The sequence below is a fragment of the Amycolatopsis pithecellobii genome (assembly GCF_009707865.1).
GTDB classification, from domain to species: domain Bacteria; phylum Actinomycetota; class Actinomycetes; order Mycobacteriales; family Pseudonocardiaceae; genus Amycolatopsis_E; species Amycolatopsis_E pithecellobii.
The window spans coordinates 1-57,671 of the sequence record NZ_WMBA01000027.1; the positions used below are offsets into that span (position 1 = coordinate 1).

Consider the following 57,671-nt stretch of genomic DNA (forward strand, 5'->3'; position numbering starts at 1 on the left):
GTGCAAACCCGTGAGAAGGCTCGTCAACCAGGAGTCCTACTGTTGTCAGTTGTGAGTAACCCTGCGGTCGAGATCACCGGGCTGGTGAAGCGTTACGGCGCGACGACCGCGGTCGACGGCCTCGATCTCAAGATGCACCGCGGCCGGCTGCTGGCCTTGCTCGGGCCGAACGGGGCCGGGAAGACGACCACGGTCGAGATCTGCGAGGGCTTTCTGCGCGCGGATGCCGGCCGGGTGCGCGTGCTCGGGCTCGACCCGGCGCGGGACGGCGCCGCGCTGCGGCCGCGGATCGGCGTGATGCCGCAAGGCGGTGGCGCGTATCCCGGCGTGCGGGCGGGCGAAATGCTCGGGCTCGTCGCCGCGTGCGCCGCCGAACCCCTGAATCCGGCTTGGCTGCTGGACATCCTCGGACTGGACGGCGCCCGCCGCACCCCGTTCAAGCGGCTCTCCGGCGGTCAGCAGCAACGCCTGTCACTGGCCTGCGCGCTCGTCGACAGGCCCGAACTGGTGTTCCTCGACGAACCGACCGCCGGCATGGACCCGCAGGCGCGGCGTCTGGTGTGGGATCTGCTGGGCGCACTGCGCGCGGACGGCGTGAGCGTGCTGCTGACGACGCACCTGATGGAAGAGGCGGAAGCACTGGCCGACGACGTGGTGATCGTCGACCACGGCAAAGTCATCGCCGAAGGCACGCCCGCCGCGCTCACCGCCGAGGAAGGCGACGCGGCCCAACTGCGGTTCAAGGCCCGGCCCGGGCTCGACACCGAACTACTGGCGGCCGCACTGCCCGAGGGCTACCGGGTGCACGAACCCGCCCCCGGCACCTACCAGGTGCTCGGCCGCGTCGATCCGCAGGTGGTGTCGACCGTGACGTCGTGGTGCGCGCAGCAGGGCGTGCTCGCCGAGGAACTACACGTGGGCAGGCGGGACCTGGAAGAAGTGTTCCTCGAGCTGACCGGGCGGGAGCTGCGCTCATGAGCACCTTCGCCCCCGGCACGTTCACCCCGAAGCCCGGCGCCGGGCGCCGCAGCCGGATGCTGCTGCGGCACGCCAAGGTCGAGGCGAGCCTGACGCTGCGCAACGGCGAGCAGATCCTGCTGACCCTGTTCATCCCGCTGGCCCTGCTGATCGGCCTGACCCTGCTGAACATCGTGCCCTCCGGCGACCTCGGCCCGGTGTCCAAAGTGGACTGGGTGACGCCGCGGATCTTCGCGCTCGCGGTGATGTCCTCGGCGTTCACCGGGCAGGCCATCGCCCTGGGCTTCGATCGCCGCTACGGCGTGGTCAAGCGGTTGTCCGCGACGGCGCTGCCGCGCTGGCTGCTGGTGGCCGGGCGGATCGTGGCGGCGCTGGTCGTGGTGGTGCTGCAGGTCGTCGTGCTCGGGGTGGTCGCCGCGGTCATGGGCTGGTCCCCGTCCGCCGCCGGGGTCGCCGAGGCGGTGCTGCTGCTGGTGCTCGGCACGCTGAGTTTCGGCGCGCTCGGGGTGCTGCTCGGCGGCTCCCTGCGGGCCGAGGCGGTGCTGGCGCTGGCGAACATCGTCTGGTTCGCGCTGCTGCTCGGCGGCGGCATCCTGCTCGCCCCGTCCGCACTGCCGGCGGGCGCGGCGGCGGTCGTGGAGCTGCTGCCGTCCGGGGCGCTGGCCGAAGGGCTGCGCGAGGCGCTGGTGAACGGAACCCTGGCGTGGCAACCGGTTCTCGTGCTGATCGGCTGGGGTGTGCTCGCCGGCGGCCTCGCCACCCGGACGACGAAGCTGACCTGAGCGACCCGTCTCCGCGGGACCAAAGTCCCGGCGCTTATTCTCGGTTCGTGGCTTTGAACTCGCTCGTCGCCCGGTTGCCCTATCCCTCGCGCGGCGTGCAGAAAGGCGTCGGCCTCGCCGCGATCGTGGCGCAGGCCGGCATCGGCGTGACCGGGTCGGTCGTCCGGGTCACCGGCTCCGGCCTCGGCTGCCGGACCTGGCCGCAGTGCCAGCCCGGCAGCATGGTGCCGGTGCGCCACGACGAGCTGCACGCGGTCACGCAGTGGATCGAGTTCAGTAACCGGCTGCTCACCGGGCTCGTCATCGCCGTCGCCGCGATCGCGGTGCTCACGGCCTGGCGGGTGCACGCCGACCATCCCCGCAAGCGGCTGCTCGCGCTGGCATGGACGATGCCGGGCGGGGTGGTCCTGCAGGCCGTCGTCGGCGGCATGACCGTGCTGGCGAAACTGGAATGGTGGACCGTCGCGATCCACTTCCTCGCCTCCACTCCCCTGATCTGGTGCGCGGTCCTGCTGCTGCACGGGTTCCTCGAAGGCGACGAACCACCGCGTCCGCTCGTGCCGCCCGCCGCCCGCACATTGCTGGTGGTGCTCACTGTCGCGATGTGGGCGGTCCTGGTCGCCGGCACGACGGTCACCGGTGCGGGCCCGCACGGTGGCGACCCCGACACCCACCGGCTGGACGCGCCCATCGAAACCCTCGCCAGGGTCCACAGTGGACTTCTCGTCGGGTACCTGCTCGTCCTCGCCGTGTTCGGGCTGATGCTGCTGCGCGCGGGTGCGCCGAAACGGCTGTGGCAGCGTTACGCCGCGGTGTGGCTGGTCGCCGTCGCACAAGGCATCCTCGGCTTCGTGCAGTACGCCCTGGGGGTGCCGGAAGCCCTGGTTTCCTTGCACGTGCTGGGTTCCGCGCTCGTCATCATCACCACGGCCGCGCTGTGGTGCGCCGCCCGTGACCGGGGTGCTCCCGCGCCGCGGGCGAACTTCCCGGAACCGGCAGGCGAACTGACGGCAGCCGGCTGAAATGTCCCGACCACCAGAAATCATCCTGCCGTAATGCCATCGCGGCCCGATCGCCAGAACCGGGTACTAGGCTCGGCAGTACCAGGCGCGGATTGTCCGTTTTCCGCGCAGGAACCGGAGTGAGGTCAGAAGCCCGCATGAGTGCCACCGACATCCGCCCCGGCGCGAAGCCGCTGATTTCGCACCGCCGGGGCACCGGCCAGATGCTCGTGCTCAAGGCGTTCCTACTGGTCCCCTTCGTGGCTTTGATCGCCGCGCTGCCACTGGCCTGGGGCTGGGGACTGAACTGGGTCGACCTGGCGCTCGCCGCGGTGTTCTACGTCCTGGGAACGCTCGGCGTGACCGTCGGGTACCACCGCTATTTCACGCACGGTGCGTTCAAGGCGGCCCGGCCGCTGCGGGTCGCGCTGGCGATCGCGGGCAGCATGGCGGTGCAGGGGTCGGTGATCTTCTGGGTGGCCAGCCACCGCCGGCACCACGCGTTCGCCGACCGGGAGGGCGATCCGCACTCGCCGTGGCTGTTCGGCACCTCACCGGTGGCGCTCGTGCGCGGGTTCTGGCACGCGCACATGGGCTGGATGTTCCAGCGGGAGGTCACCAACTACGACCGGTTCGCCCCGGATCTCGTGGCCGATCGCGACCTGCGGGTGGTGAACCGGTACTTCTGGCTGTGGATCACGTTGAGCCTGGCGCTGCCCGCGGTGCTGGGCGGCCTGCTGAGCTGGTCGTGGTGGGGCGCGGTGACCGGGTTCTTCTGGGCTGGGCTGGTGCGGATCGCGTTCCTGCACCACGTGACCTGGTCGGTGAACTCGATCTGCCACATGATCGGTGACCGCCCGTTCGCCAGCCGGGACAAGGCGGCCAACTTCTGGCCGCTGGCGATCCTGTCGATGGGCGAGTCCTGGCACAACTCGCACCACGCCGACCCGACCTGCGCCCGGCACGGCGTGCTGCGCGGCCAGGTCGACGTGTCGGCGCGGGTGATCTGGTTCTTCGAGAAGGTGCGCTGGGCCTGGGATGTCCGGTGGCCCAAGGCGGAACGCCTCGCCGCGAAGCGCGCCAAGGCGGCCTAGCCGCTGGTCTGCCGCCCGGCCGGCGCCAGGTGCCGTGCTTCCGGCAGGGCACCGGTCGTGGCCCAGGCCAGCAGCAGCACCGTCGCACCACAGCCGGCGATCACCCACCATGCCGTGGTGGTGCGGCCCGCGGCGATCAGCGCACCGGCCGTCGCGACGCCGAGCGCCGAGCCGACCTGCCGGCCGGCCGCGACGATCGCGGCCGCGACCCCGGCCTGGTCGCGGGGAAGCCCGGAAACGGCGGTGTTGGTGATCGGGGCGTTCACGAAGCCGAAACCGATGCCGAACAGCACGAAGGCGGGATAAATCAGCACGTCGCTGCTCTCGGCGTGCGCGGCGGCCAGCAGGATTCCGGCCGCGGTCAGCCCGGCGCCCGCGACCAGCAGCGGCAGGCGGGGACCGTAGCCGGCGAGCAGCCGGCCGGACAGCGGCGAACTCACCAGGCCCATGGCGGCCATCGGCACCATGTGCACGCCCGCTTCGAGCGCGGAAAACCCACGCTCGCCCTGGAAATACAGGGTGGTGGCGAAGAGGAACCCGCCGAGTGCGGCGAAGGCGCACACCGCGGTGATCATCGCGCCGGTGAACGAGGCCCGGCGGAACAACCGCAGTTCGATCAACGGCTCGGCGCGGCGGGGTTCGTAGATCAGCAGGCCGACGAGCGCGACCACGGCGACGGCCGCCCCGGCCAGCGGCGCCCGGCCCCCGGACGGTGCTTCGATGACGGCGTAGGTCACCGACCCCAGCAGTGTGATGACCAGCAACTGGCCCACCGGATCCACCCGGCGGGGGCGCGCCGCCCTGGACTCGGGCACGAACCGCGTCGCCAGCACCAGCGCGGCGAGTCCGATCGGGACGTTGACCCAGAAGATCGCCCGCCAGCCGATGGTCTCGACCAGCGCCCCGCCGAGGATCGGCCCGGTCGTCATGCTGATCCCCGCCACGCCGCCCCACCAGCCGATCGCCCGCGCCCGCTCGCGCGGGTCGACGAAAGTATTGGTGACGATGGCCATCGCGACCGGGTTCAACATGGCGCCGCCGACGGCTTGCAGCACCCGGAACACCACCAGCCACGGCAGACTCGGCGCGAGAGCGCACAACGCCGAGCCGAAGGCGAACGAGGCCAGCCCGATGCGGAACACCCGGCGCCGGCCGATCCGGTCCGCGGTCGACCCGCCGAGCATGAGCAGCGAAGCCAGCACCACGAGATAGGCATCGATCGTCCATTGCAGACCCGCAACCGACGCGTGCAGTTCCCGTCGCAGCGAGGGCAACGCCACGTTGAGCACTGTGTTGTCGAGGCTGACGACGAACAATCCCGCGCAGCAGATCGCGAGGATGACCCACCGCTGCCGTGCGCCGGGCTCGGTCATACGTCCGCGAGATTCGTCCGCAGCAGGCCGAGGAACTCCTCGCGCAGCTGATGTAGTTGGGCCTCGTCCATGAGCGCGTACCGGGTGTGCAGGTCGAAGGCGGCCGACTCCCCCGCTCGGCGCAGATAGCCCAGCAGGTCGAACTTCACCCCGCAGCCCAGATCCCGGTAGCTGGGCCGCCGCAACGTCGCCGCCTGGTCGGGTGGGACGTCCATCAGCGAGATGGCCACCGTGGTCAGCGGAAAGCGGTCGTCGTCGGGCTCGGCGCCGACGTCGGCCATCACCTGGTCGTATTGGTAGTCCTGGTTTTCCATCGCACGGACGGTGCGTTCCTGCAGCCGCTGTACGAGGTCGGTGAAGGAGTTTTCCTCGCCCGAGCGGTGCCGGATGCCGACCAGGGAAATGAAATTTCCGATGAGATGCTGGAACTCGGGACGGGTCCGGCCGGCCGCCGGGGTGGCGACCACCAGGTCCGCCCGGCCGTACAGCTCGTGGACCAGCAGGAAATACGCGGCGAAGTAGACGGAGAAAGCGGTTACACCTTGCGCGCGGGCGAACCGGTCCACCTGTGCGGTCAGGTCGTCGTCGATCGGGAACTGGTAGGCCACCCCCCTGGCCGGATCCTCGACCGCGTGCCGGACCGGCAGCAACGGCCGTTCGTATCGGTCCGCGAAGACCTCTCGCCAGTATTCGCGCGGCGCCGGGTCGTCGCCTCGTTCCGCCCGCCATGCGATGTAGTCGCGGTAGGAGATGGGCAGCGGCGGCAGCTTTTCCGGCGGAGTCCCGCCGAGCACTGCGGTCAGCTCCCGCCGGAACAGCTGCTGGCTGAACCCGTCGGAGACGAGGTGATGGACGTTCCACAGCAGGGTGGCGCGGTCGTGAAACCGCACCAGGGTCGCCCGGAACAACGGCGGCGCGGCTGTCGGCAGCAGCGTGTAGGACTCCGCGATCCGGAGGCGGTCGACATTCGCGGTGTACTGCTCCTCGGACAGGTGCGACAGATCGACGGTCTCAACGGTGAAATCCACGCTGTCGGCGAAGTGCTGGACGTCTCCGTCGAACCAGGCACGGAGGCTGTCGTGGCGGTCCACCACCACACCGAGCGCCCTGTGCACCGCGGCCGCGTCCGTGCCGTCAGGCAACGTGAACAAGGCAGGCATGTTGGCCCAGGTGCGGTTGCCCTCGGGCAGGAAAACGTTGCGGTAGCGGCGTTGTTGCGGAGACAGTCCAGTGGTCGCCACCGGCTCCCGCCGGGGAATCGGCGCCTGCTCGTCGGCGGCCCGCGCGCGGACCGCGGCCAGCAGGTTGGCCGGCGTGCGCAGCTGGTAGATCTCCCGCATCTCGATCCGGCGTCCGGTGGCATTGAGCAGCCGGGTGCTCAATTCGGCGGAGTCGAGCGAAGTACCACCGAGAACGAAGAAGTCGGCGTCGGCGGACACGGAACCGAGCACTGCCTCGAAGGCGTCGAACACCGCCCTGCCCACGGAATCGAGGCTCTCGCGGTCGTGCGACTCGGGACCGGTGGCGAGCGGGTCCGGGAGCGCAGACCGGTCGATCTTGCCGTTGGCCGCGAGCGGAAGTTGGGGCAGGCTCAGGAAAACCGACGGTACCTGGGCTGCGGGAAGCCGCTCCCCCAGCCACGTGCGCAGGTCCTCTCCGGCGGCGGCACCGACGTAGTAGGCCGCCAGGTAGGTGGCGCCGTCGGGCCGGGTCCGCGCGGTCACCACGGCGTCGCGGACTTCGCGGTGGCCGCGGAGCAACGCGGTGAGCCCTTCCAGCTCGACCCGGTTGCCGTTGATCTTCACCTGGAAGTCCGCCCGCCCACGCAGGTGCAGCAGGCCGTCCCCGTCCACCACACCGAGATCACCGGTGCGATACCAGACTTCCCCGCTTTCGGAGACGAATCGCCGGGCTGTCTCGTCCGGGTCGTCGAGGTACCCGCCGGTGCGGTGCGGAGTGCTGATCCACACCTCCTCGTCGACGAGGCGGAAGTCCGTTTCGGGAAGCGGGCGGCCCACCGGCTGGATGCCAGGAACCGGTTCCCCGATCTCGTGGCTGAACTTGGCGAGGGTGGTTTCGGTGGGACCGTAGAGATTCACCACGCGAGTGTGTGGAAACTGCTGTCGCCAGGCCGTGACGGTGGTGTCGGGCAGTGGTTCGCCCGCGAGGAATGACAGCCTCAGCGCGGCCTGCTCCCTCGCCGGGGCCGCCGTCGCGAGCCAGCGCGCGGCGAGGCTCGGCACGGTGTGCACGACGGTGATCCCGGCCTCGCGCAGCCAGCCGATTATCCCTCCATTGTGGACAGCGACGTTGTCCGGTGGGACGCAGATGGTGGCGCCGGCGGCCAAGGGGGTGAACACATCCCGGAGGACGACGTCGAAGGAGAGCGCGGTGAGCTGGGCGAATCGGTCGCCGGGACCGATGGCGAACCGATCCCGTTGCCAGCGCACGAAGTGGGCGATCGCCGACTGCCGCCCCACGACCGCCTTCGGGGTCCCGGTCGTGCCCGAGGTGAAGAAGATGTACGAGCCCACACCCGGTTCGCCGGCGTGGACGGGCAGGGCGTCGAGGACTTCGCCGGTGCTCGTGATCCGGTGCACCGGCAACTCGGCCGGAAGACCGGTCGCGGAGGTTTCGTCGGTCACGAGGACGAGATCGGCCGCAGCACGTTCGGTCATGAACACACGGCGAGCCGCGGGCAGTTCGGGATCCACGGTGACCAACCGCACCGGTGCGGTCATCGCGGCCAGCACCGCGACCACGAAACCCGTGCCCCGCCGTCCGGTGACGGCCACCGTGGCGGCACCGGCGTCGCGCAGCCCTGAGGCGAGCGCGTCGGCTGCGTCGACCAGCTCCCGGTAAGTGAGGCTAGCCTCGGGGGCCTCCACCGCGACCGCCTCCGGGTGGCCTGCCGCGACTTCCCGCACGAGATCGGCAAGCGGGGCAAGGGATTCCAGCGATACCACGACGTTCTCCTGTTCTACCCGCGCGGTAGTTCGGCCAGCATTTCGTCGACGGTCACCACGCGGGCGCAGCGCCCGGCCGCGTAGCGAAGCGCAAGGTCGTGCTCTTCACGGGAGAAATCCGCGGTCGCGTCCGCCACCAGAAACGCCTCGATGTCACGCATGAACGCGTCGGTCGCGGTCATCAGGCAACCGATGTGCGCGTAGATTCCGGTCACCACAAGCTGATCCCGGCCCCAAGCGTCGAGCAGCCCGGCCAACTCGGTGCGGTGAAAGGCGTTGTAGCGCCATTTGGTCAGTTTCGTGTCGCCCGGCAATGGAGCGAGGTCGTCCACGATCGCGGCGTCACCCTCCGCCGAACCGACCCCGGCACCCCACATGTCCAGCTGCAACCCCCGCTGCTGGGGAGTCTGACCACCTGGCTGCGCCGAGTACACGACCGGCACGCCGAGCTCACGACACCGCGCGATGAGCGACCGGATGCCCTCGATCAGCTCCGTCAACGGGCTGGCTCCGGCGGGAAAGGCCCGGACGAAGTGGTTTTGCATGTCATGGACCAGCAGCACGGCACGGTCCGGGTCACACTTCCAGCCGACCCGGTTGGCCGGCAGCTCCGCCGCGGTAGGCATCCGGTACGGCGCGATCGAAGGCAGACCACTCACCGTGCCACCCCCAGCGCACGCAGCAGGGTACCGAATTTGGCCTCGGTCTCGGCCAGCTCACCGTCCGCAGTGGACTCCGCCACCACGCCCGCGCCCGCGAACAGCCGCAGGGCATCGCCCTTGACCTCGGCACAACGGATCGCGAGCGCCCACTCCCCGTCACCGCGCGTGTCGGTCCAGCCGACCATTCCCGAATAGAACCCCCGGTCGACCGTCTCGAGCTCCCCGATCACCGCCCGGGCGAGCGTGGTCGGGTGGCCGCAGACGGCCGGTGTCGGATGCAGTGCCTGCGCGAGGTCGAGCGCCGTCAACCCGTCCCGCGGAGTGCCGGTGATCCGGGTGGACAGATGCCACATCGCGCCCGTCCGCATCAGCTCGGGCTCGGCCGGGACGTCCAGGCTCCGGCACAGCGGGCCGAGCACGTCGGCGACCGCGTCGACGACCACCTTGTGCTCACGCCGGTCCTTGGCCGAGCGCAGCAGCTCGGTGGCGTTTCGCCCGTCGCGCCCGGGATGGGGATCGCGAGGCGCCGATCCCGCGAGCGGGTTGGCCACCATCGTCCCGTTTCGCTGCGACACGAGTAGCTCCGGGCTGGCTCCGACCATCGTCCGGTCACCGAGGTCGGCGGCGTAGATGTAGGCGTACGGGTCGCCTGCGGCCAGCGCGGCGAGCAACCCGGCGACCGGAATCACCCGGTCCGCGGTCAGATCGGCGGAGCGGGCGAGCACCACCTTGTCCAGCTCGCCCTCCGCCATCCGCCGGAGCGCGCTGGAGACGGCGGCCCGGTACCCGTCCGCATTGTCCTCGCCACGAGACCACCGGATCCCGTCCAGCGCGGCCGGCCGGGGGAATCCGGCCGCGCCGGCGGGTTCGGCGCGGCGGACGGCGGCGGACACGCCCAGCCGCGCCGGACCGGTGCGGTCGAAGGGAAGTACGCCCACGAGCACCGCGTCGGGGCCGGCGACGGCGAGTGCGGCCAGCGCCGCGTCCGCGGAGGCCAGCTCGTAGCCGGGATCGTCCGCCAGCAGCACGCCGCGCGGCGACGACAGGAAGAAGGATTCCGGCCGGTAGTCCCGCAACAGCGTCGTCGCGAGGTCCAGCCGCGGTGTTCGTGCACCCAGCAAAATTCGTTCCTTTTCGTTGCGCGAGGCGGAAAGCGGTCAGGCGCGCAGGGTCGCCCCGCCGTCGACGTAGAGGTCATGCATGGTGATGTGCCTGGCGCGATCGGACACGAGGAAGAGCACCGCCTCGGCGATGTCCACGGGCTCGGCGAGCCGGCCGAGCGGGATGCCCACCCGGTACTCCTCGGGAACCCCTTCGATGACCCGCCGGGCACCGTCCTCGTCCCACAGCGCGCGTTGCATGTCGGTGTCGGTCGAGCCGGGAGAGACGATGTTGCAGCGGACACCGTGCTCGGCCAGCTCCAGTCCCAGGCACCGGACGAACATCGTCGAAGCCGCCTTGGCCGCGGCGTAGGCCGCCATACCCCGGCGGGGTACCCCCGCGGCGTTCGACCCGATCAGCACGATGTTGCCCTTGCCCCGGGCCGACATCCGCCCGGCGACGGCGCGGCAGAGCCGGAACACAGCGGTCGTGTTGACCGCGAAGGTCGCCGTCCAGTCCTCATCGGAAATGTCGGTCACCAGCCCCGGCCGGAGAATTCCCGCGACATTTACCAGAGTGTTCACCGGCCCCAGTTCCCGTTCCACCCGCGCGACCAGATCATCGGCCGCGTCTGCCGCCGCGACGTCCGCCGGATACGCGTGCACGTGCGGACCGGCCGTGTCCGCGAGCTCCTCCGCCCGCATATCGACGGCGGCAACCACGACGCCGTTTTCGGCCAGGACACGGGAAACCGCGGCACCGATACCGCGAGCCGCACCCGTGACCAGCGCCACACCGGCATTGTCGAGATCAGTTCCCATACCAGGCCCCGGTTTAAGACATATGAACGAATAACCCCTGTTGTTGGAAAATCTTATCCGGGACGGGTAATCGCACTCCACCGAAACGACAGGTGCTTGATGATGATTTGAGATTTGCCCGCGGTGGCACCGGACTCGAGGCGGGGCTTGCCCCGTGCGAGAGTGCGCCGGGGTGCTCAGGAACCGGGTTTCCGGGCTAGCGGCCGGCCATCCGGTGCCGGTGCGCGGGACCGATCTTGACCGCGCCGACCGTCCTCGCGTCCCACTCGGCCGGTTCCAGGTCCTCGACCGCCTCGATGAGGGCCGCGCCGGTGTCCGCACCGGGCACGATCACGTCGCCCAGTGCGCCGTCCGCACCGATGAGCACGACCCGTGCCCCCGCCCGGCCGATGGTCTCCACCACGCCCTTGGCCGGCTTGCCGTGCTCGGCAACGAACCTGCGCGCCGCCGCCAGCTGGCGGGCGGTCGGAGCCGGAGTCTTCTCATCCTGTTCGGCCACACCAGGAATGTACAACGGCACGAATCATCTCCGCAGGGCCGGTGTGCGGTGCCTAAGGTAAGGGCACCAGCACTGACCAGCAGGAGGACCTCATGCCCAGCGCAGTACAGATCCGGCGGACCGGCGGCCCCGAGGTACTGGAACTCACCGGGGTCACCATCGGCGATCCCGGACCCGGCCAGCTGCTCGTGGACGTCGCGGCGGCCGGGGTGAACTACCTGGACACCTACCAGCGCAGCGGCCTCTACTCCATCGAGCTGCCGGCGGTGCTGGGCCTGGAAGGCGCCGGCAGGGTCGTGTCGGTCGGCAAGGGCGTGACACAGTTCAGGCCGGGCGACCGGGTCGCCTGGCAAAACGCGTTCGGCAGCTACGCCACCCAGGCCCTGGTGCCCGAGCGGGTCGCGGTAGCCGTGCCGGACGCGGTGTCCGACGAGATCGCGGCCGCCTTGCTGCTGCAGGGCATCACCGCGCACTACCTCGCGCGCTCCCTGTACCCGGTCGCCGAGGGCGACAACGTGCTGGTGCACGCGGCAGCGGGCGGAACCGGCCTGCTGCTGACCCAGCTGGTGAAGGCGCGCGGCGGCCGCGTGCTCGCCACCGTGTCGTCCGAGGAGAAGGCGAAGCTCGCCCGTGAAGCCGGGGCCGACGAGGTGATCCGCTACGACGAGGTGGATTTCGCCAAGCAGGCGCGCGAACTCACCGGCGGCGAGGGCGTGGCCGTGGTGTACGACGGGGTCGGCAAGAACACGTTCGACGGCAGCCTCGCGAGCCTGCGGGTGCGGGGCACGCTCGCCCTGTTCGGGGCGGCGAGTGGTCCGGTCCCGCCATTCGACCCGCAGCGCCTCTCCGCGGGAGGCTCGCTGTTCCTGACGCGGCCGACGGCCTACGACTACATCCGCACCCGCGAAGAACTCACCTGGCGCGCCGACGAGCTGTTCCAGTCCGTTGTGGACGGTAAGCTGACCGTCCGCATCGGACACCGCTACCCGCTGGCCGAAGCCCGCCAGGCCCATGAGGACCTGCAGGCCCGCCGCACCACCGGCAAGCTTCTCCTGCTGCCCTGATAGAAAGCCGGGTGGCCGCCGGACGGCCACCCGGCTTCCCGTCAGTCGTGTTACACGCCGACGGCGGCCCGCAGGGTCTCCTTCAGCGAGCTGGTGGTCGCGATGACCGCCGTGGGCTCGTAACCGCAGTGTGCCATGCAGTTCGCGCAGCGCGGATCCTTGCCACGGCCGAACTTGTCCCAGTCCGTGTCCTCGATGAGCTCACGCCAGGTCTTGGCGTAGCCGTCGTCGAGCAGGTAGCACGGGCGCTGCCAGCCCAGCAGCGAGTACGACGGGATGCCCCACGGCGTGCACTCGAAGTCCCGCTTGCCCTCGATGAAATCGAGGAAGAGCGGCGAGTGGTTCAGCCGCCACTTCTTGCGGCGCCCGTCGGCGAACGCCTTCGAGAACAGCTCGCGCGTCTGCTGCACACCGAGGAAGTGCTCCTGGTCGGGCGCCTTCTCGTAGGCGTAGCCCGGCGAGAGCTGCATGTTGTCGACGCCGACCTCGTCGTTGAGGTAGTCGAGCACGTCGATGACGTCCTGCGGGGTGTCGGTGTTGAAGAACGTGGTGTTCGTCATCACCCGGAAACCCTTTTCCTTGGCCAGTTTGATCGCGTCGACCGCGGCCTGGAAACCACCCTCCTTGCGCACCGAGGCGTCGTGCTTGTCCTCGAGGCCGTCGATGTGCACCATCCACGCGAAGTTACGGTGCGGCTTGAACTTGTGGATGTGCTTGGGCAGCAGCAACGCGTTCGTGCACAGGAACACGATCTTGTTGCGCTCCAGCAGGATCCGCGTGATCTCGTCGATCTGCGGGTGCATCAGCGGCTCGCCACCGGCGATGGACACCATCGGCGCGCCGCTCTCCTCCACCGCGCCGACCGCCTGCTGCACTGGCATCCGCTGCTTGAGCAGATGGGCGGGCTGCTGGATCTTGCCGCAGCCACCACACTTGAGGTTGCACGCGAACAGCGGTTCCAATTCCACCAGAACCGCGTACTTGTCCTTGCGCTGCAACTTCTGCTTCGCCAGGTACGCGCCGAGCCGGATGGACTGGCGCAACGGCATTGCCATGATCTACCCCACCTCTCGAGGTAATGTGAATCGGACGTCTTCGTCGGCCACCTGGCTGTCCCGCACCGAAGTGCGGCCGAGCCCCGCCAGGCACTGGGTCAGCTCCTCCACCAGATGCGGCGGCGCGGAAGCACCCGCGGTGATCCCGATCCGCCGCGCGCCGGCAAGCCAGCGCATGTCCACTTCGGACACATCATCGATCAGGTGCGCCCGCGCCCCGCACCGTCGTGACACCTCCACCAGCCGTTTCGAGTTCGACGAGTTCGCCGACCCGAGCACGAGCACCACGTCGGCGTGTTCGGCGACCGCTCGTACGGCACGCTGCCGGTTCGTGGTGGCGTAACAGATATCGTCGCGCCGCGGCGCGGCCATCCCCGGAAAACGCGCCCGCAGCACGGAAGCGATCTCCTCGGCCTCGTCGACGGCCAGTGTCGTCTGCATCGCGTACGCGACCTTGCCCGCGTCGGGCACCCGCACCTGCGCGGCCACCGACGCGTCCTCCACCACGATCACCTGCCCCGGGGCCTCCCCGACGGTCCCTTCGACCTCTTCGTGCTCGGCGTGCCCGATCAGCAGCACCGTGTCCCCGCGCGAGGAGTACCGGCGGACCTCGTTGTGCACCTTCGTGACCAGCGGACAGGTCGCGTCGATCAGCCGCAGGTCCTTCGCCGCCGCGGCCTCGCGGACGGCCGGTGCGACGCCGTGCGCCGCGAGCACCGTGGTGGCGCCCGGCGGCACCTCGTCGACCTCCTGCACGAACACCGCACCCAGCTGTTCGAGCCGGCGCACGACGTGTGCATTGTGGACGATCTGCCGCCGGACGTACACCGGGGCGCCGTACCGTTCCAATGCCCGCTCGACGATCTCGATCGCCCGGTCCACGCCCGCACAGAACGACCGCGGGCTGGCGAGCAGGATCTCGCCCGGCCCCGCGGCCGCGCACCATTCCCGCAACACCGGCGCCGCCGTGTGCAGCGAGCGCAGGCCGGTGATCCCGCGGCGCACCGTGCCCGGCCGCAGGAGTGGATGGTCCGGAGTGTCCACAATGGCCCGGACCACGGCCAGCGGCCCTGGCACCGCGGCGAACTGGGCAGACTCCATGTCCACCGCCAGCGCCCCCCGCTCGGCGAACCGGTCGCGGTCGGCGCCGTCCACCAGCGCGTCGGACGAGGCGATCGGTCCGGTGTGGACGGTCAGGCCGGCCCGCCGCAACGCGCCCGCGAGCAACGGCGCCGATTTCAACGGCACGGGGCCGTCCGGACCATCGATCCGCGTGGCCACCACGACATCCCCGGGACGCACCCCTTCGGCGACCGCTCCCCCGATCCCGGCCACGACAACCGGGGTGCCCTCGCCGAGCCGCTCGACCGAATCCGCGGTGCGGCGCGGACCGATTCCCGTGTGCAGCACCCGGACGCCCGGCACGCGCAGCGCGGCGGCCTCCAGGTGCATGGGAGCGCAGACGACCCCGGTCATGCCGGGCTCTCCGGTGCCAGGTACCGCCCGAGCGCCGAGATCGGGAAGACCAGCCGGTACAGGTGGTAGTTGATGTAGAAGTCGCCGGGGAAACCGGTGCCGGTGAACTGCGGCTCGTCCCAGGTACCGTCGGCACGCTGGGTCCGCGCGAGCCAGTCCACCCCGCGCTCCACAGTGGACGATTCACGCTCGCCGGCCGCGAGCAGCGCCAGCAGCGCCCACGCGGTCTGTGACGCGGTCGAGTCGCCCTTGCCGACCCAGGCCGGGTCCCGGTAGGAGCGCAGGTCCTCACCCCAGCCACCGTCCGCGTTCTGCACCTGTTCGAGCCACGCCACCGCCCGCCGGATCACCGGATCGGCGGGGGAAACCCCGGCCGCGACGAGCGCGGGCACAGCCGCCCCGGTGCCGTACAGGTGGTTGGCGCCCCAGCGGCCGAACCAGGATCCGTTGTCCTCCTGGGCATCCAGCAGCCAGCGCACCCCACGGCGGCACTCAGTGGTGCCCGCAAGCCCTTCCGCCGCCAGCATTTCCACCACATGCGCGGTAACGTCCGCCGAGGGCGGATCGATCACGGCACCGAAGTCGCAGAACGGCAGTTTGGTGGTGAGCTCACGCGTGTTGTCCGCGTCGAACGCGGCCCACCCACCGTCGGAGGACTGCATGCCCTGCACCCACGTGATCGCCCGCTCGACAGCGCCCTTGAGCCGTGGCCGGTCCGGGAACGCCGTGCGGCGCAAGGCAAGCACGATCTCGGCGGTGTCATCAGTGTCGGGATAGATGTCGTTGGCGAACTCGAACGCCCAGCCGCCGGGCGGGGTGGCCGGGCGCTTCACGGCCCAGTCACCCGTGACCCGGATTTCCTCGCCCAGCAACCAGTCCGCGGCCTGCACCAGTGCCGGATCGTCGGCGGGCACGTGTGCGTCGTGCAGCGCGGTCATCGCGAGCGCGGTGTCCCACACCGGGGACTGGCAGGCTTCCAGCCGCCGCACCCAGCCGTCCGGCGTCTGCTCGCGGACGATGAACCCGTCGAGGCCCTTCAACCCGGCCTTCATCGCCGGATGCTCGAAGGAGTAGCCCAGCAAATGCAGTGCCAGCAACGAATACACCCATGGCGGCTGGATACCGCCCCACGAGCCGTCCGCCTCCTGGCGGGCGAGGATCCATTCCGCGGCCTGGCGCATCGCCCACCCGCGCATCGGTTTCACCGGCAGCTTCGCGTAGGTGTGCAGCGCCTTGTCCAGGTACTCGAACGCGCCGGACCACGTCCACGGCTTGAGGTTCTTGCGCGGCCGTTTGCCGGTGCGCAGCTCGTCCACGCCGAAAGCCAAGGGACGCACCGGTTTCAGCGTGGCCACTACGGTCAACGGCACCACCGTCTGCCGGGCCCAGCAACCCCAGTCGTAGACGTTGAGCGGGAACCACGAGGGCAGGAAGATCAGCTCCGGCGGCATGTTCGGCAGCTCGTCCCACGACCACAGGCCGAACAGCGCGAGCCAGACCCGGGTGAACACCCGGCTGTTCTCCAGACCCCCGTTGGCCAGTACGAATTCCTGCGCGGCACGCATGTGCGGTGCGGCGACCGCGTCACCGGCCAGCCGCAGCGCGACCCATGCCTCGATCGTGGTGGACAGCTCACCCGGCCCGCCGTAGAACGTCGCCCAGGTGCCGTCTTCCCTTTGCTGCGAACGAATCCAGCGCGCGGCCTCGTCGGTTTCGGTCGCTGTGCGGATACCGAGGAATTCCCGCAGCAGCAGATCCTCGGCGTCCATCGTGACGTTCGTTTCGAGCTCGCCCTTCCACCACCCGGCGCTTTCCTGCAGCCCCTTGAGGTGCGCGACCGCGCGCGCCAGCGTGCCGGCTGCGTCGGTCGCCTCCGCGGTCGCCGCGGGCAGTGCCGTGACGGTCATCAGGCCTCCCTCGTGACGATGAATTCGGCCAGCGACAGCAATTCCTCGCGCGGGCGCTCGGGAACGCCGACCGCTTCGAGCTTGTGGCGGCCATCGGCCATCCGGCGGTAGGCCTCGTCGAGCGCCCACTTGCGCCCGCCTGCCTGCTCGATCAGCCCGGCGGCATGCCGCACGGACTCCTCCCCCGGCGTGTCCGGGCGCGCGAGCCAGTCCGCCAGCTCGCGCCCCAGCGCCCCGCCGTGCGTGATCGCGTACGTCACCGGCAGGCTCTTCTTGCGCGCGTGCAGATCGGAGAACACCGGCTTGCCGGTCACCGCGGTCTCGCCCCAGATCCCGAGCACGTCGTCGACCAGCTGGAAGGCGAGGCCGAGATCGGCGCCGAAGCCCGCCAGCGCTTCGATCACCGGCTGGGGCGCACCGGCGAGCACCGCCCCGATCGCCGTGCTCGCGGACAGCAGCGCGCCGGTCTTCCCGGCGGCCATGTCGAGACATTCGTCGAGACCGACGTCGTTGCGCTGTTCGAACGAGACGTCCAGCACCTGACCGCGGATGAGTTCGTTGGTGGCGTCGGCGAGCAGCCGCGCCGCGGCGAACGAGCACGGCGCGTCGCCGTCGAGCAGGATCTCCTGTGCGAGCGAAAGCATCGCGTCGCCGGTGAGGATCGCACTCGCCGCGCCGCGCACCGTCCATACCGTCGGCCGGTGGCGGCGCTCGGTGTCGCCGTCCATCAGATCGTCGTGCAGCAAGGAAAAGTTGTGCACCAGCTCCACCGCGACCGCACCGGGAAGGCCCACCTCGGCCTCGGCACCGGCGGCCTCCGCGGACAGCAACGCCAGCGCGGGCCGCACAGCTTTGCCGCCACCCTCGGTCGGGTTGCCGTCGAGATCGGTCCAGCCCAGGTGATAGTGGGCGGTCGAGCGGCTGATGGGGTCGAGCCGGTCGAGCGCCGCACGCATCGCGGGCAGGATGGTTTTCCGGCCCTGTTGCAGAGAATCGAGCACCGCGGTCATCAGCTGTCCTTCCTCCTGGAAAGGAAACGAGTCCGGTCGGGACGGGCATCGAGGAGGGCGGCCGCGGCCGCGTCACCGCTGCGCACGGCACCCTCCATCGTCGCGGGCCAGCCGGTGGCGGTCCACGCACCGGCGAGCACGAGCCCCTCGGCCGCCGTGACGGCTTGCGGGCGCAACCCGGCGGTACCGGGCGAGGGCCGGAACGTGGCGTGGCGCTCGCGGGTGACGAAGAAATCGCGCACCTCCACGCCCTCGGACCGGGGCAGAACCTGCCGCAGCGCGGGAAGAATCCGCTCACGGATTTCCCGCACCGGGACGTCGATGAGATCGTCGGCGGCCGACAGCGACACGGCCACGTACTGTCCACTGTCCACACCGGACTGACGAGTGCGGTCGAAAACCCACTGCACGGGGGAATCGACCGCCGCGAAGAACGGCTCGGTCAGCACCGTGCGGTCGAAAACCACGTGCACGTTGACGATCGGGGAGCTGCCGAGTTCCCGCGCCCAGCCGGCGGGAAGGTCGACGGCACCAGGCGGCAGCAGCCGGTGCGCGACATCCGGCGGCACCGCCAGCACCACCTGGTCGGCGAGCACCACCGAATCGCCGGCGACGACCCGCCATCCACCGTCCACACTGGACAGTTCGGTGACCTTGGTGCCCAGCAGCACCTGGGCACCTGCCTCGGTCAGCCGTGCCTTGGCCGGTTCGCCGTGCAGTTCGCGCAGCGGAACTTCCGACCAGCCGATGTCGGCCGCGGCGGCGTCGGTGAGCAGGCCCAGCTGGAACACCGTGGCGGCAAGGGAAAGTGATGCCGCCGTGGCGGGAGCGTTGAGCGTCGCGATGCCGACCAGGTCCCACAACTTCGTGATCGCCTGCTCGCTCTGGCCGTGCCGGCCCAGCCAGTCCCCAAAGGACTGCGCGTCGGTCGCCGGTGCCGCCGGGTCCACCCCGCGCAGCGCGAGCGCGGCCGTCGCGAACTTGAGCCGGTCCCCCAGCGGCAGCGGCCGGTACTTGAGCACCGAGTCCGCCAGGTGCAGCGGCGCGGGCAACCCGTTGCGCCGCAACCACACCGGCCGTGGCTGCCGGGGTGAGCGGACCTGGATCGCGAGCTTCGGCTGCAGGTGCACCTTGCCCGTCACCCGCAACCGGTCGAGCAGGTCCAAATAGGACGTGCAGCAACGGAGGAACACATGCTGCCCGTTGTCCACGTCGAGCTCGCCACGGCGGAAGGAATGCGTGAGCCCGCCGAGATGTCCTTTGGCTTCCAGCAATGTCACGTCGAGACCCGCGTCCGCGCAGCGAAGTGCGGCGGTGATGCCGGCGAGCCCTCCGCCGACGACCACAGTCCGTGCGCTCACGCCGGCCGTCCGGACAGCGCACGCGCCGCCACTGTCAGCTTTTCGCGGCCGGACAAGGAAAGCCGGCGGTCGAACACGAGCGAAGGCTGGTCGTTGATGCGCTCCAGCAGCTGCCGGTAGATGCCGGCCATGGCAAGGCAGGACGCCTTGCTGCGCCAGTCGAGCAGCGGCGCGAGTCGCAGCCCGTCGGCATACCATTCGCGGGCGCGATCGGCACTGTGCCGGATGAGCGCGGTGAGCCCGCGGCCGGTGTCGGTCAGCCTGCCCTGCTCGTCGACGGAAAGCTCCACCCCGAACGCGTCGAGATCCTCCTGCGGCAGATACACCCGGCCGTTGAGGAGATCCTCGCGGATGTCGCGCAGGATATTGGTCTGCTGCAAGGCGATGCCGAGCGCGTCGGCGTACCGCGAAGCGTCGGGATGCGGCTTGCTGCCGAACACGCCGAGGCACAACCGCCCGATGGAACCGGCCACGCAGCGGCAGTACGTGGTCAGCTCCTCGAAAGTCTGGTACCTGCGGCCCTCGATGTCCATCCACACCCCGTCGAGCAACTCGTCGAAGGCGTTCAGCGGGATCGGGTAGTGCTTGGCCGCGTCGGCGACGGCGACCAGCACCGGGTCGGTCGTGGTGTCCAATTCGGCCAGTGACTTCCGGACGGTGTCGAGCTGGTCGGCCTTCTGCTCGATCGGCAGCTCCCCGTCACCGATGTCGTCGACCCGGCGTGCGAGCGCATACACCGCGCACAGTGCGGCGCGCCGGCCCGTCGTCAACAGCCGGATACCGTAGTAGAAATTCCGTGCCTCGGTCTTGGTGATCCGTTCACACTCGGCATACGCGGCTTCGATATCGGTCAACGACGGCCTCCCCGCACCAGCAGCTTCACCAGATGTATCAGCACGTCCCGCTTGCGGGGCCGGGGTGTCACGGAAAGCACGTCCCAGTCCGCGCGCCGGAGTGCGTCGACGGTTGCCAGGCCGCCGGCGAGGTAACCGGCGATGGCCAGGCGCGCCCAACCCTGCAGCAGTCCGACGAGTGGCGCACCTGCGGTCAGCTGATCGAGTGCTTTGCCTGCCTGCGCGGCGACGGCCCGCCGTACCGCCGCATTCGCCGTGCCCGCGTCCAGGTCGGACTCGGTCACCCCGAACCCGTCGAGATCCTCCCGCGGCAGGTAGATCCGGCCGGCGCGCTTGTCCTCCGCCACGTCCTGGCAGTGCTCGATGAGCTGCAGGGCGGTGCAGACCAGATCCGAGAGGCGTTCGGCCTCGGGTGAGCGGACCCCGAAGATCCGCAGCACGATGCGGCCGACGGGATCGGCGGACAATGTGCAGTACTGGGCGAGCTCGGCCTGCGTGGCGTACCGGGTGACCTTCTGGTCCTGCAGGTTGGCACGGACCAGCCGGTCGAAGGGCTCCCGCTCCAGTTCACGCGCGTGGATGGCCGGCACCAGGCGGCGCAGCACCGGGGTCGTGGGCTTCCCTTCCCACGCCCGGGAAAGATCCTCGCGAAAGCGGAGCAAAGCGGCGGTCCGGTCGCCTTCCGACTCATCACCGATATCGTCGATGGCACGTGCGACGTCGTACACCGCGCCGAGGTCACGGCGGAGCGCACTCGGCAGTATCCGCAGTGCTACCGGGAAGTTTTCCGCTTGTTTCTTTTCGGCCAGTATCTCGTCGGTTGGCGTGACAATGGCCGCGCCGACCGTGTCGGAGCCTGTCGATACCGGCTTCATCGGCCCATAATCCATCGGAGCGGAGCCGGAATTCTTCGCACGGGAAACAAATTCCGGGAACGTCGGGTTATCACGAGCTGACAGTCTTAACCCGAACGAAGTACGGCCTACGACGTAAGGGGTGGCGGTATCCAGTGGACGGTGGCAGACGAGTGGATCCCGCGGAGTCGAAGCTGGAGGAACTCGCCGCCGCGACCGCCGACCGGCTGCCGAAGATGCTCGACGACGTCACCCGGCTGCTGAGCCGGGACTGGCCGGACTACGCCGAATTCATCGTGACCGAACGCGAGGAAGTGCTGGTTTCGGCGTCCATGTTCCTGCACCGGCTCATCACGATGGCCCAGTGGGACATCACGGAGCTGCCCGGGGTGTCCGACGAGCAGCCCGAACCGCTGGGCGAGCAGCTGCTGTTCGAGGAGATCGGCCGCGCCCAGTGGCAGCAGGGCCGGGACCTGACGAGCCTGCTGTCGGCCTACCAGCTCGGCGCCAGGGTCGCCTGGCACCACGTGGCCGAGGCCGCGCTCCAGGTCGGCGTGCCATCCGATGTGTTCGCCTCGCTCGCCGAAGGGGTGTTCATCTTCATCGACCGACTCTCGTCGGCGTCGGCCCGGGGTTACGTGCTCGAACAGTCCGAGGCGGCTGCAGCCCGGGAGCGGCTGCGTGACGAGCTGGGGAACATGCTGCTGTCGGACCGGTCGGACACGGGTGCCATCCGCGCCGCCGCCGCGCGCATCGACTGGCCGGTGCCGCGGGAGGCCTCCGTGGTCCTCGTCGAACCGGACAATCCCGTCGGGGTCGCGCTGCTGTCCCGGCTCGATCAGTCGTGCCTGCACGTCCGGCGCCAGCGCATGCTGTGCGCGATCGTGCCCGACCCCGGTGGCCCAGGACGGCGGGACCGGCTCGCCACCACACTGGCCGGCGCGGGCGCGGTGATCGGGCACGCGGTACCGCTGGAGAACCTGCCCGCGAGCATGCGGGTCGCGGAGGCCGCCGCCCAGCTGCGGCGGACCCAGGTGCTGGTGGACGATCCGGTGTTCGTCGACGAGCATCTTGACTCGATCATCGTGCACCGCGACCCGCGGCTGCTGGACGCGTTCCGCGCGAAAGCCCTTGCCCCGCTGGACGAACTGGGCCCGGTGACCCGGCAACGGCTGTGCGAAACGCTGGCGTCGTGGCTCCGTCACCTCGGCGACCGGCGGGCCGTGGCCGAGGAGCTGCACATCCACCCGCAGACCGTCCGGTACCGGCTGACCCAGCTGCGCGAACTGTTCGGCGACAGCCTCGACGACCCGGACAACCGCCGCCGCCTCACGCTCGCGCTCGCCTGGGGCCTGCCCGAGGGAAACTAGGCGGTCAGTGCGCGAACGCCTCGGTGCCGAGCACGCGGAGGAGGTCGAGGCGGCCGGCGTCTTCGCTGTCCGGTTCGGCGGAGTAGGCGATGATGTGCAGGGCACTGCCCGGTGTCTGCAGGACGTCGCTGTCGAGAGTGAGCCGGCCGACCCGGGGGTGCTCGACGCGTTTGCGGGCCGTCCGGTGCCGGGCCGGGCGCCCGGCGGTCCACCTGGCGGCGAAATCCGTGCTGCGGGTGCGAAGTTCGGCGACCAGCCGGCGCAGGCCAGGGTCGTCGGGATGTTCGATGGATGCCACGCGCAGGTCGGCGACAAGCGCGTCGCGGAAGGCAGCGCGTTCCGCCGGAGTGAGGACGACACGGGCCGGGGTGTCGGTGAACTCGTGCCAGATCAGGTTGCGTGCCCGGCCGAGCAGGGCGGCCGGGTCACCGAGCAGGGCGGCCCACAGGGCGTTCCAGCGCAGGAGCCACCAATCGGCGGAGTAGACGGCGACCGGCCAGTCGTCGAGACGCCGCAGGAGGCGCTCGACCCCAGGCGGCATGTCGGTGGTCACGGCTCCCGCGGGCACGGCGAGGCCCGCGGCCTGATGCAGCAGCGCGGCGTCGTCGCCGGACAGGCGTAGCGCCCGGCACAGCGCCGAGACGACGTGCGCCGAGGGCCGGACCGCCCGGCCCTGCTCCAGCTGGACGAGATAGTCCACGGAGAGACCGGCCAGCCCGGCGAGCTCCTCGCGGCGCAGCCCTGGCGAGCGCCGGGCCGTTTCGATCGCGCCGACCGACGCCGGGCTGGTGCTGTCCCGCCAGCCTCGCAGCAGCGCTCCGAACTCACTGGTCACGACCCCAGTATGGCTTCGCGGCGGGCTGGGGTGGGTGGTGCTGCCAGTCCCACCGACAGGCGCTACCTTCTCCGGCTCTGGCCATCGCGGCACGCTGACCGGCATGGACACGATCACCTTGATCACCGGGGCCAACAAGGGCCTCGGGTACGAAACCGCCCGCCGCCTGCGCGAGGCGGGGCACACCGTGCTGCTCGCCGCCCGCGATCCCGAACGCGGTCAGGCCGCCGCGGACAGCCTGGGGGTGCCGTTCGTCCGGCTCGACGTCACCGACGAGGACATCGTGACGAACGCCGCGTCGTGGGTGCGTGCGCAATACGGGCGGCTCGACGTGCTGGTGAACAACGCCGGCATCAACGGGCCGGTGATCCCGGTCGACCAGGCCACCGCCGCTGACGTCGCCGCCGTCTTCGACACGAACCTGCTGGGCGTCGTGCGCGTGACGGCCGCCTTCCTGCCGCTGCTGCGCACCAGCGCCAACCCGCGCATCGTCAACGTCTCCAGCGGGACGGGCTCGTTCACGCTGACCGAACAGAACGGCTGGTGGGAACCCGAGCACGTGCCGCCGGTCTACGCGACGAGCAAGGCCGCGCTGACCAAGCTGACGATCTTCTACGCGCACGCCCTACCGGACATGCGGGTCAACGCCGCCGACCCGGGCTGGACGGCCACCGATCTCAACAACTTCCAGGGCGTCCAGACCGTGCACGAGGGCACCGACGCCATCGTCGAACTGGCGACGCTGCCCAAGGACGGCCCGACCGGGACTTATCTCAACCGGCACGGCGCCGTCCCGTGGTGACCCGCGGCTAGGCCAGCTCGTCGAGGATTTTGCGGAACTCCTTGAGAAACAGCTCGGCGTCGTCGACGAAGGCCGGGTCCGTGGCGACGCTCATCGAGAACGCGCCGTACCAGCCGAGCACGCCGACGACGAACGGGGTGCCCGGCGCGATCGGGATGATCGGGTACGCGGTGTCCAGCGGGAAATCGCCGAACGCGACCTGCCAGGACGCGCCCGGCATGTTCGACACGGTGCCGTTGAAGAACCGTCCACCGTAGACGGTGCGGGCGAACCACGCGTGAAACCACGGAGGCATCAGGTTCGCCACCGTGTGCTGCACGAACCGGGACGCGATCGCGCGGGTGCCGGTGCGCAGCCTGGCAGTCGCCTTCGCGATGTCCGCCAGCCGGTCGGCCTCGGCCATCTCCCCCGTCGGCACCTCGACCATCACCGCCGCGGTCACGTTGCCCGCCATGCCCGCCCGCGCCTCGGCGGCCATCAGCGGCACCGACAGGAGCAGCTTCTCCGGCAGCGGCGCCTTCGTGATCCGGCGGAACGCGGCCGTGCTCGCCGACAGCAGCACGTCGGTGACCCGCACCGCGCGCCGCCGCGCCAGCTCCCGCACCCACTCCAGGTCCAGCTTGAGCGTGGCGAACTCGCGGGCCGCCCCGTCTTGCGACACCGGCAGCCGTCCCTTCGGGCGCGAGTCGGTCGCCAGCTGCGCGATCCCGATGACACCACCGGCCAGCTGCGTGAGCGTGCCCGGCCGCCGCACCTCGCCCAGCGCCGACGTCAGATCCGGCGAATCGAACAGCGTCAGCATGAGGTTGATCATGCCGATCCCGTCGGCGACCGAGTGGTGCGCCAGCGACACGACCGCGGCGAGGTTTTCCTCCACCCCGGTCACGACGCAGAACCGCCACAGCGGCCGGTCACGCGGCAGCTGCTGGGCAGCGAGGTCGGCGACGAGCCGGTGCAGCGCGCCCATCCCGCCGGGCCTGCCGTCGCGCGCGAGATCGAACACCGGCACATGCCAGTCCCAGTCGATGCCGGTGTGCTCGACCCAGCGCCAGCGCCGCCACCGGGTCCGCGGCCCGAGGCGTTTGCGGAATTCCGGCCGCTCGGCGAGCTTCGCGGTGATCACCGCCTTCGCCAGCTCGTGGGTGGGCAGCCCGTCCGCGCGCGAGGTGTCCAGCATGATCAGGCCGCCGACATGTTGCGGCGCCTGGGAAGTTTCGACGTGCAGGAAGAACGCGTCCGACGCGGGGATGCGGTCCGGGTTTCGTCTCGCCACATCCGCGATCATGACATCAGCCCCCGCCACGGCGACAGCACCGCGCCGCGTTCGTTCAGCTCGAGCCGCCGAACCGGGCGGCGAGCGTCCGGTACATGCCCGGCAGCACCCCACGGATCACCACGGGCAGCCGCAGCCAGGCGGGAACGTACACCTCGGCGCGATCGTCGCGGATCGCACGCAGCACCGCCGCCGCGATCCGGTCCGCCCCAACGGGTTTCGGTGAGCTGCGCTCGTACGGCCGGCCGCGCCGCGCGAAGAACTCGGTGTCCACCACACCCGGCACCACGACGCCGATCTTCACCGTCGTGCCGGACAGCTCGAAGCGGAGGCTGTCGGCGAACACATCCAGCCCGGCTTTCACCGCCGAGTAAACCGATTCCCCCGCCACCGCGGTCCGGCCGGCGATCGAAGTGACGAAAACCACGCGTGCGGCCGGGCGGGTGCGCAACGCGGGCAGCAGCGCCCGGGTCAGCTCGACCGGGGCGGTGAGGTTCACGTCGATCACGCGCCGCACGTCGGCGGCCGTCATCTCACCGAACGGCCCGGCCCAGCCGACCCCGGCGTTGTTGACCAGGATGTCGACCTCGCCGAACCGGCCGAGAATGTCTTGCGCCAGCGCGGGAATCGCCGCAGTGTCGGCAAGATCACCGGTCACCACCTGCCCACCGGTGCGCCCGGCGAGCGCGGCGAGCCGCTCGGTGTCCCGGCCGTGCAGGACGAGCCGGGCACCTGCCTCGTGCAGTGCCAGCGCGGTGGCGGCGCCGATCCCGGACGACGCGCCGGTCACCACCGCCACGGTCCCCCGCGGCCGCATCGTCAGCCGGCGACGCTGACCGCGTCCACGACGAACACGAGCGTCTCGTTGGGCTTGATCGTCTGGTTGCCCTGCGCGCCGTAACCCTTGTCCGGCGGGATGATCAGCAGCCTGCGGCCACCCTGCTTGATCCCGGCGAGGCCCTCGTCCCAGCCCTGGATGACGCTGCCGCCGCCGAGTGTCAGCGGGAACGCGCCGGAGGCGAACGAGTTCTGCTGGTCGACCTTGTCCGACCAGGTGTACAGGTCGTAGTTGACCTGCAGCTGGCTGCCGTTCTTGGCGGCCGCGCCGGTGCCCGGCTCGAGGTCCTTGGTCAGCAGCGTCGCCGGGGCCGAGCAGGTGTCCGGGATGGTCACGGTCGGCTTGCTGCCGAACTTCCCGGTCACCTTGACGTCGTCGGCCGTGCACGGCTTGAGCTGCTGCGTCGTCGGCGACGCGGCGGCCGATGCCGAGACACCCGCCGGGTTGGGCGCGGGATAGGTCGGGCCATCACCGGGCGGGAACGACGACGGGCTCTGGCCGTTGTCGCAGGCGGCGAGACTGAGCGCGGCGGCCACCGCGAGGGCGAAGATGCCAGCTATACCAATCCGACCTAAAGCAGGCCGAGCCTGATCAACCGGAAGCCGGCCTACGCCACGCGGATCGCCGTGACTGCCGGTCGGATTGGTATCGGACGACACAGTACGCATGGCGCACACCATATCCGGGGCTGACCAGTCCTTATCCGGCACCCACGAGTGGTTCCAGGCGCCGCTCGGTGTAGACGACGCCGAGCCGGCGGGTCGCACGGGTGAGCGCCACGTAGAGATCGTTCCAGCCGCGGGGCGAACCGGCCGCGATCTCCTCCGGCGCGATCACCAGCACACCGTCGAATTCCAGGCCCTTGGCCTCGTCCACGGTCAGCAGCGAAAGCCGTTCATCCTCCGGGAGTTCCGCGCGCAGCACGGAAAGTCGTTCCGGCGGGCACAGTACCGCGACGGTGCCACCGTCGGCCGCGCGCAGCTCTTCGTCCACTGTGGACGGAAGAGAGCACTCGCCGATCGGCCGCTGCCACGGCTGGGTTCCGCTCTCCCGTACCGAGTCCGGCGCGCGCAACGCCGGGTCGACCTTCGCCAGCGCACCCGCGGCGAGGTCCATGATCTCGGCGGGGGTGCGATAGTTCACAGTCAGCTCACGCAGCCGCCACCGGTCTTCCACGTACGGGCTCAGCATTTCGTGCCACGACGACGCTCCCGCCGGCGCGCCGGTCTGCGCGACATCGCCGACCAGGGTCATCGACCGGCTCGGGCAACGGCGCATCAGCAACTGCCAGTCCATGGGGGACAGTTCCTGCGCCTCGTCGACGATCACGTGCCCGAAGGTCCAGCGGCGGTCGGCGGCGGCGCGCTCGGCCGCGGTCAGCTCGCCGCGCCGCTGCTGGCGCTCAGCGAACAGCTCGGCGTCGAGGATGTCGCTGACCCGCAGGACCTCCTCGTCGACGATTTCTTCGTCCTGGTCGAGGATGTCGAGCACGCCCTCGGCGTACGCGCGCTCCTCGCGTTCGGCGCGCTCACGTGCCGCGCGCTGCTCGCTGTCGTCCTCGCCGAGCAGCTCGGCCAGCTCGTCGAGCAGCGGCACGTCGGCCGGAGTCCAGCGGGATTTCGCCGGCCGCACCAGGAAAGCGCGCTCGCCCTCGGTCAGCCGCTGCCCCGCCGCGGTGGCCAGGCGCTCCGGGGATGACAGCAGATCGCGCAGCAGCCGTTGCGGGGTCAGCCTGGGCCACAACGAGTTCAGCGCGTCCCGGACCTTGTCCGACTCCGCGAGCTCCGCGCGGATATCGGCGCGATCGCCCGCGTCGAGGACCTCGGCGTCGCCGGTTTCCCCTTCCTCCAAGGCGATTTCCGGCACGCCTTCGAACAGGTCCACCTCGAACCGCTCGGTGGCCTGTTCCGCGAGCGAGTCGAGCAACTCGGCGACGAACACGCGGCGGGCGACGTTGTGCGGGCGCTGCGTGCCGCGTGCCTTGGCGCGGGCACGCTCGCAGGTGTCGCGGTCCAGGGTCAGCACGCTGCCATCGAACTCGACGTTCAGCTCGTTTTCGGGAATCTGCTGGCGATCCGCGACGGCGTCGGCCAGCATGGCGGTCATGATCCGGCGACCCTTGATCTCCGCGGCTTCGCGAGTGTCCTCGCCGGTGGCACGGATGCCGGGAAACAGCTGCCCCACTGTCGACAACAGCACGCCGGTCTCGCCGAGCGACGGGAGCACCTGGCCGATATAGCGCAGAAACGTGCTGTTCGGGCCGACGACAAGCACACCGCGCGTCGCGAGCTGCTGACGGTAGGTGTAGAGCAGGTACGCGGCGCGGTGCAGTGCGACGGCGGTCTTGCCGGTGCCGGGGCCGCCCTGCACGACGAGCACCCCACTCAGCTCGTCGCGGATGATGCGGTCCTGCTCGGCCTGGATGGTGGCGACGATGTCGCTCATCTCGCCGGTGCGACGGCGTTCCAGGGCCGCCAGCAACGCCGCCTCACCCGCCAGCCCGAGGTCATGACCCTGGTCGGCGGCGTGCAGATCGAGGATCTCGTCGTCGAGCGCGACGACGCGGCGGCTCAACGTCCGGATGTGCCTGCGGCGGCGCACGCCCTCCGGCGAGGCCGCGGTCGCGAGGTAGAACGGCCGCGCCGCCGGGGCGCGCCAGTCCAGCAGCAGCGGCTCGTACTCGCCGTCTTCGTCGAACAGGCCGAGCCTGCCGACGTAGGCGGTTTCGCCGTCGTGGAAATCGAGGCGGCCGAAACACAGCCCCTGCTCGACGGAGGCCAGCTGCGCGAGGCGATCGGAGTAGGTGGTGGTCGCGACGTCCCGCTCGGTGCGCGCCTGCGGGGTGCCGCCGGTCTGGGTGAGCGCCCCGGTCAGACGCCGCTGCGCGGACTCACGTTCGGCATCCAGCCTGCGGTAGAGCATCGACACATAGTCCTGCTCGGCCGCGAGGTCTCCTGTGCTGTCGGGTTCCCGTTCTGGGGCCACGGACAAGAAAAACCCGCCTTCATTCGGTGGTCGATGGTCGGACTGGCAGACCAACGACACTACCCGCCGCGGAATTCCCGCCACGGCCGATTCGGGAGCGGCTCAGAGACCGAGCACGCGCCGCAAGCCTTGATCGACGTCGTGCATCAGGTTGCCGGGGACGGAACCTACCGGACCTTCCAGTTCGTCCTTGTTCAAGGTGACCAGAGCTGTCACGTCGACCACCGAATCCCGAGGCAACCCCGTCGCGACCGAGGGCAGGAACACATTGCCCGGCATCGCCGCCAGCCCCGTGTTGGACGTGATCACGACCGCCAGTACGGTCGCGAGCCGGCTGCTGTTGTAGGGCCCCGCTTGGACGACAAGTACCGGTCGTCGCTTCGCCGGCCGGTTGCCTACCGCTGGTCCGGGATCGACCCAGTAGACATCGCCCCTTGCAATCACCAGTCGTCGTCACCGGCCGCGAGCCGGACGTGGCCGGCCGACGCCGCCGCCGCATTCGAGTCGTCGCTTCCGGCCAGCGCCAAGGCTTCGTCGATCACAGCTGTCGCCGACTCCGCGGCAAGCTGATCAAGATAGCGGCGCACGGCTCGCGTGAAGAATTCCGACCGGCTCAACCCCAGCGATGCGGCTTGCCGGGTCGCCGCCTCGAATGTCTCGTCCGGCATCGAGATCGCAGTCTTCATACGGCGAGTATAACCGGGTATGACCGGTCGCCGCCGCTAGAACGGCAGGCCGAGGGTGGGCAGGCCGATCGCGGAGTCCACGGCCAGTGCGACGAACACGATCATCAGGTACGTGTTCGAGCGGTGGAACAACGCCATCGGCTTGGTCTCGACACCACGCGCGACCTGACGCTGCAGGCGATGTGCGTAGAACAGGAACCACGCGCCGGCCAGTACCGCGAAACCCGCGTACAGCCAGCTGGTCACCGGCAGCAGCAGCAGCGTCCAGGCGACCATCACCCACGAGTAGATGACGATCTGGCGCGCCACGTGCTCCGCGGTCGCGACCACCGGCAGCATCGGCACGCCCGCGCGCTCGTAGTCCTCGCGGTACTTCATGCCCAGCGCCCAGGTGTGCGGCGGGGTCCAGAAGAAGATCACACCGAACATCACGAACGCGGGCCACTGCACGGTGCCGGTCACCGCGGCCCAGCCGATCACCACCGGCATGCAGCCCGCGGCCCCGCCCCACACCACGTTCTGCGCGGTGCGCCGCTTGAGGCCGAGGGTGTACACGAAGATGTAGAACAGGATCGTCGCGATCGCGAGCACGGCGGCGAGCAGGTTCACCGTGAAGAACAGCATCACGAACGAAGCGGCACCGAGGACGAGGCCGAACACCAGGGCGTTGCGCCGCGGCACCGAGTCACGCACGAGCGGGCGCCGCTTCGTGCGGTTCATCACCTTGTCGATATCCGCGTCGATCACGCAGTTGAGGGCATTGGCGCTGCCGGCCGCCATCGCCCCGCCGGTCAGCGTGGCCAGGATCAGCCACGGCGACGGGATGGTCCGGGCCGCGAGGAACATCGCGGGGATGGTCGTGACCAGCAGCAGCTCGATAACCTGCGGCTTGGTCAGCGCGACATACGCGACCACGCGGGCACGAAGCCCTCGCAGGCCACGGCCGGGCGGTTGCCCCCCGGGGTGGTCGGCGCTGGTGCCGGCACTGCGCCCGTGCGCAGCGTTCACCAACGACATTTCGCTCCCTGGTTCAGTTTCGGGCGGCGTCGGCGCTGGGCGGGACACCACAACAGATCGTAACCACGGGTTGCCGGGTAATGGCTTCTGGGGTGCCACCCGATGTCCCGCGGTGGCCGGGAGTGTCGGGGCCGGGGCGCCTGGGTAATCGACCTACTAGGCTGCCCTCGGAGGGCTTGCCGGTAGCTCGTGCGCATGCCCCTCAACCAGGAATATCGACCCTTCGGGATCGATTGAGATATGTGGGGCCCGCGCGGGTGCGCGGGAGGCAGAAACAGACCAACGACGAGCGTCGGGAGTTCGAGTTCAGTGTCCGAAACCGCCTCTATCAGCGAGAACAACCCCCTGCTCCGGCGGAACGTGCCGGCCGAATGGACCGATCTCGACACCCGCGCCGTGGACACGGTCCGCGTGCTCGCCGCGGACGCCGTCGAGAACTGTGGCAGCGGACACCCCGGCACCGCCATGAGCCTCGCCCCACTGGCCTACACGCTGTTCCAGCGTGAGATGCGGCACGACCCGGCCGACCCGGAATGGCCGGCGCGCGACCGGTTCGTGCTTTCGGCCGGGCACTCCAGCCTGACCCTGTACATCCAGCTGTTCCTCGCCGGGTACGGCCTCGAGATGGAGGACCTGGAGCAGCTGCGCAAGTGGGGCTCCAAGACCCCTGGTCACCCGGAGTACCGGCACACCGCGGGTGTCGAGACCACCACCGGCCCGCTCGGCCAGGGCCTGGCCAACGCGGTGGGCATGGCGATGGCCGCCCGCCGCGAGCGTGGCCTGCTCGACCCCGAGCCGGCCCCCGGCGAAAGCATCTTCGACCACCACATCTACGTGATCGCCTCCGACGGGGACATCGAGGAGGGCGTCACCTCCGAGGCCTCGTCGATCGCCGGGCGCCAGGAACTGGGGAACCTGATCGTCTTCTACGACGACAACAAGATCTCCATCGAGGACGACACGAACATCGCGCTGTCCGAGGACACCGCGAAGCGCTACGAGGCCTACGGCTGGCACGTGCAGGTCGTCGAGGGTGGCGAGGACGTCGTCGCCATCTCCGACGCCATCAAGAACGCGAAGGCCGACCCGCGCCCGTCGTTCATCCTGCTGCGCACGATCATCGGCTATCCCGCGCCGACCAAGATGAACACCGGCAAGGCGCACGGTGCCGCACTCGGCGCCGAGGAGGTCGCCGGGGTCAAGAAGATCCTCGGTTTCGACCCGGAGAAGAACTTCCAGATCGACGACGAGGTGCTGGCCAACACCCGTAAGGCGATCGACCGCGGCAAGAAGTGGCGCGCCGAGTGGCAGGAACGCTACGACGCGTGGGGTGCGGCGAACCCGGAGCGCAAGGCGCTGGCCGACCGGCTGGCCACCCGCAGCCTGCCCGAGGGCTGGGCGGAGAACCTGCCGTCGTGGGAGCCCGACGAGAAGGGCATCGCGACCCGCAAGGCCTCCGGTGAGGTGCTCTCCGCGATCGCCGACGCGCTGCCGGAACTGTGGGGTGGCTCGGCCGACCTGGCGGAGAGCAACAACACGACCATGAAGGGCGCCGACTCGTTCGGGCCGGAGAAGGCCTCCACCGGCATGTGGAACGCCAACCCGTACGGCCGGACACTGCACTTCGGGGTCCGCGAGCACGCGATGGGCTCGATCCTCAATGGCATCGCGCTGCACGGCGGCACCCGCCCCTACGGCGCGACGTTCCTGATCTTCAGCGACTACATGCGCCCGCCGGTGCGGCTGGCCGCGCTGATGAAGGCGCCGGTCACCTACGTGTGGACGCACGACTCGATCGGCCTTGGCGAGGACGGCCCGACGCACCAGCCGATCGAGCAGCTGGCCGCGCTGCGCGCCATCCCGGGTCTCAACGTGGTCCGCCCCGCGGACGCCAACGAGACCGCCGCCGCCTGGAAGGCCGTGCTGGAGGACAAGCACCACCCGTCCGGTCTGGCGCTGACCCGGCAGAACGTGCCGGTGCTCGAAGGCACTTCGAGCGAGGGTGTCGCCAAGGGAGGGTACGTGCTGGCCGAGGCGACCGGTGGTACGCCGGACGTGATCCTGATCGGCACCGGCTCCGAGGTCCAGCTGGCGGTCGAGGCGCGCAAGGCGCTGGAGGCCGACGGGGTGCGGACCCGAGTCGTCTCGATGCCGTGTGTCGAGTGGTTCGAGGCGCAGGACGAGTCCTATCGGGAGTCGGTGCTGCCGGCCGCGGTGAAGGCCAGGGTGTCGGTCGAGGCCGGGATCGCCCAGCCCTGGTACCGCTGGGTCGGGGACGCCGGCGAGATCGTGTCGATCGAGCACTTCGGTGCCTCGGCCGACTTCAAGACCCTGTTCCGCGAGTTCGGGTTCACCGCCGACGCCGTGACCGACGCCGCGCGCCGCTCGCTCGCCAAGACCAAGCAGTCCTGAGCATCCGAAGGGGATGAACGTCATGAGCGAAAGCAACAAGGATCAACTGGCTCTGCTTTCTCAAGCCGGGGTGTCCATCTGGCTCGACGACCTTTCGCGCGAGCGGCTGGACTCCGGCAACCTCGCCGGGCTGATCCGCGACCAGCACGTCGTCGGTGTCACCACGAACCCGACCATCTTCGCCAACGCGCTGTCCGCCGGCGAGGCCTACGACGAGCAGGTCCGTGAGCTCGCCGCGCGCGGCGCGGACCTGGCCCAGACCGTGCGTGAGCTGACCACGACCGACGTGCGCAACGCCGCGGACCTGTTCCGCCACGTCTACCGCGCCAGCAACGGGGTGGACGGCCGCGTCTCGATCGAGGTCGACCCGCGCCTCGCCAAGGACGCGGAGCGCACCGCCGCCGAGGCCAAGGACCTGTGGAAGACGGTGGACCGGCCGAACATCTTCATCAAGATCCCGGCCACCGAAGAGGGCCTGCCCGCCATCACCGCCACCCTCGCCGAGGGCATCAGCGTCAACGTCACGCTGATCTTCTCCGTCGAGCGCTACCGCAAGGTGATCGAGGCGTTCTTCGCGGGGCTGGAGCAGGCCAAGGCCAACGGCCACGACCTGCGCACGATCGAGTCGGTGGCGTCGTTCTTCGTGTCCCGCGTGGACACCGAGGTCGACAAGCGTCTCGACGCGCTCGGCACCGACGAGGCCAAGGCGCTGCGCGGTGAGGCCGCCATCGCCAACGCGCGGCTCGCCTACGCCGCCTACGAGGAACTGTTCGCCTCCGACCGGTGGGCCGCGCTCAAAGCCGAGGGGGCGAACTCGCAGCGCCCGCTGTGGGCCTCCACCGGCGTGAAGGACCCGTCCTACTCCGACACCCGCTACGTCGACCAGCTCGTCGTCGCCAACACGGTGAACACCATGCCGGAAAAGACGCTGTTCGCGGTCGGCGACCACGCCGAAATCGACGGTGACAAGGTGACCGGCACGGGCGCCAAGGCGCAGGCGGTGTTCGACCAGCTCTCGAACGTCGGCATCGACGTGCCGGACGTGTTCCGCACGCTCGAGGACGAGGGCGTGGAGAAGTTCGAGAAGTCGTGGCAGGAGCTGCTCGACACCGTCGAAGGGCAGCTCGGGAAGGCGAAGAACTGACCATGGCGGGGGAAGAGACCACTGTCCGCATCGCCGACGAAAACCTCGCGGCCAAGGCGGCGCCGCTGATCGGCAAGCTGGTCGCCGACCAGGTCGCTTCGAAGCTCACGGCCCAGGACCCGACGCTGTGGGGCCCGGACGCCGAATCCGAGTCCTCGATCCGGCTGTCCTGGACCACGCTGCACAAGACGTCGCGGCCGTTGATCGGCGAGATCGAGGCGTTGCGCGAGGAGCTTCGGGGCGAGGGCGTCGACCGGGTCGTGCTCGCCGGGATGGGCGGCTCGTCGCTGGCGCCGGAGGTCATCACCGGTACCGAGGGTGTGCCGCTGACCGTGCTGGACACCACCGATCCGGGCCAGCTCGCCGACGCGCTCGCCGGTGACCTGCAGCGCACGGTGCTCGTGGTGTCGTCGAAGTCCGGCGGCACGGTCGAGACCGACAGCCACCGCCGCATCTTCGCGGAGGCGTTCGCCGAAGCCGGAATCGACGCGGCGCGGCGCATCGTCGTCGTCACCGACCCCGGCTCGCCGCTGGCGCAGCTGGCCGAGACCGAGGGCTACCGCAAGGTGTTCCTCGCCGACCCGCACGTCGGCGGGCGCTACTCGGCACTGACCGCGTTCGGGCTCGTCCCGGCCGGTCTCGCCGGCGCCGATGTCGCGCGGCTGCTCGACCAGGCGGCCGCCGCGGCGCAGGTGCTCGGCGACGACAACGCCGAGAACCCTGGGGTGGTGCTGGGCGCGGCCTGGGCCGCGGCGCACGCCGAGGGCGCCGAGAAGGTCGTGCTGGCCGATTCCGGCTCAGGTATCAAGGGATTCCCGGACTGGGCCGAGCAGCTCATCGCCGAGTCCACCGGCAAGCTCGGCACCGGGCTGCTGCCGGTCGCGGTCGACGGGCCGGACGCGCCCGGTTTCGCCGACGCCGGGTCCGACGCCACCCCGATCGCGATCGGGCCGGGCATCCCGGCCGCGAAGATCGCCACCGGGGGGACGCTGGGCGCGCAGTTCCTGCTGTGGGAGTTCGCCACCGCGATCGCGGGCCGCCTCCTGGAGATCAACCCGTTCGACCAGCCCGATGTGGAAGCCGCGAAGGCCGCCACGCGCGCGTTGCTGGACAACCCCGCTTCGCTCGAAGACGGCGGCTCACCATCCACTGTGGACGGTTCGGTCGAGGTGTTCGCACCGGAAGGCGTTGACACCACGGGAACTCTGGCCGACGTGTTGCGCTCGTTCCTCGCGACGGCGCCGGAGCACGGCTATCTCGCGGTGCAGGCCTACCTCGACCGGCTCGACGACGCCTCGGCCGAGCTGCTGCGCCCCGAACTCGCCAAGCGCACCGGCCTGCAGACGACGTTCGGCTGGGGCCCGCGGTTCCTGCATTCCACCGGGCAGTACCACAAGGGCGGCCACCAGAACGGCATCTTCCTGCAGGTCACCGGCAACGCCGAAACCGACCTGGAGGTGCCGGACCGCCCGTACACGCTGGGCAAGCTGCAGCACGCCCAGGCCCTGGGCGACGGCCAGGTGCTCACCGAGCACGGGCGCCCGGTGCTGCGGCTGCACCTCACCGACCGTGCCGCCGGACTCGCCCAGCTTGTCCGTGCTGTACAGGAGGTTGCCCGGTGACGGAGCAGTGGACCAACCCGCTGCGGGACCCGCGCGACAAGCGGCTGCCGCGGATCGCGGGCCCGTCGAGCATGGTGATCTTCGGGGTCACGGGCGACCTGTCGCGCAAGAAGCTCATGCCCGCGATCTACGACCTCGCCAACCGGGGCCTGCTGCCCGCGGGTTTCTCGCTCGTCGGGTTCGCCCGGCGGGACTGGGAGCACGAGGACTTTTCGCAGCTGGTGCACGACGCCGTGGCCGAGCACGCGCGGACACCGTTCCGTGAGTCGGTGTGGCACCGCCTCGCCGAAGGCATCCGGTTCGTCCAGGGCAGCTTCGACGACGACGACGCGTTCGACCGGCTCGCCGACACCGTCCGCGAGCTCGACGCCGAACGCGGCACCGGTGGCAACACCGCGTTCTACCTGTCGATCCCGCCGGGCGCCTTCCCCGTCGTGACCAAACAGCTGGCGCGCTCCGGCCTGGCTCAGGGGGACGCGCAGTCCTGGCGCCGCGTCGTCATCGAGAAGCCGTTCGGGCACGACCTGGCCAGCGCCAAGGAACTCAACGCGATCGTCAACGACGTGTTCCCCGAGGAGTCGGTGTTCCGCATCGACCACTACCTCGGCAAGGAGACGGTGCAGAACATCCTGGCGCTGCGGTTCGCCAACCAGCTGTTCGAGCCGATCTGGAACGCCAACTACGTCGACCACGTGCAGATCACCATGGCCGAGGACATCGGCCTCGGCGGTCGCGCGGGCTATTACGACGGCATCGGCGCGGCGCGGGACGTGATCCAGAACCACCTGCTGCAGCTGCTCGCCTTCACCGCGATGGAGGAGCCGCTGTCGTTCGAGCCGCGGGCCCTGCGCGCGGAGAAGATCAAGGTGCTGTCGGCGATCACCGCGCCGCAGCCGTTCGACGAGACGACCGCGCGCGGCCAGTACTCGGGTGGCTGGCAGGGCGGCAAGAAGGTGCCCGGCCTGCTGCAGGAGGCCGGATTCGCGAAGGACTCGACGACCGAGACCTATGCCGCGGTGACGCTGGAGGTGCAGAACCGCCGCTGGGCGGGCGTGCCGTTCTACCTGCGCACCGGCAAGCGGCTGGGCCGCCGCGTCACCGAGATCGCGGTGATGTTCAAGCGTGCCCCGCACCTGCCGTTCGACCGCACTTCGACCGAGGAGCTGGGGCAGAACGCGCTGGTGATCCGGGTGCAGCCGGACGAGGGCGTGACGATGCGGTTCGGTTCGAAGGTGCCGGGCACGACGATGGAGGTCCGCGACGTCACGATGGACTTCGGGTACGGGCACGCGTTCACCGAGTCCTCCCCCGAGGCCTACGAGCGGCTCATCCTGGACGTGCTGCTCGGTGAGCCATCGCTGTTCCCGGTGAACGCCGAGGTCGAGCTGTCCTGGCAGATCCTCGACCCGATCCTGGACCACTGGGCCAAGAACGGCACACCCGAGCCGTACCCGCCGGGGAGCTGGGGTCCCGCTTCGGCGGATGAAGTGCTGGAACGTTCCGGCCGGAACTGGAGGCGCCCGTGATCATCGACCTGCCTTCGACCACGACCTCGCAGGTCAACCGCAAGCTCGTCGAGCTCAGGGAACGCGGCGGTGCCGTGGCGCTGGGCCGGGTGCTGACCCTGGTGATCGTCGACGACGACGGCGAGCACCTGGAGGAGCACATCGACGCGGCGAACGAGGCCAGCCGCGAGCACCCGTGCCGGGTCATCGTGATCGCCCGCGGTTCCCGCACGGCGGCGGCCCGCATCGACGGCCAGATCCGCATCGGCGGGGACGCCGGGGCGAGCGAGGTCATCGTGCTGCGGCTGTACGGGCCACTCGCGGCGCAGGGCCAGAGCGCGGTCGTGCCGTTGCTGCTGCCGGACGCACCGATCGTGACGTGGTGGCCCAGCGCCGGCCCGAAGGCCCCGGCCGAGGACCCGATCGGTCAGCTCGCACAGCGCCGCATCACCGACTCGGCGGCCGAGCGGAACCCGATCCGCGCGCTGACCACCCGCCGGAAGGCCTACACCCCCGGTGACACGGACCTGGCGTGGACTCGGCTGACGAACTGGCGCGCCCAGCTGGTCGCCGCGCTCGACCTGCCGCCGTACGAGGCGATCACCGGCGCCACCGTCACCGGTGAGGCGGACTCGCCGTCCACCGAGCTGCTGGCCGGCTGGCTCGCCGAGTACCTCAAGATCCCGGTGAAGCGGATCAAGGTGGCCGGCGCGCAGGGCATGGTGTCGGTGTCGCTGGAACGGCGTTCGGGCGTGGTGGAGCTGCACCGGCCGGACGGCAAGGTGGGCACGCTGAGCCAGCCTGGCCAGCCGACGCGGCGGATCGCGCTGCATCGCCGCAACACCAAGGACTGCCTGATCGAGGAGCTGCGGCGGCTCGACTTCGACGAGGTCTACGAGGCCTCGTTGCACGGGCTCGACAAGCTCGCCCCGGGTTCGGCGAAAAGCGAGAGCAAGGCCAAGAACGGGGCCAAGAACGGCAAGAAGGCCAAGGCGAGCGCATGAGTGAGCCCGAGGTCGTCGTCTACGCCAACCCGGATCTGCTCGCCGCGGCGGTGGCCGCCCGCCTGGTGACCAGGCTGGTGGACCTGCAGGCGGCCAAGGGCTCGGCCTCGTTGGCGCTGACCGGTGGCAGCACCGGGATCGCCGTGCTGGAGCAGCTGCACCAGTCCCCCGCGCGCGACGCGGTGGACTGGTCGCGGCTGGATCTGTACTGGGGCGACGAGCGGTTCGTACCCGCGGACGACGACGAGCGCAACGAGAAGCAGGCCCGTGAGGCGCTGCTCGACCACGTGCCCATCGATCCGAAACGGGTGCACGCGATGGCCGCCTCGGACGGCGAGTTCGGTGACGACCCGGACACCGCCGCCGAGGCCTACGCGCGGGTGCTCGCCGCGCATGCGTTGCCGGAGAACCACGGCACCGTGCCAGGCTTCGACATCACGCTGCTCGGTCTCGGCGGCGAGGGGCACACCGCGTCGGTGTTCCCCGAATCGCCCGCAGTGTATGAGACCGAACGTTCCGTGGTCGCGGTCCGCAACTGCCCGAAGCCGCCGCCGACCCGGATTTCGCTGACGCTGCCCGCGATCCGCCGCTCGCACGACGTGTGGTTGCTGACCACGGGCGAGGCGAAGGCGGACGCGGTGGCGCTGGCGTTGTCCGGCGCCGGTGAGGTCCAGTTGCCCGTCGCGGGTGCGCGCGGCCAACGCCGGACGCTGTGGCTGATCGACCGGGCCGCGGCGGGGAAACTTTCCCATCTGTACCAGCCGCCCACGGCGTGACTTCGCAGGCCGACTCACCCACAGGCATTAGCATCCGCACATTAATTTCCATCCTTGCGTCCCAGCGGGCTCCGGATGGCGTCTCACCGTCAAGTTCATGAGACGAGTGAGGGCCGATCACATGAGCACTGAGGGACTTCCCATCGGCATTTCCGTTGGTGGCGCAGGCGTACCGGGGCGATATGGCGCGCGATGGGAATTGCTGACCAGACGCCGGACCTGGATACCACTCGCGATCGACGGTGCCGCCATGCTGCTGGCCGCACTCGACGTCTGGCTGGTCATCCCCGACAAGGCACCGCCGTATTCGATCTACCTTTCCGCGCTCGCGTGTCTGGTACTCCCGGCGCGTCGCCGGCTGCCGTTCGTCACGGTGCTGGGCACGATCCCGGGTTTCCTGACCGGCTGGTCGCAGCTGGCCGCGATGATCGCGCTCGGCATGCTGGCGACCCGCAAGCAGACGCACTGGCAGGTGTGGGTCGGCGCGGCGCTGGTCTGGGCGTGCCGGTTCGTGCAGTGGCCGCCGGCGGATTTCGCGCAGCTGAGCTGGCGCGAGCATGTGCTGGACGGCATCTACGGGATCCTGGTCGCCGGGATGCCGATCGCGATCGGGCTGCTCATCGGGGCGCGGGCGCAGCTGTCGCAGAAACTGGCCGAGCTGGCGGCGAGCCGTGACCGCGAGCAGCAGCTGCACGCTGATGCGGTGCGGGCGGAGGAACGGGCCCGGCTGGCGCGGGAGATGCACGACGTCGTCTCGCATGACATCACGTTGATCGCGATGCAGGCTGGGGTGCTCGCCGCGGGCGACGGGGCGAACGCGCAGCAGACGGCGAAGGTGATCCGCGAGCTGTCGACCCGCACGCTGGAGGAGCTCAGGTCACTGGTCGGGGTGCTGCGTTCCGGCTCGGGTGATGACGACGGCCCGCGGCCCGGGATCGGTGAGCTGGGCCAGCTCGTGCGCGACAGCGAGGTGCCGGTGCGGCTGACCATCGACAGCGTGCCCGAGCAGCTGCCGTCGAAGGTGTCCGCGGCGGCCTACCGGACGGTGCAGGAGTGCCTGACCAATGTCCGCAAACACGCCCCGGGTGCGGCCGCGACGGTCGTGATCCTCGGGGACGGGGACACCCTGAACATCGAGGTCCGCAACGACAGCCCGAACCTGCCCGTGACCCCGCTGCCCTCGGGCGGACACGGCCTGACCGGACTCGCCGAGCGGGCCCGCCTGCTGGGCGGCAGCTTCGAAACGAACCCGACCCCCGACGGCGGCTTCGAAGTCCACGCCACCTACCCCGTGGGGTCCTGACAACGCCATCGGGGCCGGTGTCAACCAACACCGGCCCCCGCGCGAGTTGAGCGTTGCGTGCGCGCGAGTTGAGCGTTGCGTGCGCGCGAGTTGAGCGTTGCGTGCGCGCGAGTTGAGCGTTGCGTGCGCGCGAGTTGAGCGTCGGGAGCGCGCGAGTTGAGCGTCGGGAGCGCGCGAGTTGAGCGTCGGGAGCGCGCGAGTTGAGCGTCGGGAGCGCGCGAGTTGAGCGTCGGGAGCGCGCGAGTTGAGCGTTGCGTGCGGCGGGAACGCGCAACTCGCGCAGCGGGAACGCTCAACTCGCGCGGACCCGGGAACTAGATGATCTGGCGGCGTTGGCGGAGGCGCTCCAGTGCCTCGGCGAGAATGGCCTCACCGTCGGCGTCGCTACGGCGCTCCTTCACGTACGCCAGGTGGGTCTTGTACGGCTCGGTCCTTGGTGCCGCCGGCGGGTTCTTGGCGTCCTGCCCGCCGGGCAGCCCGCACCTCGGGCAATCCCATTCGTCCGGGATTTCGGCGTCCATCGAAAACGACGGAACCGACTCGTGCCCGTTGGCACACCAGTAGGAAACCCGGCGCCGTGGCGCGGACTCGCCGCGCTCGGACTCACCGGATGGACCGGCACCGACCCTGGTGCCTCGAATCGCGTTACCGCCAACCATGAATCCTCACAGAGTGATAGGCGGCGCGCCCCCCATAGGCACGCCCGTGCACTCAGACCTTCAGCAGCAGACCGAGGCCCACGATGCTGATCAACCAGATCGCGCCGAGCAACAGGGTGATGCGGTCGAGGTTCTTCTCGGCCACGCTCGACCCGGACAGACTCGACTGCATCCCACCGCCGAACAACGAGGACAAGCCGCCACCACGCCCACGGTGCAGCAATACCGCGATGACCAGCAGCACGCTGGATGCGATCAGCAGGATTTGCAGGAACAGCTTCATGTCGTCCTCTGAGTCTCCCGGGTGAAAAGTGTTCCCTGGTCGTGTGACGGTCTGAGGTTGCCAGACTACTCGGCGGGCGCAAGCCTCACGGCAGCGGACCCCCGGCGGCCAGCGCGCACAGCTTCGTGAACTCGTCGGCCTGCAGGCTCGCCCCGCCGACCAGTGCGCCGTCGATGTTGTCGCAGGCGACCAGCTCCGAGATGTTCGCCGACTTCACCGAGCCGCCGTAGAGCACCCGGACCTCGTCGGCGACCTCGGCGCCGTACTTGTCGGCCAGTGCCCCGCGCAGCGCCTTGCACACCTCCTCGGCGTCAGCCGGGGTGGCGACGCGCCCGGTGCCGATCGCCCACACCGGCTCGTACGCGATCACCACCTGCTCTTTGACCTGCTCGGTCTTGAGCCCCTTGAGCCCGGCGATCAGCTGCTGGGTGCAGTGCTCGACGTGACCGCCGCTCTCGCGCACGTCGAGCTGCTCGCCGACGCACAGGATCGGGCGGATGCCGTGCTTGATCGCCGCGCGGACCTTCTTGTTGACGACCTCGTCATCCTCGTGGTGGTACTCGCGCCGCTCCGAGTGACCCACGGTGACGTAGGCACAGCCGAGCTTGGCGAGCATCGGCCCGGACACGTCCCCGGTGTAGGCACCGGAGTCGTGCGGCGAAAGGTCCTGCGCGCCGTAGCTCATCAGCAGCTTGTCGCCGTCGACGAGGGTCTGGATGCTGCGGATGTCGGTGAACGGGGGCAGGACCGTGACGTCCACCTTCGCGTAGTACTTCTCCGGCAAGGCGAACGCGATCTTCTGCACCAGGGCAATGGCCTCGAGGTGGTTGAGGTTCATCTTCCAGTTGCCGGCGATGAAGGTTTTGCGCGCCATCAGGCCTCCTCCTCCAGCACCGCCACGCCCGGAAGTTCCTTACCCTCCAAGTACTCCAGTGACGCGCCGCCACCGGTGGAGATGTGCGAGAACTTCTCCTCGGGCAGGCCGAGCACCCGCACCGCGGCGGCCGAGTCGCCACCACCGACGACGCTGAACGCGGCGCTGTCCGCGATGGCCTGCGCGACCCCGCGCGTGCCGGCCGCGAACGGTGCGAGCTCGAACACCCCGGCCGGGCCGTTCCAGAACACCGTCTTCGCGCCGGCGATCTTGCCCGCGAACGCTTCGACGGTGCGCGGGCCGATGTCCAGGCCCATCCAGCCGGCCGGGATCGCGTCCGCGGAGACCGTGTCGGTGGCGGCGTCGGCGGAGAACGCCTCCGCCACGACGACGTCCTCCGGCACCACGATCCGGTCGGAGTGCTCGTCGAGCAGCTTGCGCGCGGTGTCGATGAAATCCTTCTCCAGCAAGGACTTTCCGACATCGTGGCCCCGCGCGGCGAGGAACGTGAAGGCCATCCCGCCGCCGATGAGCAGCGTGTCGACCTTCGGCAGCAGCGCCTCGATGACAGCGAGCTTGTCGGAGACCTTCGACCCGCCGAGCACCACGACGTACGGCCGGGCCGGCTCGCCGGTCAGCTTGCTCAGCACGTCGAGCTCGGCCAGCACCAGGCCACCGGCGTAGGCCGGCAGCACGCGGGCCACGTCGTAGACCGAGGCCTGCTTGCGATGCACGACCCCGAACCCGTCGGAGACGAACGCGTCCGCGAACTGCGCCAGTTCGGCGGCCAGTTCGGCGCGCTCGGCGTCGGACTTGCTGGTCTCGCGCGGATCGAACCGCACGTTCTCCAGTAGCACCACCGAACCGCCGGCCTGCTCGCTGGTGAGCGCTTTCGCTTGCGCACCAACGACATCCCCGGCGAGTTGCACATCCGCGCCAAGGAGCTCACCGAGCCGGCCGGCGACCGGCCGCAGCGAGTACTTCTCGTCGGACTCGCCCTTGGGGCGGCCGAGGTGTGCCGCGACGACCACCTTCGCGCCCGCGTCCGCGAGGCGCTTGATGGTCGGCAGCGCGGCGCGCACCCGGCCATCATCGGTGATGACCGAACCGTCGAGCGGGACGTTCAGATCCGACCGGACCAGCACCCGGCGACCCGAAACGCCTTCGGCCAGCAGATCTTCCAGAGTTTTGACAGCCATGGCCTCTACAGCTTCGAGCCGACGAGCTTGACCAGGTCCGCGAGGCGGTTGGAGTAGCCCCACTCGTTGTCGTACCAGCCGAACACCTTGACCTGGTCGTCGATGACCTTCGTCAGCGGCGCGTCGAAGATGCACGAGGCCGGGTCGTTGACGATGTCACTGGAGACGATCGGGTCGGTGCTGTAGCGCAGGATCCCGTTGAGCGCGCCCTCGGCCGCGGCCTGGTAGGCGGCGTTGATCTCCTCGACGGTCGCCTTCTTCGTGAGGTTGACCGTCAGGTCGGTGATCGAGCCGGTCGGCACGGGCACCCGCAGCGAGTAGCCGTCGAGCTTGCCGTTGAGCTCCGGCAGCACGAGGCCGATGGCCTTGGCGGCGCCGGTGGAGGTGGGCACGACGTTCAGCGCGGCGGCGCGGGCGCGGCGCGGGTCCTTGTGCGGCCCATCCTGCAGGTTCTGGTCCTGCGTGTAGGCGTGCACGGTGGTCATCAGGCCCTTTTCGATGCCGAACGACTCGTGCAGGACCTTGGCCAGCGGGCCGAGGCAGTTGGTGGTGCAGGAGGCGTTCGAGATGATCGTCTGCGAGCCGTCGTAGAGGTTGTCGTTGACGCCCAGCACGACGGTCAGGTCCTCACCCTTGGCGGGGGCGGAGATGATCACCTTCTTGGCGCCGCCCGCGATGTGCGCCTTCGCGGCGTCGGCGTTGGTGAAGAAGCCGGTGGACTCGACGACGACGTCGACACCGAGGTCACCCCAGGGCAGGTTGGCCGGGTCACGCTCGGCCAGCGCCTTGATGGTCTTGCCGCCCACGACGATGCCCTCGTCGCTGACGGTGACCTCCTCGGGGTAGCGGCCAAGAACACTGTCGTACTTGAGCAGCTGCGCCATCGTCGAGACGTCGCCGAGGTCGTTGAACGCCACCACCTCGATGTCATGGCCCGCGGCCTGCACCGCGCGGAAGAAGTTACGACCGATCCGGCCGAAGCCGTTCACGCCTACGCGAACAGTCACTGCTCGTCTCTCCTCGGTTCCGACCCGGCCCCGCGACCGGGCAATACATCTTCGGGCTCGACAGCCACCCTAGCGTGCTGGCCTGCGCGGACCGACATGGACCGGCGAGACACACGCCACCCGGGTAAATCGATCAAGAAACCAGCTCTCTCTCCAGTGGGATGCGGAATTTCGGGGTCACCCTGACCGCGCCGAGCCAGTCGTGCAACCGCCCCGCCGCGCGCTCGATCTCAGCGGCCGCGTCGGCACCCACGTCCTCCAGCAGCCGCCAGACGATCTCACCGGAGGGCCGCTGGGCCCAGCCACCCACGATCCGGCCCGCCCACCACACGGTCGGCCCGATGTTGCCGGTCCGGTCGAACAACGCGGCCTGATGCTCGCCCAGGTACCAGTCGCGGCGTACCCAGCCCATCGGCGTCGGATCAAGCGCGGGCAGGAGCGCCGCGACGGGCTCGGGCGGAGGCACCGGCTCCAGGTCGTCCGGCAGCGCGATGCCGGGGGCGCCGTCGAGGTCCACCTCGGCCGGGCCGATCTCGGCGAGCGCCTTTTTCGTCTGCCCCGCGGTCCAGCCCGCCCACCATTTGAGGTCCTCGACGGGCGCCGGCCCGAAGGCACGCAGCCACCGGCGCGCCAGCTCCACCCGCGCCGCATCGGGCTCGAGCGCGGGAATCTTCTCGCCCAGCCAGGATTCCGCGGTCGCCCACGAATACTGCGTGGACAGCCACGAGCCGCGCGGGCGACCCCGGACGATGCGTCCCTGTGCGGCCAGCAGAAACAGCACCCGGTTGGTGATATAACCCCGCGTTTCGTACGGCTTTCCTTGTGCCACCACGATTTCCGTGCGCAGCCGGGGCTCGTCGTCGGCGATCTGCTGTGCGTGCGCCGCGCCGCGGGCGGCGAGTGCGGCATACGCGCCCTCCTCGACGTCGGCCAGCCACGGCTCCAGGTCCTCGTCGAGCGCGGCGGTGGCGAGGTGCTGGATGAGCAGTTTCCGTTGTTTGCGCTCGATGTCGTCGGCGCATGCGGCCTGCACGACGGGCGCGAGCGCGACCGGGACGACGAACACCGTGCGGCGCATGCCCAGCATCCGCAGCACCGTGCGGTCCTCGTACAGCGCTTGCTCGGCGGTGCCGGGCTCGCGCAGCCGTGCGGCGGTGGACAGGTGCACCGTCGCCGGATCGGTGGCGTGCAAGGCCACCAGGCTGTCCGCGACCTGTTCCACGCTGTCCGCGGGTGCGCTGAGGTGGTGGCGGGTCATCAGCCGGGCCCGCCGTTCGTTCACACCGATCCGTTTCGCCACACCTGATGTCCTAGCACGGGGGTCCGACAAAATCGGTTTCCCGCACTCCGGGCGAGTTGAGCTTTCCCGCTGCGCGAGTTGCGCGTTCCCGTCGAACGCAACGCTCAACTCGCGCGCTCCCAACGCTCAACTCGCGCGTCTACTCGCTCGATTTCGTGAACAGGCGGGTGGCCGACAGGTGTGACGTGCCGTCCGGGTCGGCAAGTTCGTCGAGGTGGTTGCGGATCGTCGCGTCGACCGACAGGTACTTGCGACCCGCCCGCAGGTCCGCGTCGTTGCGCAGCCGCACGATCAGCGGGAACTCCGACAGGGCGCCCGCGTCGAACAGGCCGGTGGTATAGACCAGCTGCACGCCGAGCGCCTCGGCGACGACCCGTTGCAGCTCCAGCAGATACCCGGCCGAAGCCCGTCCGATCGGGTTGTCCAGGAACAGCACCCCGGAATGCCGGTTGCGCAGCTTGCCGCGGTTGTTGGCCCGCAGCGCGGCGAGCGTGCAGTACAGGATGATCGCGGCGGTCAGCTGCTGCCCGCCGGAGAACACGTCGCGGATCTCCGACACGCGCTGCCGTTCGGTCCGCAGCACCGAGTCCGGTTTGAGCATGTCCACCCGGAACCCCTTGGGCACCGCGGCCCGCACACCGCGCAGCACGAGCGTCATCCCGTCACGCTTGACATCGCGGCCGTCGCTCGTCTTCCCGGCGGCGGCCTCGTCGACGACTTGGCCGAGTGCTTCGCTCAGCTCGGGTTCTTCCGGGTCGGCGAACCGGATCCGCAGGAACTCCTGCCCTGACCAGTCGCCGAGCCCTTCGGGCAGCCGGGAAAGCCGTTGCGCGGACCGCAGCAGCCGCAGCGCGCCTTCGACCATGCCCTGCAGGCGCGCGACGATTCCCGAGCGGTGCCGGTCGATCTGGGCGAGATCGTCGGTCAGTGTGCGCAACCGGGGCCGCAGCGCGCTCGCCCATTCCGCCGCGCCGGCAGGGAGACTGTCGCGGCGCACCGAGATAATCTGCTGCCGGACCGGGCTGGTCAGTTTTTCGAATCGCTTGCCCGTCGCGTACTGGGCCAGCGCGTCGGCCGCCGCGCGAACGCGTTTCTCCGAGCTGTCCACAGTGGACTCCGCTTCGGTGAGCGCGGAGGTCAGCTTGCGGTACCGGTTCTGCGCAGCCTCGACATCGCCGTCGAATACGCTTTCCGGTTCCCCGTCGACGACCAGATGCGCCATCGACTCGGCGAGCAGCCGGAAGCCCGCCGCCGACACGGTCGCCGCCTCCGACGCACGTTCCGCCTCGGCACGACGGGCCTGGGCCTCTTCCCACGCGCGGGCGGCGGCGCCGGCCTCTTCGGTCGCTTCGTCAATCAGCTCACGGCCGTGCTCGGCGTCCCGCGGGCGGGTTTCCAGTGTGATGCCTTGTTTCGGCAGCTGGTCGAGCTCGGCCTTGCGGGTGGCGACCTCGCCGATCGCTTCGCTGTGCTCGGCTTCCAGTGCCGCCACCACCCGGCCCGCGCGTGCCTGCGCGGCCGCGCGGGTCGCCGCGTCGGAGCCGTCGGGGGTTTCCAGCAGCCGGGACGCCTGCTCGCGCACGGCCGGATCGAGCACCTCCAGCGCGGCCCGTGCCGTGGACTCCGCCGATTCCGCCTGCTCGAGTTCCGCCCGCAGATCGCTGCCGACCTCGACCTTGGCGTAGGCATCGCTCGCCGAGGCGAACGCGCGTCGCAACGCGTCCACCGGCTCCTTCGGCGCGGGGTCCTTTTCGGACACCGAGCCGCCGCCGGGTACTTCGGCGAGTTCGGCACGGGCACTGCTGACCGTGCGGCGATGCCCGTCCGCGGTGCGCTGTTCCTCGGCAGCCACTTCCCTGGCGCGGCCGGCTTTTCCGCTCGCCTGCTCGGCGTCCGCCTCGGCACGGGCGAAGATCTCCCGCGCGCGCCCGGACTCGTCGGTCCACTGTGGAATCCGGGCGACCTTCTCGGCCAGCTCGCCGAGTTTGCGCGCGCGTTCCTCACCGGTGCGTGCTTCGATCCGTAGCGCGGGAACCATTTCGCGCAGCCTTGCCCGGCGGGCGGTGAGCCCGGCCAGGTTTTGTTCCGCGGCAACGACCGCGTCCTGGCTCTCGGCCAGTTCGCCCGCCGCGGTTTCGGCTTCCTCGGACAGGGTGGCTAGCGCGCCCGGCGGGTAGTCCTCGCGCCAGGTGGTGAGTTTCCATTCCAGCGCGGCATCGTCGCCGATGGCACCGGCCAGTGCTTCGAGTTGCTTGCGGCGGCGGGCATGCCGGGCGAGGATGGCCTGCCGCTCGGTGTCGGCGGCCTCTTCGTCGTACATCGCGGGGTTGGGCGGCACCAGGAAATCCACGCCCGGCGCGGCACCGTCCTGGCCGAGTGCCGCCGTCGTGCCGACCGGAAGAACCGTGCTGGGCAACAGTTTCGCGTCCGCGAGCGCCGTGCGCGCCCTGGGCAGTTGCGCCGGGTCGTTGACGAGCACACCGCCGAGCAGATGCGGCATCCGCACCAGCGCCTGCTCGCGCGCCTTGGCATCCATTGTGGACAGATAGCGCCAGCCCGACCACGCGGTGACGCCGGCCTCCTCCAGTACGGCGAGGGCGGCCTGCACCTCCGGCGGCGCGGGCAGCAGGCCACCGTCACCCAGCGCGGCCAGCGCGCGCTCGTCGGCGGATTCCTCCATGCGCAAGGCCGTCTGCTCGCGTTCGGCGGCCGATCGCGCTTCCCGCAACCGTTTCAGCAATGCGGGTGTGTCGGTTTCCGGCTGGACGTTCTCGCCGCCGAGCAGTTCCAGCAGCCGCGGGTGGGCGGCGAGGGAGTCGGTGCGGCGATGCGCCTTGGCCAGTTCACCCGCCGCCCGGTCGGCGCGTCCTTGTGCCACCGAAGCTTGCTGCTGTGCGGCGTGCAGCGCTTGCTGCGCCTCGGCGTGCTCTTCCGCGACACGTTCCAGCTCCGCCTCGCGCGCGACGAGTTCCGCGACCGCGTTTTCGCCGCGGGCAAGGGCTTCCCGTGCGGCTTCGGCGACCTGGGTGCCGTCGTCCAGTAGCCCGTCCCGCACGGCTTGCCGTACCTGGTCACGGACCTCTTCGATCCGCGCGGACAGCTGCGCCTCCTCCGCGCGATACCTCGCCGCGGTGCTCGCGGCCTCGTCTCGCTGGTCTTGCGCCTGCGCCGCCTCGGCAAGCGCGGCCGCGGCCCGCTCCTCGGCCGCCTGCGCCTGCTCCCCCGCTTCGCGCGCGAGCGCGAGCAGCCCGCGGGCAAGCGCGTTCGCCGCCGCGTTTTTCGCTTCCAGCGCGGGTTTCGCGGTCTGCTCACGCTCGCCGACGAGGGCGCGGATGTCGGCGGCCTTGCGGACGGCGTTGACCTGCGCGAGCACGGTGCTCGTCTCGCGCCAGGCCTCCGCGCTCGCGCGGGCCTGCGCCAGTTCCTCGTCGAGGCGCTGCTTGCCCGCCGTGGCATCGGCGAGACGCAGCTCGGCGACGACACGCCGCAGCTCGGTCACGATCGCGGACAGCCGCCGGTGATCGCCTTCGGCGAGCTTCTCCGCGTCACGGGTTTCCTCGACGAACTCGGCGAGCCCGGCCAGGCGGTCGGCTTCCAGCCGGTGCCGGGCCGTCACCGAACCGGCGCAGGCCTGAGCGTCCGAGCGGGCGACCGTGGCGAGCTTACGTGCCGCGGCGGCCAGCGATTCCGCTTCGGACAGTGGACCCAGCAACTCCAGTGCCCCGGCGACGAAATCGCGCTCGGCCATGAGCTCACCGCGCTGACCAAGGTTGTGCGCATAGGTCTGGACCACATCGGCGAGGTCGCGCGGGTCGTCCTCGGGAATGACGGCCTTGAGCAAGAACTCGACGAACGCCTCGTCGGAGGTGAAGGCGAACGCGTCCGCCGCCTCGCCTTCGCCCGCGTTCATCGCACGCTGGTAGCGGAACAGTTCGGTGTCCAGGCCGAGGGTGTCGAGACGTTCGGTCCACTCGTGCTGGCGCCGGGTCCACGACAGCTCCAGCTCGGGCTCGGCTTGGTGTGCCTCGTCGAGCCGCTCCTGGAACCCGGACATCGTCAACAGGCGGCCACCTTCGGTGAACGGCAGCGATTCGAGCCCGGTGGATGCGCTGGGACGAAAACAAAACCACGAGTCGATGAGGTTCGCCGGGTCGTTGGACACGACATGCCCGCGCCATTCGGACACCTTGCCGGTGATGATCCGCTGCCCGGTCTCGGTGTGCTGCCACTCCAGCACCACATGCGAAACATCCTTGGCGGCAACGAACTTCTCCAGCACGCGGGTGTTCGTCGTGCCGACCACCTGGCGGCGGCCCGGCAGCATCACCGAGAAGATCAGCTTGATGAGCACCGACTTGCCGCCGCCGTTCTCCAGGAACAGCACACTCGCCGGCGACGGCCTTCGCGGCAGGCCCTGCTCAGCGGAGTGGATGCCCGCGGTGAACAACGCGTCCTGCGCAGGCGCGGTGACCACCGGCCCGACGCCGGAGAAGTCCAGCACCACGTCCTGGTACCGCGCGCCCGCCGGGCCCACCGAATGCAAGCGCACCCTCGACAGCTCGTACATGAAGCTCCTCTAGAACGGTTTGCGTGGCGGCGCGGGTAGCGGAACCTCAGTCCCGCCCGCCCGTCGCCCACCACCACCCTCAACGGACGCGCTTCGCACGACTGGCCCGCCTCGAAACCCGCGGCGGTGCGAGCTCACTGCGTGGCGAAAGCGGCTCCGCCGCCTGTCAAACAATGTCGTCCCCCTACAAAGTGTCCGAAATGGACGGACGTAAGGTGCCGCCCGCGTCGGCGACCGCGACCACGCCCAGTTCCAGGAGTTCGGAGAACGCACTGTCCGCCGCCAGCTCCCGGACCTGGATCTGATAGCGCGGCGTGGTCCGGTAGGTGCCGCCCTGCTCTCCGCTGACCTGCACCAGAAACCCTTGGTCGGCAAGGAACCGCAACGCCCGCGACACCATCCCGCGGGTGGTGTCGGAGGCGAGCCTGCCGTCCTTCGTCGCGGCCGCGGCGGGGCGGCGCGCGTACGCCCGCCACGCCTGTTCCAGCTCCGGCGCTCCGGCCAGCGGATCGTTGTTCTGCTCGGCCTTCGCCGCCCGCTCGTCGAGGATGCGGCACGCCTCCCGCACGACGCCGTCGACCTGCTCCACGCTGACCCGCCCGATGTAGGTGTCACTGGCCAGATCGTCCGGGCGCGGGTAACCCAGCGCGGCGGTGGCCAGGTGTACCAGACCGTGCAGCACCTTCTCCGTCTCACGGCGCTCGCGGATCTTGCTCTGCCGGGCGTAGGAATCCATCTTGATCTCGAACACGGACTCGTCGGTGGCCGCGAGCACCGCGCCGGCCTGCGTGCTGACGTCGAGCACCATCAGCCCGAGCCCGGCCGCGACCGAGTTCGTCAGCTGCTTGAAAGCGCTGTCTTCGCCGTACCGGCGGACCAGATCGCCGTAGACGACATCGCGCCCCGGCAGCTGCTTCGGCCGCATGCCGAAGGAAATCAGCCGGGCCGCCGACTCCACGTCGGTGGTGTTCACGCCGCCCCCTCTTCTTCCTCACGCTCGATCCGTGCCGTGGTCAGCAACAGGTCCGCGCCACCGAACTCCTCGTCCTCCAGCGGCGTGCCGTCGTCCACGGCGAGCAACGTGCGATCGTCCCCCTGCCGGACGGCCGCACCGATCTCCGGACTGTACGAGTGCAACGCCCGCAGCGCGACCAGACGCGCCACCCGCGAGTCGGTCTCACGCGCCTCGGCCAGCAGACCGGACAGCCGCCGCGGGACCTCCGGCAGGTCCAGCAGCTCGTCCGCGCGGCGCCATTGCTCGTCACTGTAGTAGTCGGTCTGCTCGGCGGGGACGAGCTCCGGCTCGGGCACCTCGCCGACCAGCTTGTCGCGTTCGGGCGCGGGCCGCAGCAGCATAGACACCAGCGAGGACAGCGACGGCACCGTCGGCACCTCCGCGCCGGCGACCGCGTGGAAGAAACCCTCGACCGGGGCGAGCGCATCGGCGATCGGCAGTTCCAGGGCCGGTACCAGCAGCTGACCGAACAGGTCGATCGTGGCGCGCTGCGGTGGTCCGGAGAACTGCTGGCGGTCCTGCTCGGCGCGGAAGATCGCACCCGCGGCCTGCAACCGCGACTGCAGCTGGGTGTGCCTGCTGATGCAGTCGCTCACGATGTCCACCAGCTCCGCCGCGCGGCGCTTGTGGTCGGGTTCCTCGGCCTCGTCGCGGGCGCGCGTGATGTTGCGCAGGATCGCGTTCTCCGCCCGGAACCGGGCCTCGATATGCGACAGCGCGGAGTCGAGCAGTTCGGGCATCTCGCGCACCCAGTCCACCGCGCGCACGTCACGGCGGGTCGCGTCCAGCTTGGCGCGCAACGTTTCCCCGTACTGCACCGTGCGGTAGCGGGCCTGTTCGGCGGCAAGTTTCGCGTCGGCGAGCCTGCCCCGGCTGATCAGGTTCTCCAGCTTCACCTCGGCCGCGATCTGGGCCGACTCCACATCGGTGTCCAGCGCGCCGACGAGGACGTTGATCGCCTCGTCACTCGCCCGCAGATACACCTCGCCACTGGGTGCCGCGAGCTCGATCAGGAGCTTGAAGTCGAACGCGCGGCGGCGGTACGCGCCGGTCTCGTCGACGCTGCCGTACACCCGGCGGAACCCGCGGTCGGCGGTGCCGACGTTGATCAGGTTGTCCAGCACCCAGCGCGCCACCCGCTGATGCTCCGCCGTGCCACGACCAGGCGCCTGTGCGGCGATGAACGGCTGCAGCCGGCGCACGACATCCTCGTGGTCCGCGCCGGTGTCGAAGTCCATCGCGATGGTGACCTGGTCGATCGTGTGCAGCGCGATCTCGGCCATCTGGTAGACCGTCGCGTCGGCCCAGTCCAGCTTCGCCTTGCGGGCGTCGAGATCATGCAGCGGCGCGGTGCAGGCCAGCGCCTTGAGGCGGCGGGCCAGGCCCTCGTCCACCAGGCTGCCGCTGATCAGGTCCGGTTCTCGCACAACGCACGAGCCTAACTGCTTGTTACCAAGCCGACCGAAAGCAGGCCAACCCGCCCAACCGGCGGTCGAGGCACTTTTGCCCGATCGCCGTGACTGCCGTCGGCTTGGTAACCGCCAACACAGTAGTTTGAGGGCCATGCATGCCATGAGTCGCGAAGAGTGGTGGACGTTCGCGAGCGAGGGGACGCGCACCGGCAAGCTCGCCGTCGTGCGGGCCGACGGGTCGCCGCATGTGACGCCGATCTGGTTCGTGCTCAACGAAACCGCCGACGGCGACGAGCTGATCTTCAACACGGGCGTGAACAGCGCGAAGGGCAAGGCGCTGCGCCGCGAGCCACGGATCTCGCTCACGGTCGACGATCAGGCACCGCCGTTCTCGTTCGTCCAGTTCACCGCCGTCGCGTCGCTCCACGAGGACCTCGACGAGATGCTGCGATGGGCCACCGCGATCGGCGCCCGCTACATGGGCGAGGACAGGGGTGAGGAGTTCGGCAAGCGTAACGCCATGCCGGGCGAGTACCTCGTGCGCGCCAAGATCACCAAGGTGCTCGCGTACGGCGATCTGACCGGCTGATTTCCGCCAGCGCGCCCCGCCGGCGGGTGCGCACACTGGCGGGATGAAGCTCACCGAACGCGTCGACCGGCTGGACTGGGCCGCGCTCGCGGCCGAAGTGAACGAGTACGGGTGCGCGCTCACCCCGCGCGTGCTCACGCCCGCCGAATGCCGCGAAATGTCCGCCCGTTACGACGATCCCGCGCAGTTCCGCTCGACGATCGACATGGCCCGCTACCGCTTCGGTGCCGGGCAGTACCGCTATTTCGGCTACCCGCTGCCGGAACCGGTCGCGCAACTGCGCGCCGCCTGGTACCCGCGCCTGCTGCCGATCGCGCGGGACTGGGCGGCGAAGCTCCGGCGTCCGGCACCGTGGCCCGACGAGCTCGAAGAGTGGCTGGCGCGGTGCCACGCCGCCGGGCAGGACAAGCCGACGCCCATCCTGCTGCGGTACGGCGCGGGCGACTGGAACGCGTTGCACCGCGACCTGTACGGCGAACTCGTGTTCCCGTTGCAGGTGGTGATCGGGCTCGACGAGCCGGGCACCGATCACACCGGCGGCGAGTTCCTGCTCGTCGAACAGCGGCCGCGGGCACAGTCCCGTGGCACCGCGACCCTGCTGAAGCAGGGGCACGCGCTGATCTTCACCACCAGGGACCGGCCGGTGCGCTCGGCGCGCGGGTACTCGGCGTCACCCGTGCGCCATGGCGTCAGCACCGTCCGCAGCGGTCGAAGGCACACCCTCGGCCTGGTGTTTCACGACGCGAGCTAAGCGATCTCCCGGCTCTCGGCCAGGAACTCCGCGAGCGGCGGGCGCTGCCGGCAGGACACGTCGGTCAGCACCATCTCGCGCTCGACCCCGTGACCGGACTCGCCCCGGCGGAACTGCGCGAGCAGCGTCGCCGGCGGCTGGGCCGTGATCAGGCGCCCGTACTGGCCGAGCCGGTCGAACAGCGTCTGCATGATCTGCCCCGACATCCGGCCCAGCGCCTGCGTGCTCTGGTGGCGATGGGTGCGTTTGCCCAGGTCCACCTGCGCGAGCGCGTCCAGCCCGTGCGCCTGCAGGATGTCGATCAGGTGCCCGACCTCGACGCCGTAGTTGACCACGAACGGGATGCCTTCCAGCACCTCGCGGCGGCCCGCGTACTCACCGGCCAGCGGCTGCACGAACCCGGCGAGCTCGGGCCAGTACATGTTCAGCAGTGGCCGCGCCACCAGCTCGGTGACCCGCCCACCGCCCTCGGCGTCCGTGCCGCCCGCGCCGGTCAGCGGCCGGTGGTAGAAGCCCTTGACGTAGGCCACCGACTCGTCGGTCAGCAGCGGGCCGAGCAGTCCGCTGACGTAGTCGCTGGTGAAGTCGTAGAGATCGCCGTCGACGAACACCACGAAGTCACCCGTGGTGGCGGCGAGCCCCTTCCACAGGGCCTCGCCCTTGCCCGCCATCCGCGGCAGCGCCGGCAGGACCGAGTCCTGTGCGACCACGGTCGCGCCCGCTTCGGCGGCGACCCGGGCCGTCGCGTCCTGCGAACGCGAGTCCACCACCAGCACCTCGTCGACGAGCGGGATGCCGTCCACGAGATCACGGCGGATGGTGCGCACGATGTCGCCGACGGTGTGCTCCTCGTCCCGCGCCGGGATGACGACGCTGACGGTCCTGCCGCCCTTCGCCGCGAGGAGATCCGCCGGCCGCCAGTCGGCGGCGTGGCTGCTGCGCCGGGGGAGCCAGCTGCCCACGTCGGCGGAGACTTTCAGCTCCGCCTTGTCGTTCGTGCCGTTGATGCGCACGAGTATCCCCTTCCCCGAACTGGACCTGCCACGATCCAGCGTCGGTTCGCCGGGTTTCACCAGTCCTGCCACCATGAAACCGCTACGTTACGGCTCCCGATCTTCCGGGGAACGCCGGTAACACCCCGGGTACATCAGTCCCCGCCTAAGCCTCCTCCTCGAGCATTTCCGCGGTGACGGCGGATTCGGTGTCGGGAATCTCCAGGTCATGGGCCCGTTTGTCGGCCATCGCCAGCAAGCGGCGGATCCGGCCCGCCACCGCGTCCTTCGTCATCGGCGGGTCGGACAGCTGGCCCAGTTCCTCCAGCGACGCCTGCCGGTTGGACAGCCGCAGCTTCCCGGCCGCCAGCAGATGATCGGGCGCGGTGTCACCGAGGATGTCCAGCGCGCGCTCGACCCGTGCGGCCGCCGCGACCGCCGCGCGCGCGGAGCGGCGGAGGTTCGCGTCGTCGAAGTTGGCGAGGCGGTTCGCCGTCGCCCGCACCTCGCGGCGCATCCGGCGCTCCTCCCACTGCAGCACGCTGGCATGCGCGCCGAGCCGGGTCAGCAGGGCGCCGATCGCGTCCCCGTCACGCACGACGACCCGGTCCGCGCCGCGCACCTCGCGTGACTTGGCCTGGATGCCGAGCCTGCGGGCGGCGCCGACGAGCGCCAGCGCGGCCTCCGGCCCAGGGCAGGTGACCTCGAGCGAGGACGAACGCCCCGGCTCGGTCAGCGAACCGTGCGCCAGGAAAGCACCACGCCAGGCGGCTTCCGCGTCGGCGATCCCGCCGGAGACGACCGCGGCGGGCAGCCCCCGGACCGGCCGGCCCCGGTTGTCGATCAACCCGGTCTGGCGGGCCAGCCCCTCGCCGTCCTTGACCACGCGCACGAGATACCGCGTGGTCTTGCGCAGCCCGCCCGCGGACAGCACGTGCACATCCGACTGGTGCCCGTACAGCTCGTGGATCTCCCGGCGCAACCGCCGCGCGACCGATCCGGTGTCGAGCTCGGCCTCGACCACCACCTTGCCCCCCACGATGTGCAACCCACCCGCGAACCGCAGCATCGACGCCACCTCCGCGCGCCGCGGCCCGATCTTGGTGATCTGCAACCGGCTCAGCTCGTCCTTCACCGCGGCGGTCATCGCCATGGCCCCTCCCTGCTGTCTCCACCGTCCCGGTCTCGCGCACCTGCACGGCGACCGAGAGCCTCTCGCACACACGCCGCGAGCGCATCCGGATCATGCAAACCCCGCACGTTCGGGTCCGCCACATCCGCCAGCTGCGCTCGCGCCCCCAACTGTCCCGCCGCGTCCCGCAGGCGCGCCGGCGCCGCCACCGACGCGCGGTCCGCGATCACCACGTCCACCCGCAGCCCGGGAGCGTGCTCGAAGAGTACGTCCAGATGCCGTTCCGGGGAGAAACCCGCCGTCTCTCCCGGCTGAGGGACCAGGTTCAGGATCACCACCTTCGTCGCCATGGTCTGAACCAATGCGTCGTGCAGGGCCGGCACCAGCAGATGCGGCAGCACGCTGGTGAACCACGAGCCGGGGCCGAGGAACACCACGTCCGCACCCAGCACCGCGTCCACCGCCTCGGCACACGCCGCCGGCACCCCGCCGGGCCGCTGCGGGGTGCGCAACTCGATCCGCCGCACCCGGCCCGGCGTGCTGGCGACCGCGACCTGACCCCGGATCACCCGCGGCTCGTCGTCGTTCGTGAGACCGGTGACCTCGGCCTCGATCTCCAGCGGTTCCGGCGACATCGGCAGCACCCGGCCGGACACGCCGAGCAGCCGGCGCGCCTCGTCCAGTGCCGCCACCGGATCGCCGAGCACCTCGAAAAGCCCGGCCAGCACCAGGTTTCCCACGGCGTGGCCGGTGAGCGCGCCGCTGCCGCCGAAGCGGTGCTGAAACAGCCGCGCCCACAGCGACTCGCCGATCTCCGCGTCCGCGAGCGTCGCCAGTGCCTGACGCAGATCGCCGGGCGGCAGCAGCCCGAGCTCCCGGCGCAACCGCCCGGAGGACCCGCCGTCGTCGGCAACCGTGACCACGGCGGTGATGTCCGGCGTGACGCGTCGCAGTGCGGTCAATGTCGCCTGGAGCCCGTGACCGCCGCCGAGTGCGACCGCCCGGACAGGCCGGTCCGGGGTCACTCGCGACCCAGATCCCGGTGGATCACCTTCACCGCCATTCCGTCCTCATTGGACAACAACTTGGCCAGCTCCTCGGAAAGTGCCACACTGCGGTGCTTTCCGCCGGTGCAGCCGACGGCGAGGGTCAGATAGCGCTTTCCCTCACGCTTGTACCCGGCACCGATCAGCCGCAGCAACTGGTGGTAGCGGTCGAGGAACTCCTCCGCACCTTCCTGCGACAGCACATAGTTGCGCACCTCCGAGTCCAGCCCGGTGTGATCGCGCAATTCCGGGATCCAGAACGGGTTCGGCAGGAACCGCACGTCCATCACCAGATCCGCGTCCATCGGCAGGCCGTACTTGTAGCCGAACGACAGCACGGTGACCCGGGTCTGGGTGGCGGACTCGGTGCCGAACGCGTCCTCGATCTTGGCGCGCAGATCGTGCACCGACAACG

General features: G+C 70.2%; 50 protein-coding genes (1 of these 50 running past the window's edge). 16 read left to right on the top strand and 34 right to left on the bottom strand.

Going from position 1 to position 57,671, the window contains the following annotated elements; translation table 11 throughout:
* Positions 1 to 51 precede the first annotated feature (51 nt).
* From GKO32_RS17975 to GKO32_RS17990, 4 genes are all read left to right on the top strand, one after another.
* Positions 52 to 978, top strand: coding sequence for an ABC transporter ATP-binding protein (locus GKO32_RS17975; RefSeq protein WP_312868038.1), 927 nt, complete (start codon positions 52 to 54; stop codon positions 976 to 978).
* Entirely contained in the window at positions 975 to 1,760 is a 786-nt protein-coding gene (locus GKO32_RS17980; protein ID WP_154758049.1) for an ABC transporter permease, read from the top strand. The genes GKO32_RS17975 and GKO32_RS17980 overlap by 4 nt, the downstream gene beginning before the upstream one ends.
* A gap of 47 nt (positions 1,761 to 1,807) precedes the next feature.
* Positions 1,808 to 2,782 (top strand): COX15/CtaA family protein, encoded by a 975-nt coding sequence (locus GKO32_RS17985; RefSeq protein ID WP_312868039.1) that lies wholly within the window; start codon positions 1,808 to 1,810, stop codon positions 2,780 to 2,782.
* A 137-nt stretch (positions 2,783 to 2,919) separates the two neighbouring features.
* Complete coding sequence (locus GKO32_RS17990) at positions 2,920 to 3,855, top strand: acyl-CoA desaturase (RefSeq protein WP_154758050.1); 936 nt, start codon at positions 2,920 to 2,922, stop codon at positions 3,853 to 3,855.
* Here GKO32_RS17990 and GKO32_RS17995 read toward each other — a convergent pair.
* The 6 genes from GKO32_RS17995 to GKO32_RS18020 form a co-directional block, all read right to left on the bottom strand.
* Positions 3,852 to 5,228, bottom strand: a complete 1,377-nt coding sequence (locus tag GKO32_RS17995; protein WP_154758051.1) for an MFS transporter — start codon at positions 5,226 to 5,228, stop codon at positions 3,852 to 3,854. The two genes, GKO32_RS17990 and GKO32_RS17995, sit on opposite strands and share 4 nt — an antisense overlap.
* A complete protein-coding gene (locus GKO32_RS18000) occupies positions 5,225 to 8,194 on the bottom strand; it encodes an amino acid adenylation domain-containing protein (RefSeq protein WP_154758052.1) in 2,970 nt (989 codons plus the stop codon). The genes GKO32_RS17995 and GKO32_RS18000 overlap by 4 nt, the downstream gene beginning before the upstream one ends.
* Before the next feature lie 14 nt (positions 8,195 to 8,208).
* Positions 8,209 to 8,820 (bottom strand): isochorismatase family protein, encoded by a 612-nt coding sequence (locus GKO32_RS18005; protein ID WP_154758104.1) that lies wholly within the window; start codon positions 8,818 to 8,820, stop codon positions 8,209 to 8,211.
* A gap of 29 nt (positions 8,821 to 8,849) precedes the next feature.
* On the bottom strand, positions 8,850 to 9,977 hold the full coding sequence (locus GKO32_RS18010) for an isochorismate synthase (RefSeq protein WP_154758053.1): 1,128 nt from the start codon (positions 9,975 to 9,977) through the stop codon (positions 8,850 to 8,852).
* A 36-nt stretch (positions 9,978 to 10,013) separates the two neighbouring features.
* Positions 10,014 to 10,778 carry a 2,3-dihydro-2,3-dihydroxybenzoate dehydrogenase gene (locus tag GKO32_RS18015; protein WP_154758054.1) on the bottom strand — a complete coding sequence of 255 codons (765 nt, stop codon included), beginning with the start codon at positions 10,776 to 10,778 and terminating at the stop codon, positions 10,014 to 10,016.
* A 196-nt stretch (positions 10,779 to 10,974) separates the two neighbouring features.
* On the bottom strand, positions 10,975 to 11,277 hold the full coding sequence (locus GKO32_RS18020) for a hypothetical protein (RefSeq protein ID WP_312868042.1): 303 nt from the start codon (positions 11,275 to 11,277) through the stop codon (positions 10,975 to 10,977).
* Positions 11,278 to 11,369: 92 nt separating this feature from the next.
* Here GKO32_RS18020 and GKO32_RS18025 point away from each other — a divergent pair, with 92 nt between their 5' ends.
* Positions 11,370 to 12,341, top strand: a complete 972-nt coding sequence (locus GKO32_RS18025) for a quinone oxidoreductase family protein (RefSeq protein ID WP_154758055.1) — start codon at positions 11,370 to 11,372, stop codon at positions 12,339 to 12,341.
* A gap of 50 nt (positions 12,342 to 12,391) precedes the next feature.
* On the opposite strand, the gene hpnH is transcribed toward GKO32_RS18025, so the two are convergent.
* From hpnH to hpnC, 7 genes are read right to left on the bottom strand one after another with little or no spacing between them, the layout of a single operon-like run.
* Entirely contained in the window at positions 12,392 to 13,396 is a 1,005-nt protein-coding gene (hpnH, locus tag GKO32_RS18030; RefSeq protein WP_154758056.1) for an adenosyl-hopene transferase HpnH, read from the bottom strand.
* A 3-nt stretch (positions 13,397 to 13,399) separates the two neighbouring features.
* Complete coding sequence (gene ispH / locus GKO32_RS18035; RefSeq protein ID WP_154758057.1) at positions 13,400 to 14,872, bottom strand: 4-hydroxy-3-methylbut-2-enyl diphosphate reductase; 1,473 nt, start codon at positions 14,870 to 14,872, stop codon at positions 13,400 to 13,402.
* Positions 14,869 to 16,779, bottom strand: coding sequence for a squalene--hopene cyclase (shc, locus tag GKO32_RS18040; protein ID WP_154758058.1), 1,911 nt, complete (start codon positions 16,777 to 16,779; stop codon positions 14,869 to 14,871). Before shc ends, ispH begins: the two co-directional genes overlap by 4 nt.
* Positions 16,779 to 17,789, bottom strand: a complete 1,011-nt coding sequence (locus GKO32_RS18045) for a polyprenyl synthetase family protein (RefSeq protein WP_154758059.1) — start codon at positions 17,787 to 17,789, stop codon at positions 16,779 to 16,781. Before GKO32_RS18045 ends, shc begins: the two co-directional genes overlap by 1 nt.
* On the bottom strand, positions 17,789 to 19,150 hold the full coding sequence (gene hpnE / locus GKO32_RS18050) for a hydroxysqualene dehydroxylase HpnE (RefSeq protein ID WP_312868043.1): 1,362 nt from the start codon (positions 19,148 to 19,150) through the stop codon (positions 17,789 to 17,791). The genes GKO32_RS18045 and hpnE overlap by 1 nt, the downstream gene beginning before the upstream one ends.
* Entirely contained in the window at positions 19,147 to 20,004 is an 858-nt protein-coding gene (hpnD, locus tag GKO32_RS38435) for a presqualene diphosphate synthase HpnD (protein ID WP_208024451.1), read from the bottom strand. Before hpnD ends, hpnE begins: the two co-directional genes overlap by 4 nt.
* Positions 20,001 to 20,879, bottom strand: a complete 879-nt coding sequence (gene hpnC, locus GKO32_RS18060; protein WP_154758062.1) for a squalene synthase HpnC — start codon at positions 20,877 to 20,879, stop codon at positions 20,001 to 20,003. The genes hpnD and hpnC overlap by 4 nt, the downstream gene beginning before the upstream one ends.
* Before the next feature lie 152 nt (positions 20,880 to 21,031).
* On the opposite strand from hpnC, the gene GKO32_RS18065 reads away from it, so the two are divergent.
* A complete protein-coding gene (locus GKO32_RS18065) occupies positions 21,032 to 22,228 on the top strand; it encodes a PucR family transcriptional regulator (RefSeq protein WP_312868044.1) in 1,197 nt (398 codons plus the stop codon).
* A 4-nt stretch (positions 22,229 to 22,232) separates the two neighbouring features.
* Here GKO32_RS18065 and GKO32_RS18070 read toward each other — a convergent pair whose 3' ends face one another.
* The gene (locus tag GKO32_RS18070; protein WP_312868046.1) at positions 22,233 to 23,063 is read right to left on the bottom strand and encodes a helix-turn-helix domain-containing protein; all 831 of its coding nucleotides are present in this window, start codon (positions 23,061 to 23,063) and stop codon (positions 22,233 to 22,235) included.
* A 103-nt stretch (positions 23,064 to 23,166) separates the two neighbouring features.
* Here GKO32_RS18070 and GKO32_RS18075 point away from each other — a divergent pair, with 103 nt between their 5' ends.
* On the top strand, positions 23,167 to 23,865 hold the full coding sequence (locus GKO32_RS18075) for an SDR family NAD(P)-dependent oxidoreductase (protein ID WP_154758064.1): 699 nt from the start codon (positions 23,167 to 23,169) through the stop codon (positions 23,863 to 23,865).
* Positions 23,866 to 23,872: 7 nt separating this feature from the next.
* Here the strand turns inward: GKO32_RS18075 and GKO32_RS18080 are convergent, their stop codons facing one another.
* From GKO32_RS18080 to GKO32_RS18110, 7 genes are all read right to left on the bottom strand, one after another.
* Positions 23,873 to 25,168, bottom strand: a complete 1,296-nt coding sequence (locus tag GKO32_RS18080) for a wax ester/triacylglycerol synthase domain-containing protein (protein ID WP_154758065.1) — start codon at positions 25,166 to 25,168, stop codon at positions 23,873 to 23,875.
* Positions 25,169 to 25,193: 25 nt separating this feature from the next.
* Positions 25,194 to 25,928, bottom strand: a complete 735-nt coding sequence (locus GKO32_RS18085; RefSeq protein ID WP_312868048.1) for an SDR family NAD(P)-dependent oxidoreductase — start codon at positions 25,926 to 25,928, stop codon at positions 25,194 to 25,196.
* Between the two features lie 29 nt (positions 25,929 to 25,957).
* On the bottom strand, positions 25,958 to 26,512 hold the full coding sequence (locus GKO32_RS18090) for an FKBP-type peptidyl-prolyl cis-trans isomerase (RefSeq protein ID WP_312868050.1): 555 nt from the start codon (positions 26,510 to 26,512) through the stop codon (positions 25,958 to 25,960).
* 163 nt (positions 26,513 to 26,675) lie between these two features.
* Positions 26,676 to 28,961, bottom strand: coding sequence for an ATP-binding domain-containing protein (locus GKO32_RS18095; RefSeq protein WP_312868080.1), 2,286 nt, complete (start codon positions 28,959 to 28,961; stop codon positions 26,676 to 26,678).
* Between the two features lie 102 nt (positions 28,962 to 29,063).
* Positions 29,064 to 29,405, bottom strand: coding sequence for a type II toxin-antitoxin system PemK/MazF family toxin (locus tag GKO32_RS18100; RefSeq protein ID WP_312868051.1), 342 nt, complete (start codon positions 29,403 to 29,405; stop codon positions 29,064 to 29,066).
* A complete protein-coding gene (locus tag GKO32_RS18105) occupies positions 29,402 to 29,647 on the bottom strand; it encodes a ribbon-helix-helix domain-containing protein (protein WP_154758069.1) in 246 nt (81 codons plus the stop codon). The genes GKO32_RS18100 and GKO32_RS18105 overlap by 4 nt, the downstream gene beginning before the upstream one ends.
* A 36-nt stretch (positions 29,648 to 29,683) precedes the next feature.
* A complete protein-coding gene (locus GKO32_RS18110; RefSeq protein ID WP_154758070.1) occupies positions 29,684 to 30,664 on the bottom strand; it encodes a heme o synthase in 981 nt (326 codons plus the stop codon).
* A gap of 309 nt (positions 30,665 to 30,973) precedes the next feature.
* Here GKO32_RS18110 and tkt point away from each other — a divergent pair, with 309 nt between their 5' ends.
* The 7 genes from tkt to GKO32_RS18145 all read left to right on the top strand — a co-directional run bounded on the left by tkt (position 30,974) and on the right by GKO32_RS18145 (position 40,430).
* The gene (tkt, locus tag GKO32_RS18115) at positions 30,974 to 33,076 is read left to right on the top strand and encodes a transketolase (protein WP_312868052.1); all 2,103 of its coding nucleotides are present in this window, start codon (positions 30,974 to 30,976) and stop codon (positions 33,074 to 33,076) included.
* Positions 33,077 to 33,098: 22 nt separating this feature from the next.
* A complete protein-coding gene (tal, locus tag GKO32_RS18120) occupies positions 33,099 to 34,220 on the top strand; it encodes a transaldolase (RefSeq protein ID WP_154758072.1) in 1,122 nt (373 codons plus the stop codon).
* Between the two features lie 2 nt (positions 34,221 to 34,222).
* Positions 34,223 to 35,842: a phosphoglucose isomerase-related protein gene (locus GKO32_RS18125; protein WP_154758073.1), complete on the top strand. Its 1,620-nt coding sequence runs from the start codon at positions 34,223 to 34,225 to the stop codon at positions 35,840 to 35,842.
* Positions 35,839 to 37,368, top strand: coding sequence for a glucose-6-phosphate dehydrogenase (gene zwf, locus GKO32_RS18130; RefSeq protein WP_312868054.1), 1,530 nt, complete (start codon positions 35,839 to 35,841; stop codon positions 37,366 to 37,368). Before GKO32_RS18125 ends, zwf begins: the two co-directional genes overlap by 4 nt.
* Positions 37,365 to 38,351 (top strand): glucose-6-phosphate dehydrogenase assembly protein OpcA, encoded by a 987-nt coding sequence (opcA, locus tag GKO32_RS18135; protein WP_312868055.1) that lies wholly within the window; start codon positions 37,365 to 37,367, stop codon positions 38,349 to 38,351. Before zwf ends, opcA begins: the two co-directional genes overlap by 4 nt.
* Positions 38,348 to 39,127, top strand: coding sequence for a 6-phosphogluconolactonase (gene pgl, locus GKO32_RS18140; RefSeq protein WP_154758075.1), 780 nt, complete (start codon positions 38,348 to 38,350; stop codon positions 39,125 to 39,127). The genes opcA and pgl overlap by 4 nt, the downstream gene beginning before the upstream one ends.
* Positions 39,128 to 39,248: 121 nt before the next feature.
* On the top strand, positions 39,249 to 40,430 hold the full coding sequence (locus tag GKO32_RS18145) for a sensor histidine kinase (RefSeq protein WP_154758076.1): 1,182 nt from the start codon (positions 39,249 to 39,251) through the stop codon (positions 40,428 to 40,430).
* Between the two features lie 314 nt (positions 40,431 to 40,744).
* Here the strand turns inward: GKO32_RS18145 and GKO32_RS18150 are convergent, their stop codons facing one another.
* From GKO32_RS18150 to GKO32_RS18190, 9 genes are all read right to left on the bottom strand, one after another.
* Complete coding sequence (locus GKO32_RS18150; RefSeq protein ID WP_154758077.1) at positions 40,745 to 41,089, bottom strand: RNA polymerase-binding protein RbpA; 345 nt, start codon at positions 41,087 to 41,089, stop codon at positions 40,745 to 40,747.
* 52 nt (positions 41,090 to 41,141) lie between these two features.
* Positions 41,142 to 41,372, bottom strand: coding sequence for a preprotein translocase subunit SecG (gene secG, locus GKO32_RS18155; RefSeq protein ID WP_154758078.1), 231 nt, complete (start codon positions 41,370 to 41,372; stop codon positions 41,142 to 41,144).
* A gap of 85 nt (positions 41,373 to 41,457) precedes the next feature.
* Positions 41,458 to 42,246, bottom strand: coding sequence for a triose-phosphate isomerase (gene tpiA / locus GKO32_RS18160; RefSeq protein WP_154758079.1), 789 nt, complete (start codon positions 42,244 to 42,246; stop codon positions 41,458 to 41,460).
* A complete protein-coding gene (locus GKO32_RS18165) occupies positions 42,246 to 43,445 on the bottom strand; it encodes a phosphoglycerate kinase (protein WP_154758080.1) in 1,200 nt (399 codons plus the stop codon). Before GKO32_RS18165 ends, tpiA begins: the two co-directional genes overlap by 1 nt.
* A gap of 5 nt (positions 43,446 to 43,450) precedes the next feature.
* On the bottom strand, positions 43,451 to 44,452 hold the full coding sequence (gene gap, locus GKO32_RS18170; protein ID WP_312868056.1) for a type I glyceraldehyde-3-phosphate dehydrogenase: 1,002 nt from the start codon (positions 44,450 to 44,452) through the stop codon (positions 43,451 to 43,453).
* 133 nt (positions 44,453 to 44,585) lie between these two features.
* Entirely contained in the window at positions 44,586 to 45,752 is a 1,167-nt protein-coding gene (locus GKO32_RS18175) for a winged helix DNA-binding domain-containing protein (protein ID WP_312868057.1), read from the bottom strand.
* Positions 45,753 to 45,891: 139 nt separating this feature from the next.
* Positions 45,892 to 50,319, bottom strand: a complete 4,428-nt coding sequence (locus tag GKO32_RS18180) for a coiled-coil domain-containing protein (protein WP_154758081.1) — start codon at positions 50,317 to 50,319, stop codon at positions 45,892 to 45,894.
* A 184-nt stretch (positions 50,320 to 50,503) separates the two neighbouring features.
* Positions 50,504 to 51,244: a hypothetical protein gene (locus GKO32_RS18185; RefSeq protein WP_154758110.1), complete on the bottom strand. Its 741-nt coding sequence runs from the start codon at positions 51,242 to 51,244 to the stop codon at positions 50,504 to 50,506.
* A gap of 44 nt (positions 51,245 to 51,288) precedes the next feature.
* Positions 51,289 to 52,761, bottom strand: a complete 1,473-nt coding sequence (locus tag GKO32_RS18190; RefSeq protein ID WP_312868059.1) for a hypothetical protein — start codon at positions 52,759 to 52,761, stop codon at positions 51,289 to 51,291.
* Positions 52,762 to 52,897: 136 nt separating this feature from the next.
* Here GKO32_RS18190 and GKO32_RS18195 point away from each other — a divergent pair, with 136 nt between their 5' ends.
* Positions 52,898 to 53,335 (top strand): PPOX class F420-dependent oxidoreductase, encoded by a 438-nt coding sequence (locus tag GKO32_RS18195; protein ID WP_154758082.1) that lies wholly within the window; start codon positions 52,898 to 52,900, stop codon positions 53,333 to 53,335.
* A 43-nt stretch (positions 53,336 to 53,378) separates the two neighbouring features.
* The gene (locus GKO32_RS18200; RefSeq protein WP_154758083.1) at positions 53,379 to 54,086 is read left to right on the top strand and encodes a 2OG-Fe(II) oxygenase; all 708 of its coding nucleotides are present in this window, start codon (positions 53,379 to 53,381) and stop codon (positions 54,084 to 54,086) included.
* Here the strand turns inward: GKO32_RS18200 and GKO32_RS18205 are convergent.
* From GKO32_RS18205 to rapZ, 4 genes are all read right to left on the bottom strand, one after another.
* Positions 54,083 to 55,066: a glucosyl-3-phosphoglycerate synthase gene (locus tag GKO32_RS18205; RefSeq protein ID WP_246244043.1), complete on the bottom strand. Its 984-nt coding sequence runs from the start codon at positions 55,064 to 55,066 to the stop codon at positions 54,083 to 54,085. The two genes, GKO32_RS18200 and GKO32_RS18205, sit on opposite strands and share 4 nt — an antisense overlap.
* 178 nt (positions 55,067 to 55,244) lie before the next feature.
* Entirely contained in the window at positions 55,245 to 56,231 is a 987-nt protein-coding gene (gene whiA / locus GKO32_RS18210) for a DNA-binding protein WhiA (RefSeq protein WP_154758085.1), read from the bottom strand.
* Positions 56,222 to 57,235, bottom strand: coding sequence for a gluconeogenesis factor YvcK family protein (locus GKO32_RS18215; protein ID WP_312868060.1), 1,014 nt, complete (start codon positions 57,233 to 57,235; stop codon positions 56,222 to 56,224). The genes whiA and GKO32_RS18215 overlap by 10 nt, the downstream gene beginning before the upstream one ends.
* Positions 57,232 to 57,671, bottom strand: partial view of an RNase adapter RapZ gene (gene rapZ / locus GKO32_RS18220; protein WP_154758086.1) — the final stretch only. The gene runs 460 nt beyond the window's last position; 440 of the gene's 900 nt are visible here — the last part of the coding sequence; its start codon lies off the right edge, out of view — the gene reads right to left on this strand; its stop codon occupies positions 57,232 to 57,234. The genes GKO32_RS18215 and rapZ overlap by 4 nt, the downstream gene beginning before the upstream one ends.

Bases quoted from the DNA above. Each gene is read 5' to 3' on its own strand.
- GKO32_RS17980 (WP_154758049.1), top strand. From the start codon at position 975: ATGAGCACCTTCGCCCCCGGCACGTTCACCCCGAAGCCCGGCGCCGGG.
- GKO32_RS17990 (WP_154758050.1), top strand. From the start codon at position 2,920: ATGAGTGCCACCGACATCCGCCCCGGCGCGAAGCCGCTGATTTCGCAC.
- GKO32_RS17995 (WP_154758051.1), bottom strand. From the start codon at position 5,228: ATGACCGAGCCCGGCGCACGGCAGCGGTGGGTCATCCTCGCGATCTGC.
- GKO32_RS18005 (WP_154758104.1), bottom strand. From the start codon at position 8,820: ATGCCTACCGCGGCGGAGCTGCCGGCCAACCGGGTCGGCTGGAAGTGT.
- GKO32_RS18015 (WP_154758054.1), bottom strand. From the start codon at position 10,778: ATGGGAACTGATCTCGACAATGCCGGTGTGGCGCTGGTCACGGGTGCG.
- GKO32_RS18025 (WP_154758055.1), top strand. From the start codon at position 11,370: ATGCCCAGCGCAGTACAGATCCGGCGGACCGGCGGCCCCGAGGTACTG.
- hpnH (WP_154758056.1), bottom strand. From the start codon at position 13,396: ATGGCAATGCCGTTGCGCCAGTCCATCCGGCTCGGCGCGTACCTGGCG.
- ispH (WP_154758057.1), bottom strand. From the start codon at position 14,872: ATGACCGGGGTCGTCTGCGCTCCCATGCACCTGGAGGCCGCCGCGCTG.
- shc (WP_154758058.1), bottom strand. From the start codon at position 16,779: ATGACCGTCACGGCACTGCCCGCGGCGACCGCGGAGGCGACCGACGCA.
- GKO32_RS18045 (WP_154758059.1), bottom strand. From the start codon at position 17,789: ATGACCGCGGTGCTCGATTCTCTGCAACAGGGCCGGAAAACCATCCTG.
- hpnC (WP_154758062.1), bottom strand. From the start codon at position 20,879: ATGAAGCCGGTATCGACAGGCTCCGACACGGTCGGCGCGGCCATTGTC.
- GKO32_RS18075 (WP_154758064.1), top strand. From the start codon at position 23,167: ATGGACACGATCACCTTGATCACCGGGGCCAACAAGGGCCTCGGGTAC.
- GKO32_RS18105 (WP_154758069.1), bottom strand. From the start codon at position 29,647: ATGAAGACTGCGATCTCGATGCCGGACGAGACATTCGAGGCGGCGACC.
- GKO32_RS18110 (WP_154758070.1), bottom strand. From the start codon at position 30,664: ATGTCGTTGGTGAACGCTGCGCACGGGCGCAGTGCCGGCACCAGCGCC.
- tal (WP_154758072.1), top strand. From the start codon at position 33,099: ATGAGCGAAAGCAACAAGGATCAACTGGCTCTGCTTTCTCAAGCCGGG.
- GKO32_RS18125 (WP_154758073.1), top strand. From the start codon at position 34,223: ATGGCGGGGGAAGAGACCACTGTCCGCATCGCCGACGAAAACCTCGCG.
- pgl (WP_154758075.1), top strand. From the start codon at position 38,348: ATGAGTGAGCCCGAGGTCGTCGTCTACGCCAACCCGGATCTGCTCGCC.
- GKO32_RS18145 (WP_154758076.1), top strand. From the start codon at position 39,249: ATGAGCACTGAGGGACTTCCCATCGGCATTTCCGTTGGTGGCGCAGGC.
- GKO32_RS18150 (WP_154758077.1), bottom strand. From the start codon at position 41,089: ATGGTTGGCGGTAACGCGATTCGAGGCACCAGGGTCGGTGCCGGTCCA.
- secG (WP_154758078.1), bottom strand. From the start codon at position 41,372: ATGAAGCTGTTCCTGCAAATCCTGCTGATCGCATCCAGCGTGCTGCTG.
- tpiA (WP_154758079.1), bottom strand. From the start codon at position 42,246: ATGGCGCGCAAAACCTTCATCGCCGGCAACTGGAAGATGAACCTCAAC.
- GKO32_RS18165 (WP_154758080.1), bottom strand. From the start codon at position 43,445: ATGGCTGTCAAAACTCTGGAAGATCTGCTGGCCGAAGGCGTTTCGGGT.
- GKO32_RS18180 (WP_154758081.1), bottom strand. From the start codon at position 50,319: ATGTACGAGCTGTCGAGGGTGCGCTTGCATTCGGTGGGCCCGGCGGGC.
- GKO32_RS18185 (WP_154758110.1), bottom strand. From the start codon at position 51,244: ATGCGGCCGAAGCAGCTGCCGGGGCGCGATGTCGTCTACGGCGATCTG.
- GKO32_RS18195 (WP_154758082.1), top strand. From the start codon at position 52,898: ATGCATGCCATGAGTCGCGAAGAGTGGTGGACGTTCGCGAGCGAGGGG.
- GKO32_RS18200 (WP_154758083.1), top strand. From the start codon at position 53,379: ATGAAGCTCACCGAACGCGTCGACCGGCTGGACTGGGCCGCGCTCGCG.
- whiA (WP_154758085.1), bottom strand. From the start codon at position 56,231: ATGGCGATGACCGCCGCGGTGAAGGACGAGCTGAGCCGGTTGCAGATC.